At 39.0% G+C, this 51,209-nt stretch carries 47 protein-coding genes and 2 pseudogenes; 28 read left to right on the top strand and 21 right to left on the bottom strand.

What is annotated here, in order from left to right:
- From LW728_RS07035 to LW728_RS07025, 3 genes and pseudogenes are all read right to left on the bottom strand, one after another.
- The coding region (locus tag LW728_RS07035; RefSeq protein ID WP_287670567.1) for an IS4 family transposase at positions 1–988 on the bottom strand (988 nt) is incomplete at its 3' end.
- Positions 989–1,081: 93 nt separating this feature from the next.
- Positions 1,082–1,945: pseudogene (locus LW728_RS07030) on the bottom strand (tetratricopeptide repeat protein); the annotation flags it as partial.
- On the bottom strand, positions 1,938–3,455 hold the full coding sequence (locus tag LW728_RS07025; protein WP_287765952.1) for an ATP-binding protein: 1,518 nt from the start codon (positions 3,453–3,455) through the stop codon (positions 1,938–1,940). The pseudogene LW728_RS07030 and the gene LW728_RS07025, both read right to left, overlap by 8 nt.
- A 300-nt stretch (positions 3,456–3,755) precedes the next feature.
- Here LW728_RS07025 and LW728_RS07020 point away from each other — a divergent pair, with 300 nt between their 5' ends.
- From LW728_RS07020 to LW728_RS06955, 14 genes are all read left to right on the top strand, one after another.
- Positions 3,756–4,841 (top strand): hypothetical protein, encoded by a 1,086-nt coding sequence (locus LW728_RS07020; RefSeq protein WP_287765949.1) that lies wholly within the window; start codon positions 3,756–3,758, stop codon positions 4,839–4,841.
- 377 nt (positions 4,842–5,218) lie between these two features.
- The gene (locus tag LW728_RS07015) at positions 5,219–8,284 is read left to right on the top strand and encodes a double zinc ribbon domain-containing protein (RefSeq protein WP_287765946.1); all 3,066 of its coding nucleotides are present in this window, start codon (positions 5,219–5,221) and stop codon (positions 8,282–8,284) included.
- Positions 8,285–9,451 carry a TRAFAC clade GTPase domain-containing protein gene (locus LW728_RS07010; protein ID WP_008195823.1) on the top strand — a complete coding sequence of 389 codons (1,167 nt, stop codon included), beginning with the start codon at positions 8,285–8,287 and terminating at the stop codon, positions 9,449–9,451. It begins immediately after the preceding gene.
- A 4-nt stretch (positions 9,452–9,455) separates the two neighbouring features.
- Positions 9,456–12,008: a GAP1-N2 domain-containing protein gene (locus LW728_RS07005; RefSeq protein WP_287765943.1), complete on the top strand. Its 2,553-nt coding sequence runs from the start codon at positions 9,456–9,458 to the stop codon at positions 12,006–12,008.
- A 40-nt stretch (positions 12,009–12,048) separates the two neighbouring features.
- Complete coding sequence (locus tag LW728_RS07000; protein ID WP_287765941.1) at positions 12,049–14,925, top strand: IMS domain-containing protein; 2,877 nt, start codon at positions 12,049–12,051, stop codon at positions 14,923–14,925.
- A 39-nt stretch (positions 14,926–14,964) separates the two neighbouring features.
- Entirely contained in the window at positions 14,965–15,675 is a 711-nt protein-coding gene (gene grpE / locus LW728_RS06995) for a nucleotide exchange factor GrpE (RefSeq protein ID WP_287765938.1), read from the top strand.
- A gap of 41 nt (positions 15,676–15,716) precedes the next feature.
- The gene (locus LW728_RS06990) at positions 15,717–17,705 is read left to right on the top strand and encodes an Hsp70 family protein (RefSeq protein ID WP_287765935.1); all 1,989 of its coding nucleotides are present in this window, start codon (positions 15,717–15,719) and stop codon (positions 17,703–17,705) included.
- Positions 17,706–17,802: 97 nt separating this feature from the next.
- On the top strand, positions 17,803–19,971 hold the full coding sequence (locus LW728_RS06985; protein WP_287765932.1) for an Hsp70 family protein: 2,169 nt from the start codon (positions 17,803–17,805) through the stop codon (positions 19,969–19,971).
- 80 nt (positions 19,972–20,051) lie between these two features.
- Positions 20,052–20,321, top strand: a complete 270-nt coding sequence (locus LW728_RS06980; protein WP_287765930.1) for a hypothetical protein — start codon at positions 20,052–20,054, stop codon at positions 20,319–20,321.
- A 73-nt stretch (positions 20,322–20,394) separates the two neighbouring features.
- Positions 20,395–22,014: a type IV secretory system conjugative DNA transfer family protein gene (locus LW728_RS06975; protein WP_110543443.1), complete on the top strand. Its 1,620-nt coding sequence runs from the start codon at positions 20,395–20,397 to the stop codon at positions 22,012–22,014.
- Between the two features lie 44 nt (positions 22,015–22,058).
- Positions 22,059–22,538, top strand: coding sequence for a hypothetical protein (locus LW728_RS06970; protein WP_008195846.1), 480 nt, complete (start codon positions 22,059–22,061; stop codon positions 22,536–22,538).
- 24 nt (positions 22,539–22,562) lie between these two features.
- The gene (locus LW728_RS06965; protein ID WP_287765912.1) at positions 22,563–23,159 is read left to right on the top strand and encodes a hypothetical protein; all 597 of its coding nucleotides are present in this window, start codon (positions 22,563–22,565) and stop codon (positions 23,157–23,159) included.
- 74 nt (positions 23,160–23,233) lie between these two features.
- Positions 23,234–23,782 carry a Mov34/MPN/PAD-1 family protein gene (locus LW728_RS23370; RefSeq protein WP_002793844.1) on the top strand — a complete coding sequence of 183 codons (549 nt, stop codon included), beginning with the start codon at positions 23,234–23,236 and terminating at the stop codon, positions 23,780–23,782.
- Positions 23,783–23,820: 38 nt separating this feature from the next.
- The gene (locus LW728_RS06955) at positions 23,821–27,561 is read left to right on the top strand and encodes a WD40 repeat domain-containing protein (protein ID WP_287765909.1); all 3,741 of its coding nucleotides are present in this window, start codon (positions 23,821–23,823) and stop codon (positions 27,559–27,561) included.
- A gap of 148 nt (positions 27,562–27,709) precedes the next feature.
- On the opposite strand, the gene LW728_RS06950 is transcribed toward LW728_RS06955, so the two are convergent.
- Together LW728_RS06950 and LW728_RS06945 are read right to left on the bottom strand one after the other, a co-directional pair.
- Complete coding sequence (locus LW728_RS06950) at positions 27,710–30,103, bottom strand: DUF3769 domain-containing protein (RefSeq protein ID WP_287765907.1); 2,394 nt, start codon at positions 30,101–30,103, stop codon at positions 27,710–27,712.
- Between the two features lie 140 nt (positions 30,104–30,243).
- Positions 30,244–30,360 carry a photosystem II reaction center protein I gene (locus LW728_RS06945; RefSeq protein ID WP_002732356.1) on the bottom strand — a complete coding sequence of 39 codons (117 nt, stop codon included), beginning with the start codon at positions 30,358–30,360 and terminating at the stop codon, positions 30,244–30,246.
- 383 nt (positions 30,361–30,743) lie between these two features.
- On the opposite strand from LW728_RS06945, the gene rsmI reads away from it, so the two are divergent.
- Positions 30,744–31,583, top strand: coding sequence for a 16S rRNA (cytidine(1402)-2'-O)-methyltransferase (gene rsmI / locus LW728_RS06940; protein ID WP_287765904.1), 840 nt, complete (start codon positions 30,744–30,746; stop codon positions 31,581–31,583).
- A gap of 36 nt (positions 31,584–31,619) precedes the next feature.
- Here the strand turns inward: rsmI and LW728_RS06935 are convergent, their stop codons facing one another.
- Entirely contained in the window at positions 31,620–32,789 is a 1,170-nt protein-coding gene (locus LW728_RS06935; RefSeq protein ID WP_002803077.1) for an LptF/LptG family permease, read from the bottom strand.
- Between the two features lie 31 nt (positions 32,790–32,820).
- Positions 32,821–33,549, bottom strand: coding sequence for an LPS export ABC transporter ATP-binding protein (gene lptB, locus LW728_RS06930; protein ID WP_002782446.1), 729 nt, complete (start codon positions 33,547–33,549; stop codon positions 32,821–32,823).
- A gap of 35 nt (positions 33,550–33,584) precedes the next feature.
- Here lptB and LW728_RS06925 point away from each other — a divergent pair, with 35 nt between their 5' ends.
- Complete coding sequence (locus LW728_RS06925; protein ID WP_002803080.1) at positions 33,585–33,716, top strand: hypothetical protein; 132 nt, start codon at positions 33,585–33,587, stop codon at positions 33,714–33,716.
- 14 nt (positions 33,717–33,730) lie between these two features.
- On the opposite strand, the gene LW728_RS06920 is transcribed toward LW728_RS06925, so the two are convergent.
- From LW728_RS06920 to LW728_RS06910, 3 genes are read right to left on the bottom strand one after another with little or no spacing between them, the layout of a single operon-like run.
- Positions 33,731–34,231, bottom strand: coding sequence for an LptA/OstA family protein (locus LW728_RS06920; protein ID WP_002803086.1), 501 nt, complete (start codon positions 34,229–34,231; stop codon positions 33,731–33,733).
- Positions 34,232–34,278: 47 nt separating this feature from the next.
- Positions 34,279–34,704, bottom strand: coding sequence for a DUF309 domain-containing protein (locus LW728_RS06915; RefSeq protein ID WP_002803089.1), 426 nt, complete (start codon positions 34,702–34,704; stop codon positions 34,279–34,281).
- A gap of 9 nt (positions 34,705–34,713) precedes the next feature.
- Positions 34,714–35,073: a ferredoxin thioredoxin reductase catalytic beta subunit gene (locus LW728_RS06910; protein ID WP_002803092.1), complete on the bottom strand. Its 360-nt coding sequence runs from the start codon at positions 35,071–35,073 to the stop codon at positions 34,714–34,716.
- Positions 35,074–35,328: 255 nt separating this feature from the next.
- On the opposite strand from LW728_RS06910, the gene LW728_RS06905 reads away from it, so the two are divergent.
- Together LW728_RS06905 and LW728_RS06900 are read left to right on the top strand one after the other, a co-directional pair.
- Positions 35,329–35,628, top strand: coding sequence for a DUF1816 domain-containing protein (locus LW728_RS06905; RefSeq protein ID WP_287765901.1), 300 nt, complete (start codon positions 35,329–35,331; stop codon positions 35,626–35,628).
- Entirely contained in the window at positions 35,597–36,244 is a 648-nt protein-coding gene (locus LW728_RS06900; RefSeq protein WP_287765898.1) for a ComF family protein, read from the top strand. The genes LW728_RS06905 and LW728_RS06900 overlap by 32 nt, the downstream gene beginning before the upstream one ends.
- A 45-nt stretch (positions 36,245–36,289) precedes the next feature.
- On the opposite strand, the gene psbX is transcribed toward LW728_RS06900, so the two are convergent.
- Complete coding sequence (gene psbX / locus LW728_RS06895; RefSeq protein ID WP_002733679.1) at positions 36,290–36,409, bottom strand: photosystem II reaction center X protein; 120 nt, start codon at positions 36,407–36,409, stop codon at positions 36,290–36,292.
- A gap of 218 nt (positions 36,410–36,627) precedes the next feature.
- Between psbX and LW728_RS06890 the strand changes: the two genes are divergently transcribed.
- Entirely contained in the window at positions 36,628–36,927 is a 300-nt protein-coding gene (locus LW728_RS06890) for a hypothetical protein (protein ID WP_287765896.1), read from the top strand.
- 255 nt (positions 36,928–37,182) lie between these two features.
- Here the strand turns inward: LW728_RS06890 and LW728_RS06885 are convergent, their stop codons facing one another.
- Both LW728_RS06885 and LW728_RS06880 read right to left on the bottom strand, forming a co-directional pair.
- Positions 37,183–38,115, bottom strand: a complete 933-nt coding sequence (locus LW728_RS06885) for a DNA adenine methylase (protein ID WP_287765894.1) — start codon at positions 38,113–38,115, stop codon at positions 37,183–37,185.
- A 15-nt stretch (positions 38,116–38,130) separates the two neighbouring features.
- The gene (locus LW728_RS06880; RefSeq protein ID WP_287665842.1) at positions 38,131–38,316 is read right to left on the bottom strand and encodes a type II restriction endonuclease; all 186 of its coding nucleotides are present in this window, start codon (positions 38,314–38,316) and stop codon (positions 38,131–38,133) included.
- Positions 38,317–38,714: 398 nt separating this feature from the next.
- Here LW728_RS06880 and ftsH2 point away from each other — a divergent pair, with 398 nt between their 5' ends.
- Complete coding sequence (ftsH2, locus tag LW728_RS06875) at positions 38,715–40,631, top strand: ATP-dependent zinc metalloprotease FtsH2 (RefSeq protein ID WP_287765892.1); 1,917 nt, start codon at positions 38,715–38,717, stop codon at positions 40,629–40,631.
- 97 nt (positions 40,632–40,728) lie between these two features.
- On the opposite strand, the gene LW728_RS06870 is transcribed toward ftsH2, so the two are convergent.
- Positions 40,729–40,941 (bottom strand): neurohypophysial hormones like protein, encoded by a 213-nt coding sequence (locus tag LW728_RS06870; RefSeq protein ID WP_287665817.1) that lies wholly within the window; start codon positions 40,939–40,941, stop codon positions 40,729–40,731.
- Positions 40,942–40,978: 37 nt separating this feature from the next.
- The gene (gene holB, locus LW728_RS06865; protein WP_287765889.1) at positions 40,979–41,944 is read right to left on the bottom strand and encodes a DNA polymerase III subunit delta'; all 966 of its coding nucleotides are present in this window, start codon (positions 41,942–41,944) and stop codon (positions 40,979–40,981) included.
- 12 nt (positions 41,945–41,956) lie between these two features.
- Between holB and LW728_RS06860 the strand changes: the two genes are divergently transcribed.
- The gene (locus tag LW728_RS06860; protein ID WP_002734498.1) at positions 41,957–42,298 is read left to right on the top strand and encodes a hypothetical protein; all 342 of its coding nucleotides are present in this window, start codon (positions 41,957–41,959) and stop codon (positions 42,296–42,298) included.
- Positions 42,299–42,497: 199 nt separating this feature from the next.
- Here the strand turns inward: LW728_RS06860 and LW728_RS06855 are convergent, their stop codons facing one another.
- Positions 42,498–44,828, bottom strand: a complete 2,331-nt coding sequence (locus LW728_RS06855; RefSeq protein WP_287765886.1) for a heavy metal translocating P-type ATPase — start codon at positions 44,826–44,828, stop codon at positions 42,498–42,500.
- A 456-nt stretch (positions 44,829–45,284) separates the two neighbouring features.
- Here LW728_RS06855 and LW728_RS23140 point away from each other — a divergent pair, with 456 nt between their 5' ends.
- The 3 genes from LW728_RS23140 to LW728_RS06845 are packed head-to-tail and all read left to right on the top strand — an operon-like array spanning position 45,285 to position 47,102.
- Entirely contained in the window at positions 45,285–45,500 is a 216-nt protein-coding gene (locus tag LW728_RS23140; protein ID WP_193977879.1) for a KTSC domain-containing protein, read from the top strand.
- A gap of 22 nt (positions 45,501–45,522) precedes the next feature.
- Positions 45,523–46,308: an SMODS domain-containing nucleotidyltransferase gene (locus LW728_RS06850; protein ID WP_287765883.1), complete on the top strand. Its 786-nt coding sequence runs from the start codon at positions 45,523–45,525 to the stop codon at positions 46,306–46,308.
- Positions 46,305–47,102 carry a hypothetical protein gene (locus tag LW728_RS06845; RefSeq protein WP_193977875.1) on the top strand — a complete coding sequence of 266 codons (798 nt, stop codon included), beginning with the start codon at positions 46,305–46,307 and terminating at the stop codon, positions 47,100–47,102. Before LW728_RS06850 ends, LW728_RS06845 begins: the two co-directional genes overlap by 4 nt.
- A 326-nt stretch (positions 47,103–47,428) precedes the next feature.
- Here the strand turns inward: LW728_RS06845 and LW728_RS06840 are convergent, their stop codons facing one another.
- The 4 genes from LW728_RS06840 to LW728_RS06825 form a co-directional block, all read right to left on the bottom strand.
- Complete coding sequence (locus LW728_RS06840) at positions 47,429–47,650, bottom strand: type II toxin-antitoxin system HicA family toxin (RefSeq protein ID WP_008195914.1); 222 nt, start codon at positions 47,648–47,650, stop codon at positions 47,429–47,431.
- Entirely contained in the window at positions 47,647–47,871 is a 225-nt protein-coding gene (locus LW728_RS06835; protein WP_002779120.1) for a type II toxin-antitoxin system HicB family antitoxin, read from the bottom strand. Before LW728_RS06835 ends, LW728_RS06840 begins: the two co-directional genes overlap by 4 nt.
- 507 nt (positions 47,872–48,378) lie before the next feature.
- Positions 48,379–48,741, bottom strand: coding sequence for a DUF5615 family PIN-like protein (locus LW728_RS06830; protein ID WP_002803120.1), 363 nt, complete (start codon positions 48,739–48,741; stop codon positions 48,379–48,381).
- A gap of 2 nt (positions 48,742–48,743) precedes the next feature.
- The gene (locus tag LW728_RS06825) at positions 48,744–48,968 is read right to left on the bottom strand and encodes a DUF433 domain-containing protein (RefSeq protein WP_002753441.1); all 225 of its coding nucleotides are present in this window, start codon (positions 48,966–48,968) and stop codon (positions 48,744–48,746) included.
- 212 nt (positions 48,969–49,180) lie between these two features.
- Between LW728_RS06825 and LW728_RS06820 the strand changes: the two genes are divergently transcribed.
- The 4 genes and pseudogenes from LW728_RS06820 to LW728_RS06805 all read left to right on the top strand — a co-directional run.
- Positions 49,181–49,672 (top strand): type II toxin-antitoxin system VapC family toxin, encoded by a 492-nt coding sequence (locus LW728_RS06820; RefSeq protein ID WP_287765880.1) that lies wholly within the window; start codon positions 49,181–49,183, stop codon positions 49,670–49,672.
- Positions 49,659–49,868 carry a hypothetical protein gene (locus LW728_RS06815; RefSeq protein WP_002732654.1) on the top strand — a complete coding sequence of 70 codons (210 nt, stop codon included), beginning with the start codon at positions 49,659–49,661 and terminating at the stop codon, positions 49,866–49,868. The genes LW728_RS06820 and LW728_RS06815 overlap by 14 nt, the downstream gene beginning before the upstream one ends.
- A gap of 228 nt (positions 49,869–50,096) precedes the next feature.
- Positions 50,097–50,258: a hypothetical protein gene (locus tag LW728_RS06810; RefSeq protein WP_159036963.1), complete on the top strand. Its 162-nt coding sequence runs from the start codon at positions 50,097–50,099 to the stop codon at positions 50,256–50,258.
- A gap of 48 nt (positions 50,259–50,306) precedes the next feature.
- Positions 50,307–50,396, top strand: a pseudogene (locus tag LW728_RS06805) (transposase); the annotation flags it as partial.
- A 154-nt stretch (positions 50,397–50,550) separates the two neighbouring features.
- Here the strand turns inward: LW728_RS06805 and LW728_RS06800 are convergent.
- Positions 50,551–51,102: a PEP-CTERM sorting domain-containing protein gene (locus LW728_RS06800; RefSeq protein WP_287765877.1), complete on the bottom strand. Its 552-nt coding sequence runs from the start codon at positions 51,100–51,102 to the stop codon at positions 50,551–50,553.
- Between the last annotated feature and the right edge of the window lie 107 nt (positions 51,103–51,209).

Genomic DNA, 51,209 nt, shown 5'->3' with positions numbered 1-51,209 from the left:
AGTGTACATAGCTGATATGTTGACACATAAAACTCTGTAAATAGCGCAATTTATCTAATAAGCTTTTGCCAAATACTTCTTCAATATCTATTAGCTGCAAAATTAAATAAGCGATGATACAGCTATAAATTTGTATCCGAATTCCTCTCTCGTTTTTTGTGATTAAACGGTCAAGCTTTAGGTGCATTTTTAAGAACTTCCAAAGAAGTTCTATTTGCCATCTTTGTCGATACATTTCGGCAATTTCCTCATTACTTACCCCCCCTTCTCCTTCTAAGGGTAAGTCTGTCGCTATCCGAAATTCACTTTTACTTTCTAGATCACAAAACTCAACGATTCTTACCTCTACTTTTCTTTTTTCTGCTCCTAGCTTGCTCTGACCATTTTCCAGCATTTCTAGCTTCATATCATTTTTTACCCTTAAAACAAAGTGCTTGTCTTTTTTCTCTAATAATTTTCTGATTCTTTCATTAGAAGAAAAGCCTCTGTCCATTACCCCAACTCCATTTACAGGAATTTCTTCTATAGTTTTTTCCCCTTCTTTAGAGTCATGTCCTTGACCAAAATTGATCACAATTCCCCCCACTTCTGTGGTGATACTATTTATTCCACAAAATAATTTTACTTGATGCCATCCTTTTGTCCATAACAGTTTACTTGTCAGTGAGATTATTGTCGAGTCAATTGGAAATAAAGCTTGAGCTGCTTCTTTTCCTTTTTTGTTTACTAAACTTTTATTTAATTTATTGATGATTTTCTCAAATGGTTCTGTCTCTCGGATTTTACTCGCCTTAGAAAACGTTGACGTATTGACATTAATTCCTTGCATTTTCAGGCGTGCGCTTAAGTCTCTCATGCTGACGATACTTTTATCCAGCGCAAAACCTATCCAACAGGACACAAAAGTAAATGTACTTAATGCGGGATAGTCATTTTTGGGGAGTGGCTTGAGAAGCTCTTTCATTAGTTTTGGGAAAATTGTTAGCATGGCTTATTCACATTTATTGGTGTACATTTACTTTGTTTTCTTATCTATAATATCAAATTTTGTACCACTTTTTTCCACGTTCAACACTTCTGAATCGATAGCTGTATTCAAATCATTGATTCGCCGGTGTGCTTCTCCTAAATTTCGTAAAGCCGTTGCTTGATAAATAAGATTTTTAATTTTTTCTGCCCATTTTAAGTATTTTTCTAAACAAGGAATAGTCTGGTCAACTTTTCCCTGATAAACATAACAATTACCCAGATTTGAATGGGCAACATTAATAATCTCAAATTTTTCGTCACAATCGGGAATAATCTCGGCTAGATTTAAAACTTCATTCAGTCCTATTTCAGCGCTTAAATATTCCCCTTTTATTCCATCAATTGTGGCTATATTTCCTTTTCCTCTTGCTTTCCAAAGAGGATTATTTAATTGCTCGGCTAAGGATAAGAGTTTCTCCGCATAATTTTTTGCTTGGTCAAATTGTCCTAATTCTCGATACATATAACCGAGTTCACTTAAACAGATAAAATCGGTTTCATTGTCAAGATTTCCTAATAATTCTTTACACAGTTTTATGCCCTCTTCATACCGTCCCCAGATGCGTAATTGTTTGTGCAAAGGTAAAGAAGTTGGATCATGAATTTCTAAGGGTAAAGAAAATAAAGATTTAGCTTCTTTATACCAACCTAATCGACATAGACAGAGAAATGCTTCCACATAACGACTTGCCCGTTCTTGAATAGAGAGCTGCTGTCCCATTTTATCCTTAATATGGCGTTCATAACCAATTAAATGCCAGATGAATGCGCCAAAATGTGCTTTTTCAAAATGACTCCCTATCGCCCCTAAAATTTCCCCTTTTTGTTTAACTTGAGCGAGTTCTCCAAAAACAGTAAAATCGATACTTGTGAGACGTTCTTTGACTCTTAATTGAGGAGATTGAAAATCATTCATGATTTGGGTTTCCTTCTTTTCTTTGGGTAGATACTAGATGCTTGAAAGCAACATTGCGAATTAAGCTGTGCTGTTTGATATGTGGTTCATATCCCGGTTGTTTTTGAGTTTCTACTAAATAACGGTTAAACAAGGTAAAAAGAGCTAAGTCTAAATCTTGTTCCTCGTATTCTGAAAATAATTGAAGATTTTGAAACCACGCATTTTTAAATTCAAAAGATGAATAAGTAGAACCATAGATAAGCAAGAAATAAGCAGTTGTAAAAGTTTTTTCAAGTCGCTCTATTGTTCTTTCGATTTCCTCCTCTAACAGTTGTTTTCGTAATTGTTTGGTCATTAAGTTGACTTTGTAATAATCATCAGGATTGGCTTTTTGAGCTTCATCAATCATTTCTCTTAATCGTCGAAATCGGGATTTATTCTCGTCATAATAAGTGCTGATATCTCCATTCAGTCTATCAATAATATCACCAGAAATTAAGCGGATAGCGAGAGGATGTCCTTCATAAAGTTTTCCGATCTCTTTAAGGTAAGCAAGGTTACGTCCATGAAGAATTAATTCGACTTCTGCTTGTTGAAATAAACGTTCAAATAACTGTAAACTTTCCTGCTCTTCTAATCCCATTAATGGCTGAATATGCCAATATTGATCTTGACTAAAAGTTTCAAAATCTTCAGGCTTATCCTGCGAAGTTATCACAATTCGAGTCTGACAATTTTCGGCTTCTAATATCTTTTGAAAAAAGACTCGCCAGAGGGGGTCTTTAAAGCGATTACTGCCATCTTGTTTTTCTCCTTGTAAAAGATTTTCCATTGAATCAAACCAAATTAATCGACGATTATTGCTCAGATGATTAACCAGTTGAGTTAATAATTGTTCTGGGTTTTTTGCTTGTTTTGCCGTAACAGGCTCATCGCCACGATTGAGTAAATCAATAGCTGTGCTGATAAAGTTTTGTGCTTCTGATTGCGACTGTTGATCCTCCCGTTGATTAAACCCATCAAAATCAATAGGCAGTTCAGGAGGAAACCCTTCTTGACACAAAGCTAAGGCCAATTTGTAGGCGAGGGCAGTTTTCCCAATACCTGTTATTCCCGTAATTACGACAATGCGACAATCGCCTCTTAGTTTTTCCAGTAAATCACTTTGAAGAGACTCTCGCCCCACCCAGATAGGCTCGATATCTTGAGTCAGTTTTTGCAAAAGATTATCTAGATCTGCGACTTTTGAAGGGTCGATGTTCAAAGCTCGACAAAAGGCAAAAAAACCTTCCGATTGAATGTTTTTACCCCTCAAAAAATGATCTAAAGTCTCCGGTGAGCAGTTGTCGGCGTAATAAGAGTAATAAGTGTGGGCTGGGTCATTTGAAATTTCCTCCCAATTCCCATCGGGTTTGGCAAATTGACTAGCCTCGGTGCATAAGTATTTTCTAGTCCAGCCTTCTTTTTGTTTTTGCGCCCATCGGGTTTTGACTTGCTCAAGTCCCGCTACGGAGAGTTTTAACTTCATTGCTCTCTATTCAATCTACATAAGTTTATTTCTCTATTGTTGATCAATTATCCCCAGAAATTCTCATTTTTTGAAAAAATTTTCTCTAATCTGACTAAGCACATATCAGCTATTTGCTCAATTATAGGTATAGGAAGCCATTGAAGCTTTCTAATTCTTTCTAATTCCAGCTTCTTTTGCTTTTTGCGCCCAAAAATCATCGTTTTGCTTGCTTCTCCGTAGAAATCTAAGGATTTCTATCGCTTTACTCCCAATGAAGAGAGCCTCATTGCTCGTTGTCCTCTTCCTAAGGGTAGCAAAATGGCTATTTCTCAAATAATCAACCAAACCAATGGTAAACAGTTTATCTCATTATCATCTACATCGGTGCGGCTACTGTCATCGGATGGAGTTGATGTCAATCACTTATTTAGCGGTCAAATACGAGAGCGTCACTATGAGCAACTTTCTTGTTGGCTTAATTTAAAACCAAACGAGGAAAAGGATTCAACGGCACAAACATTTGCAACGCTAAAGACCACAAATTACACCCAAAAAGATCCCCTATTCACTTTAAGGACTGTCCGAAGAATGTTACAGGATAACGGTCTTCTCTTTGTCTATGATATATCCCAAACCCCTCATATTGAGCAATATGTGAAGATTCTGTTTTCTTGTGCTGGATTTATTGTGTTAAATAACATTGGCAACTGCTGGATTCTTAGCAAAAGAGCCTTACTTTCTTTTGATGTGCCAAAGGTCAAAGGTTATCTGGTCAAGGAAGCGGAAACACCGGCAGAAATTGAATCCTATTTCTTATTTCTCAAGAATCGCTATCCTGAGTCACAAAATTATCGCAAAGAAATCGACGATTTATTTACTCACCAATCGGTTATTTTTCTAGCCTATCCTGAACAGAATCCCTCTCAGGTAATCGGTGTTGCACGTTATACCTATTCTCTGCCTGAATATGGCTACTATTTGCCTTGTCAACTGGCAACATTTTGTGAAGGAAAACACACAGGAAAGCATTTGATGTTACCCAAAAATGTAACAAGCATCGGAGAAAGTCTCTCTCTATATGATGAAAAGGGAACTGGCAAAATAGGAACAAGTTATCTTGTTTATCAGCAATTGATTCGAGCTATCTTGACTTACAAACATGATATTGCTCACACTGAAATTTCCTACACGACTTATCCGAAAGGGGACGAAACAATTGAAGCACTGTATAAAGAACGTTTTGGATTTAAGCACACTCTACACGATAATGAAAAAGTTTGCTTAAAATATGGAACATTTGCCGGTCAATGGTATCTCATTGAACTGGAGCAGTGGATGATTAAGCATCAGTACCACAACGCTGACCAGATTTTTCATAAACAAAAGGAAGCGTTTGCAGTGTGAAGTCTAGCTGAATAGGTTTCCGATAAATACTAGATTTTGGGAACTTAAGGTAAATTATCCTGAAAATTGGCTATATCCTTAAGTGTCCCGAAGTCGAACTAGAGTCTTAGCGACGCAATGCCTTATCCCACAAAGACTTACAGCTTTTCAAAAAAAATTTGCATCGGGGAAAGTCCCCAATTTATGATAGGGACAATTCAGAAACTTAACATCTTATAGTGCTTTTCATGCCACTGAGGTATCGACAAGTTTTGCCAACAAAGGGTTTAAGCTCCTTAGCCATACCTTATTCTGATGAAAACTGCTATATCTAGTCCAATCTTTTATGAAGTGGACTTCCATGATCAGCTAGAAACCTAACCCCATCATAAATTTTCATGTCTGAAGTATCACGTCCGAACTTTTACGAATTATTAGAGATAGATCCAAGTCAGCCTTGGTCAGATGGAGAATTTAGCAAAATTCTTAAAATTAAACAAGGAGAATGGACTAAAAAAACAAAACATCCTAAATATAAAGTTGAATATACTGGCTATCTGCAAATGGTTAAGTTGATTGAGCAGATAATGAAGGATTCTGAAAGTCGTGAACAAGAAAGAAAGCAAGCTCTTGAAAGTCAGTCAAAACAAGCTCAAATCTTCAAGCAACAGTTTGAGGGAGATTTAAAGGGTATAGTCGCTAAAGGCTATATTTTAGAATCTGAGGTAAAAAATTTGATTACTAAGTTTTCCAGCGTGTTCTCAGAATCAGAGATTCGCCGTCAAATCAGTAATTTAGGGATTGAAATTAAGACTAAAGAAGAAGCAAATAACTCCGAAAATATTAAGATCAATGACACAGATAAAACAAAAATTGGTCAAATTGAAAATAATTTAAAAAGTTTAAATCAACAAGATTTGTACAATTTTCTAGGACTCCCCAAAACCACTAGAACTGATGAATTGTGTGCAGCAGCAAGCAACCGATATGAAGAAATCAAGAAAACAGGTCAATCAACAGCTGAAGCAAGTGCTATTATGGAACTTGCCGGACACGCTAAAACCTTTTTTAAGGATGATGAAAAAAGAAAAATTTATGACTTTTCTCTAAGTTTACAAGTTTTTCAATCTTTAGAAGAGGCAATTGATAACATTACGCTTCATGAAAAAATCATTTATGGAAAACAGTTTACTTATTTACTAGAATTAGCCTTTTCTAGAGGGATAGATGTTGAAAAAGCAAAAAAGCATATCATAACCTATGGACGAAATAAAAAAATTGCCGTAGAAATGGCAGGAGTTGAAGCGGTCAAACAGAAAATCGCTTGTCCTCAATGCCAAACCATTAATGAGCGGGATCAAGATTTTTGCTCAAATTGTGGAAGTTCTTTAAAAATAAAATGCCCTAGTTGTGGACTCATTTCTAGTATTGAAGATCGGGCTTGTTCTAAGTGTTCTTTTCCCATTGGGAATGAGTCAATCGTGCGTCGTTATTTAGTGGAGAGTCAAAAGTTAATTCATCAAAAATTTTATGAAGACGCAGTTAACCATCTTAATTTAACCCAACAAGCATGGTCAAGTCCATTGATCTCTCAGACTCTTAACGATGATTTAAGTAAACAAATTAGCCAATTAAAAAGTGAAGCAGAACAGAAAAAACAGAACCTAATTAATTGTCAACAACAACTCAATCATGCTATTAACGAACGTCTTTATTACGAAGCACGTCGTATTTTACAACAGCTAAAGCTTGAATTTGCTTCTCTTGATTTAAACAGAGAAGAAAGTAAAATTGAAGCAGAAATTCACAAAGCTGAATCAGAATTAGAAAAAGTGCGTCAACTGGAAACTCAAGGGGAAGATCCAATTGACCTCTATCAAAAGGTTCTTTCGATTTGTAAAGATTGTCAAGCCGCCAAAGACGCATTAGCCAAAACCCCACCGCTTCCTGCTAGTCAACTTTCTGCAAACAAGAGCCATAAAATCATCAATTTATCTTGGCAAGCAAGCCCTTCTAAGAAAGTTGGTTATACCATTATTAGAAAATATCACTCCCAACCTATTTCTAGTAAAGATGGAGAACAATTAGATACTATTTTTAGTACAAGTTATGATGACAACACGGTAGAAAGTGGTAAACCAGTTTATTATGCTATCTATACTAATAGAGAAGGGGTTCTTGCTGTTAATTCTGCCCAATTAGAGCAACCAATACTGTTAACCAGTGAAGTTTCTAATCTGGTTGCTCAAGCAATGGATACGCAAGTTAATTTAACTTGGACACATCCTCAAAATGTTACTGAAATTCAGATTTATCGATCTACTAAACCGTTCAATACTTCTAATCAGGGTGAACGAGTTGAAGTTATCAATATCAGCAACGTTATTGATAAAAATTTAGAAAATGGTAAGAAGTATTATTACCTAATTTATAGTTTATTTAAAAATTATGATGGAAGTCTTATTAAAAGCCAAGGAATTACTATTGATGTTATTCCCGAAAAACCCCCTTCTCCCCTAGAAGATTTAACCATTGAGGTGATTAAAACTGACCCTTATTACCAACTGAAACTATCTTGGCAATTACCCACAAAAGGAGAAGGAGCAGTCTTACAAAGCGATTCTTTTCCCGATTTCGGGAAAACACATTTATTACCTCAAGGCTCTTTATCAGAATATGGCAAAGTCTTACAGGAAACAAATACATCTGTAACTATAACAATTGAAAAGAAAGGAATTTTTTACTTTACCCCAATTCTTTTATTTCAAAAAAATGCTTATCTTGGCAAAACCAGAGAGTATGTCAATGTTGATGATGTTAGCAATTTGAAATGTCAAAAACAGACAAATGAAATTCAAGTTCGTTGGAATTGGCCAGAAAATTGTCAAGAAATTATTCTTTCTCATGGCGAGCGCCAATTTCCTTCAAGTCATAAAGACTCAAATGCAACCCACATTAAAGTTACAAAAAATCAATACAATCTAAAAGGTTATTATCCCCTAACCAGTATTACTAATAGAGATTATTTTATCGTGGTTTATGCTGTCTTTAATAAAGCAGGACAAACCTTGATTGCTTCAGGCTTAAATGAATCAGCACGGGTGCGAATTAGCCTATCAACTTTAATGAAGATTAATTACGAAATCTCTAGGGAAAAAAAGGGATTTGGGTTATTTAAAGGAAAACTTTTGCTGATCATTAATATCAATGGCAAAGGGCAAATGCCAGACTTAGTTTTAGTTTATAAACAAGGAGGGAAGCCAATTAAAAAAACAGATGGAGAAACAGCTTTAACCATTTCATCAACAATACTTCAGGAGGACAAAACAACTTTTACTTATGAACTAAAAGAACAAAATCGTTGTTACGGATCTTTATTTTTAGCCAACGATAGCCTTTATGAATCCAAAGGCGGTTATGTTCGTGTTAACAAACCAGAAATTGATAAATTGGAGATGTTTTAAATGTCTAAAATTCTTTGTCCTTTTTGCTTTGAAAAAACAGAAGTCTCTCAACTTGAATATCGATGTAGTTATACTCGTTGCTCAGGAAAACGTGAAGATGTCATTTTAGCCCAAGCTCAAGGGCTTCTTAGCCCTACTATAGAAGGTTTAGTCTTTACACCCACAAAAAAAGGATTAGGTCGTTTGTTCGGAAAATCAAATCAGTTAGAAAAATGTCCTAATTGTAACAAAGAAACTTCTATAAAAGTATGTCCAAAATGTCACTATAACTTAAAGTATCTGTCAGGAGAAATAGAGGAAAAAATGATTGCTATTATGGGAGGACGAAGTAGTAGCAAAAGCACCTATATTTCAGTTTTAGTTAATCGTTTACAAAATGAAATTGGCAAAAATTTTAAGGCAGGAGTAATGTTCACTGATGACAAAAGTCGCACAATTTATGAAGAAATTTTCCGTAAACCAATTTTTGTTAGGGAAGAAATTTTACAAGCGACTGTCAGTAGCACTGTTGACTCCCGTGCGAAAACACCAATGATTCTTCGTGTAACTTTTGACAATAACGGTCAACGTAAAGCTGTTAATCTTGTTTTATTTGATACAGCAGGTGAAGATATGGAAGATATAGATATTATGTCTTCTGAGGCACGTTATCTTTGTGAAGCGGATGGGATTATATTCATCTTAGATCCTCTGCAAATTGAAACAGTAAGACAGTTAGTAAAAGAGGATTTACCTGATAGATTAGAAAGCGCAGACCCCAATCGAATTGTTGAACGTCTTTATGAATTACATGAACAAAAATTGAAAATTAAAGCTGGTAAAAAAATTGAGAAACCGATTGCCTTTACCCTATCTAAAAGTGATGCTTTATTTCCCTTTATTGAAGCGGATTCAGTTTTACATCATTCAGGAGAACATTTTGGTTATTTAAACTTACCTGATGTGGAATCAGTCCATACAGAAATTTGCACTTATCTTGAAGAATGGATGGGTTCTGCATTTGATAACAAAGTTAAAACCTATTTTAATTGTTATCGTTATTTTGCCATGTCTCCTTTAGGGAAAAATCCTATCAATGGAAAGATTGAAGGGTTGTCTCCTTTAAGAATTGAAGATCCCCTTTTATGGCTTTTTTCTCAATTTCAATTTATACAAGGACGGAAGTAAAACAATGGTTATCCAACAACAATACTATACATCTTGTCGAACAGAAACTAGGACTGGCTATCAAATTAAGGCTGAATCTCCTAATTTTGAGAGTGAAAAACGTCAAATTTTAAACCGATTGATTGGATACTCTATCCCATCAGGTGTTGATGTCAAAGCAATCAATACTCATCCCATTGCTTTACGTTATTTTGTTAATGAAGAAGATGCTTTTTTAGTTTGTAGTCAATCTAGCGGACAAGATGAATTTGGCAGAGATGGAAATTTCTTTGCTCATAGTTTGGTGGGTACAGTTACAGAAATCTCTACTATTCCTAGCATTTTTTCGTGGAAAAGTCCCTTCTGGGTTAAACAAGATAAATCCTCACAAACTGCTTTACCAACTTTAAATGAATTTAACCACGAAATCACGTTTAATTTTGATTCAGTTTGGACATTTTTAAAAGATAAAAAACGACAAGAATGGTTTTATAAGTTGATTTGTGCCGTGATTGACTATGAACAATCAAAACGAAAAATTATTATTATTGATGATAATGAAGCGATTACTTATTGGATTGCTAGTCTCAGCACTATTTTACATCCTCGTTATGTCAACTATCTAACTTTTGCCACCTACCACCATGATCCTTATACGGCTCCTTTTATGATTACAGGAACGACCGAAAATTCTAACTTTCGTTGTAGCAATGATGAATATTACTCTTACTTTATTCTTAATGTTCCCCAACAAAAAGTTAGTGATGTTCCCGAATCGGATTTGGCGATTTATCTATTAGAAAACTTAGATGAGCAAAAGTATGAGAGTCAGATTTTAGAGTTTTACGAATGGTTAGATCGCTATAGTTCTGATTCTAAATACTTGAGTAAACATTTAGATTATTATATCAATTTTCAAAGAGCCATTAAGGGAGAGATAGACGCTTTGCCTTTTGCTAAAGTGATTGAATCTGCACAAGTTATCATCCAAGAGCAAAGTCAAAAAAACTCACATAGTCAATATGTACAACAGGATTTAGAAGATTTATCTTGGGCATCTTATTTATTAGGAAAGGCACTCATTAATCAAGAACAGAGTGATTTGCTTACCTCTTATATTAATGCTTTAAAAATGCTCAAAAAGATAGATAGTTATTTTCTTAATCAAGCTGATAAAGCTATCTTTATTTTTGTTTCATTAGTTCTTAACAAACAAGAACAAAAATCTATGACTTTATGGACTGCTCTAGAGTCTCTTTATTCACCTGCATTACTTAAAGAACATCTTAATTCTTTAGATTTTATTCAACAATTTACTCAGCAATTAAGAAGTAATGACTCGGAACAATTATTGATTTTCTGGAAACAGATTGGCAAAGAATTAACCTTGTCTTCTAGTAATCAGCAGAATTTGAGTATCATCTTAGCAAAAACATTCTCAGCCATTCCAGAGCAAGAGCTATCAAAAAGATTAAGAATTCCTGTGAGTGCATCAACTTGGATTAAAGTTTTTCTAGAAAATGCTAAACTCTCGAAAGACTTTATTCTTGATAACGCTTTACTCTACAAACAAAAATATCCTAATTCTCCCGTCTTTGAATGGATTTACTATGCGCTTCTTCAACCATTTTCTTTTGACCAAAGACCTAAGTATTTTTGGACTTACTGGCAAAAATCTTCTTCGCTCATTCCAGACTTACATAACTATGAATTACAAAGAGATATTTTACAATCTCATTCCACCTCACAAGCCATTGATGTTATTTATTTATGGTTAGATTATCTGGCTCAAAAATCCCATAAATCAATAGTAAAAGAAGCTCTAGAATTTATCTGGACACAACCACAGTTTGAGCGACAAGAATTAGCTGAAACTTTATTGCAAAAAGATAAGTCTGAAAGTATTTTTGAAATTGATATTTATAATCAGTTAATTCAAGATTTACTTTCCACTCTTCAACTTAACACCCCCACAGAATCACTTGCTAATATTTACACCAGAGTTTTAGCAAATCCTAACTTATCCATTTCTCAAGAACAAACACTTATTTTACAGGGGTCATTAGATATGTACCATAATCGTATTTCCGAAATGAACATTGAAGCTTCAAACCAACGTTATCAAACTTTACCACCAGAAAAATATGAGGAAGAAGTTGAAAAACTATTAGAAAAATTCTTTGCTCAAAAAACCCCTGAAAAACTGACAGAAGAACACTTTAAAGTCGTTCAAATTGCTTATGTTATTCGACATCGTGATTTATTTTGGGATATATACTGGTCGAATTTTTGCCACTGCTTAGTGGAAGAACAAAGAGTTAATGACATAGTTTTGATTATGGATTTATGGTTTAACGTTTCTTCCCATTTAGCAGAAAAACTCGGTTATTTTGTGCCAGAATTTTTTATTAACTTACCCAATGCCCTTGAAGAAGTATTTAAAAATAAAGGCTTTGGGAAGGTCAAAAAAGAGTTTGAAAGCAAAATTAAAAGAAAAAGTTGGTATCCTATTATCCAACCTATTTTTGAGAATACACGCTCCAATATTATGGGAAAAATTTCTAATTTCTTTAGTTGATTAACTTACCGATCATTTTGTTTATTAAGGAGGAAAATATATGCAAGTTTTGCTTTATTTAATAGGTACTGGTTTTGTTTTATGGCTTCTATATCTTTTTATTATTCATATAGTTATACCAACTCTAACCATAATCTCATGGTTAACTATAATTGTCATCATATTATGTGCAACAGTTACATCTATTGCTGGTATTGGTGTTGGTATTAAGAACTTTATTCAGGTTTTTTACGAAGGGCTTCAAGTAACTAAAACTAAGTCTTATCTGGATAAAGAAAAATCAATTAAATTCTTTAAAGCACAAAAAGCCAAATTAATGTATATCTATGGTGCAGCTTGGTATGTCATGCGATTTGTTAGTATGAATGTATGGCAAAGTACAAAAGACGATGCAGGAAAATGGCTAGAAATTGCGAAAAATAGATTTTCTAATGGACATTTTTCATGGTCTGGTAATATTTGGCAAAAAGTTTGGGCAATAATGGGATTTTACGGACCAGCACTCGGTTTAATGATTGGATGGTTTTTTCATTTTGTAGCAGCTTCTGTCATTGTTGCCCTATTTTTAGGAATACAATTTATTTTCTGTGTCATCGGCACAATGATTACGAGCTTTTTAATGTTGTTTTTGACCGTAGGAAACTACCTATATAGTAGCTTTTATAAAACTTACTACAGATGTCCAGAATGCCATGAACCGATGAAAATTCCCACCTACATTTGTCCAGATTGTTCAACAGAACATACTCGACTTTGGCCGAGTGTTTATGGGGTTTTTAATCATACTTGTAAAGGAGATTTACCTAATACTAATAATTCTAGAGTTTGTAGCAAATCTTTACCAACTCTTACCTATCTTGGACGAGATAAGTTATTGACAAAAGTTTGTCCTAATCCAGAATGTAAACACCCCTTAGATGGGATTGGGGGAATCAACGCTCATATTCCAGTTGTCGGACTTCCTAACTCTGGTAAAAGCCATTATATGTTTATGGCAATCAAACAATTTACAGAAGAATATTCTCCTGCTCATAGTTTAGATGTCAGCATACCTAATTCTTTACACGCTCGAAAGTATGAAGACAATATTAATTCCCTAAAAAATGGTCAACGTTTACTCAAAACTTCTGCGGCGGGTGATAGTGCCAAAGGGTTAAATTTAGAAGTCAAAAAGACTAATCAAGCTGTCCCTAATCTTTTGTATTTCTACGATTTAGCAGGAGAATATATAGATACTGATGAACAAGCAGAGTTACAAAAATACTTCAAGTATGTAGATGGAGCTTTTTTTGTCATTGATCCTTTTTCGATTAAGCAAGTTAGACAAAGATACCAAGACGCACTTTCAAACAATGCTGATATTCAGGATTTACCCAACCAAGACTTAGATGCCGCTTATGAAAGAATGTTATTTTTATTTGAAAAGAATAAAAAGAAAAGAAAAGGAAAAAAATTTACTCAACCTGTTGCCATTATTGTTACTAAAGTGGATTGTGCCGACCTTGAACAACAAATTGGAGTTTATAAAGCTCGTGAATATATGGCGAGCCATTCTGACATAACAAATGAGCAGGATGCGATGAATATTTTAATCAAAAATTTCCTAGAAGATAATGGAGCAGGGAATCTTGTTCGTAATATAGAATTGAATTTTTCTAACGTTCGATTTTTCTCTTGTTCAAATATTGGTTTTAGAGATCAGACAATTGGCAGTAGTAATTCTTCCAATTCTTTTGATGGTGTCCGAGTTTTAGAACCAATGGTATGGCTTATGGAACAAACCAATACTTTACCCCATAAAGCCTCATTTATTTGGCAGTTTTTGCGTTCAACAACGTGGATTAATTATGGTTTACCTGTGTTTATCGCAACCATTATGGCTGGTGTGCTGTTCGGTGGTTATTCCATTATTCGTTGGACTGTTAAAACGCTTCAACCCTCTAATTCTTCTCAATCTTCAGAAATTAAAAAAAGTAATCCTCAATCTCAAATAAGTGACAAAACTTTAACTGAAGAAAAACTAAAAAACATGACTTATACCTTGTATAACACAGCCTACCCATTAACTGACGGTAAATTTTTTCAACAATCACCAAATAGTGCTACGGGTCAATCAGTTGAAATCGAGCAAATATACTTCGGAGATATTAATAATGATAGCTCAGAAGATGGGGTGGTGATCTTAGCAGAAAATGGTGGTGGGAGTGGAATATTTAAGTCATTTCTTGTCATCCTTAATCAAAATAACATCCCTACACAAACATCTAATTTTTACTTAGGAGATCGGACAATAATTGAAAATGTAGAAATAAAAAATAATCAGATTAAACTGACACTTATTACTAATGGGCCTGGCGATGCAGCTTGTTGTCCCAGTCTAAAAGTCACTAAAACTTTCAAATTGCAAGGAAATGAATTATCAGAAGTTGTTCCTACCTCATATTCACCTAATAATTCCCCTGTGGCTCTTGTTTCTGACCAAAACATTGCAGAACAAATATTTACTGATTCTTCTTCAACAGCAACCCTTTCACAACAAGATGCTGTCAATCTTATTAACAAATGGTTACAAGCGAAAAGAACAATGTTTGCTCCCCCTTATGACCGTCAAATTGCTCAGAAAATTACAACGGGTGAACAGTATCAAAAAACAGCTGGTTATAACGGTTCTATCGACTATTTACAGAAGAAAAATAGTCAATATAAATACGGACAGCAAACAATTGATAACGTTGAAAAATTCGTTATCAATGGTAATCAAGCTAGTATTCAAGTTAGTGTAACTGAGCAACAAACTCTCTATATCAATGATAGAGTTGACCCTCAAAATAGCAAAACAGGAAAAATAACTGTTCTTTATAACTTGAAATTAGTTGATGGGAGTTGGAAAATTGAAAGCTCTCAAGTTATCCGCTAGTTAAAATTTACTAAAACTTACCAAGGAGGTAATTCTCAAATGACTAATTCACAACAAATCACAGATGACAAAAACCCAATGCTAGAGCAAAATTCTGCCTCTGATATTTTTAATTTAGAAGAGGATAAATTACCTCATCCTGAATTAGAAAAATCTCCCCTCAATCCAGAAAAACTTAAATCTATGCCCCATAATGTGCCTAATATTGAGCAGAATATTCAAGAAGAAACCCCTAATAACTTCAACTTAATTCAGCCAATAATTGATAACATTCATCAAGCTATTGCTCAATTACAAAAAGATTTTGAAGTCAAAGTTAAATACGATGAGAGCAAAGAACGTACCATTAATGCCCTTCATAAAGAGTTGCAAGATTATCGAGAAGATATAGTATTTAAAATTTTACGACCCTTAATTATGGACATTACTAGCATTTACGATCATCTCCAATTACTGACTAAGAAATATGGTAATTTATCTGAATCTAATTCTGCCAATTCCATAGCATCCGAGTTAAAAAGCTTCACTGAAGAAATTGAAGAAATAGTTAGCCGTTACGGGTTTAAATTCTATCAAAATGACAGTGAAACTTATGACCGTAGTAAACAAAAAGCGCAAAAAATTATTAATACTGATGACTCTACTCTCGATAAACAAATTGTAGAGCATCTGCGGATGGGGTTACAGTATCAAGAGCGAATTGTTCGTCCAGAAACCGTTAGTGTCTATCGTTATGTATCCAATCAATAAAAACCAAAAAATTTTTTCTTACCTCATTCACTTATTTTCTTATGATTGATTCCTCCCGTCCGAATTTCTTCTTACTTCTGGAAATTGACCCGAATCAACCTTGGTCTGAATCAGTATTTCAAGAAATTTTTACTCTGAAACAAACTGAGTGGACTAAAAAAAGCAAACATCCTAAATATCGGATGGAATATAACACCTACTTACAAATGCTTCCTGAAATTAAGGAAGTAATGGAAAATCCAAATTCAAGGCAAATTGAAGCTGATTATTTTCAGCAAAATTTTCAACTCAATAACCCTCAAGTTGAAGCAGAGCCTGATGCTAATCAACTGAATCAAAATAAACCCGTTCAAAAAAACGTCAAGGAGACCAAGAAAATGTCTAAAATTACCCCTATTTTTGGTATTGACTTAGGAACCACCTATTCCTGTATCGCTTATGTTGATGAGTATGGTCGTCCTAATGTAGTTGCTAATATGGAAGGAGACCGAACCACTCCCTCAGTCGTGCAATTTAATGGTGAGGAAAGAATTGTTGGTAAGGAAGCGAAAAATAGCAGTATGCTTGAGCCAGATAATACTGTAGATATGGTTAAACGCTTCATGGGTAAAGAGGGGTTTTCTTTTGAACACGAAGGAGAATCTTATCGCCCCGAAGAAATTTCTTCTTATATTCTCCGTAAATTAGTAAAAGATGCTGAACAACAAACCAGTTATCAAATCAAAGATGTGGTGATTACTTGCCCTGCTTATTTTGGTATTCGTGAACGAGAGGCGACTCAATTGGCAGGGGAAACAGCTGGTTTAAATGTGCGTAGTATTATTAATGAACCTACAGCAGCAGCTATCTGTTATGGAGTCAATGAAGAAGCAGACCAGACGGTTTTAGTTTATGACTTAGGAGGGGGAACTTTTGACATTACTGTAATCAAGATTGAGGGTGGTAATATAACTGTTGTTTGTACCGAAGGAGATCATGATTTAGGTGGAAAAAATTGGGATGAAACCATTGTGACTTATTTGGCTCAACAATGGCAAGAAGAAACAGGATCTAGTGAGGATCCTTTAGAGTCCTCTGAAACTTTACAAGAATTATATGTTCGGGCTGAAGACGCAAAAAAAACCCTAACACAAAAAGGGGAAACTTCTATTCCTGTTATGCACAATATGCAACGAAAAAAAATTGAACTGACTCGTGAAACTTTTGATGAATTAACGAACAGTTTATTAGAAAGAACGATTGAGTTGACTAAAATCGCTATTGCTGAAGCGAAAAAGCGAGGAGTTGAAGACTTTGACCAAATCTTAATGGTAGGAGGTTCTACTAAGATGCCTCAAGTTGCTCGTCGTATTCAAGAAGAATTTGGCAAAGAACCTAAGTTTTGTGAACCCGATGAATCCGTTGCTAAAGGTGCCGCTATCTATGGTCATAAATTAATGCTGGATCAAGAAATTCTTATCACCATATCTAAGGACCTTGGGCTCAAACCAGAAGACGTTAAACTTGAAGATGTACCAGAAAAAACTAAGCAGAAAGCTGAACAAGAAGTTGCCGAAAATAATGGTTTAACATTAGGTGAAGTTCAAAAAGCAACCGAAACCAAAATTATTAATGTGACAAGTTGTAGTTTTGGCATTAAAGCACGTGTAAAAAATGAAGAAAAATTGGTTAATTTGATTAAGAAAAATGATCCTGTTCCAGCAGATGTTACTCAACGTTTTGGTACAGGATCAGCGAATCAAACAAGTGTTGAACTGTTAATTGCACAAAATTCTTCAACTGATCAATATTATGAATTACACCTGAGTACAGAAATTGGGCAAGCAGAAATAAGCCTTCCTAGTGGTTTACCTCAAGGTACTCCTATTGATGTCACTTTTAAATTAAATGAACAAGGAATGCTTGAGATGTATGCTAAAGAACTATCAACAGGTCGAGATGCTACTGTCACTATTAAAACAGAAGGGGGTGTAACCCAAGAAGAAAAAGAAGCAATGAAAGCCCGCAACTCTAGTTTGGTCTATAGCTAATTTTTTCCCCCTTTGCCTTCTGAATGGAGAATAATTTATTTTCCATTCTCCTCACTTTTTATAAAGTATTCACCCTGACAACTAAAATAATAAAATCATGAACAATTTTGTTGGTATTGACCTCGGAACTACCTTTTCAGTTGTCGCTTATATTAAAGATGGCAAACCGGAAGTCATTCCTAATAACCAAGGAAAAAGAATTACTCCCTCCGTTATTGATTTAGGTAGTAATCCGCCCCTTGTTGGCGATGATGCCAAAGAAAAACAAGCATTAGGAGATGAACAAGTTTATGCCTTTTTTAAGCGAGATATGGGCAATCCCCACGCCCTTTATTTAGAGAATAATCAAGAATATACCCCCATTGATCTATCTTCAATGGTTCTCTCCTATCTTAAACACTGTGCCGAAGATTTTTTAGGTCAATCTGTCACCGATGCTGTGATTACTGTTCCTGCTTATTTTAATAATATGCAGCGTGAAGCTACCATTGAAGCAGGGAAAAAAGCTGGCTTTAATATTCTTAGAATTATTAATGAACCTACCGCTGCTGCGATCGCTTATGGAGTTCGCCCTAATCAAAATAATTCAAAAATTTTGGTTTATGACCTTGGAGGTGGAACATTTGACGTTTCTCTAGTAGAAGTTACAGGAGATGAACTTCGAGTCATTGCTACAGACGGAGATCATATTTTAGGCGGAAAAGATTGGGATGATCGCATTTTACAATTTCTCGCTACCCAATTTGAAGAAGATTTTGGCGTGGAATTAATGGGAGAAGACTTTAATGAATTAATGATTTTAGCAGAAAAAACTAAAATTAGCTTGTCAACAAAACAAGCGGTTAAAGTATCGGTTAAAGGCGGAGGACATCAAGCTAGTTATGAAATTACCCGTCAACAATTTGAGCAATTAACAAAAGACTTAATCGAAAGAACACAAATGTTAGTAAATATTGTCCTTGATGAAGCTAATTTAACATGGAAAGATATTGAGGGAGCAGTCTTAGTGGGGGGTTCTACGAGAATGCCAATGGTGCGTGAATATGTAGAAGAAATGTCAGGTAAACCACCTCTAAGTGGAGTGAATCCCGATGAAGCCGTCGCATTAGGGGCAGCGATTCAAGCCGCAATAGATATAGAAGCAAAACAACAAAAAAATTCTCAATTATTTTTGTCAGGAAAAACTCAATCTACTGAAACTTTACTCTTAGGAGGAGTGAAAAAATCGAGTGATGTTATTAGTCATAGTTTAGGAATGATTGCTGTTAGTGAAAATGGAGATAAATATATTAATAGTATTATTATTTCCAAAAATCAACCGATTCCCTCCCAACAAACCCGTCCCTATCAATTTCGAGTCAAAAAAGGAGAAGAAAATAAACTAGAAGTCTTTATGACACAAGGGGAAACCTTAGATCCTATGAGTTGTGTTTATCTTGGAAATTACGTCTTTACTGACATTCCGATGGTCAAGTCGCGATTAGCAATTATTGACATCACTTATTCCTATAATTTGAGTGGTGTTGTTGAAGTTTCTGCGGTTGAAAGGAGTACCCAAAAACCCTTGACTTTAACCATTGAACCAGTCCCCTTAGATGTTCCAGATGATCGATTTACTAAATCTCCTCAAGAAACAGTTGTGCGAGAACATTTGAATATTTACATGGCGTTTGACCTTTCTGGTAGTATGAATGGTAGGCCTCTAAATGAAGCAATTGAAGCGGCAAAAAGTTTTGTTACTCAATGTGATTTAACTACAACATCTATTGGAATTATTGAATTTTCTGATAAAACTTTAACAACTGTTAATAGTTCTCAAAATATCAGAAAAATTAATCATGGTATTCAAAATTTATCCATAGGACGCACAGGTTATGGCAATTCTGCTCATCCTTTTGATGAAATATGTCGGATTTTACGAAAGGCTAAAGATTTAAAATATGGTATTATTTTGACCGACGGAGTTTGGGCAAATCAGCAACAAGCTATTAAAGCAGCTAAACTTTGTCATAAAATGGAGATAGAAATTATTGCCATTGGATTTGGTGGTGCTGATCAAGAATTTTTAAGACAAATTTCTTCACGAGATGATCTAAGTTTCTTTACGGATTTAAACCAATTGACTGAAACCTTTAGTACTATTGCTCAAGAATTAACAGAAAGTGGTGGACAAATTCGTTTAGAAACAACAACCAAACCGCAAGAAACCGAGCCGATCAATCCTGAACCAAATCAAAAATCAAATAATTGGCTGAAATTCTGGTAAATAAAATTAAATATTGTCAGCGATTTTAGCGAATTTTAGTAGATTCAAACCTTATTGTCAATTCAATTAAAGAGGAAACTATGGTTTTCAAACGAGATGCAGACTATTATGAAAAACAAGCTCAAAAATATGAAAAGCAAGCTAATGAATCCTTCAAAAAAGCTGAAGCTTATGATAAGAAAGCTCAACAACATGGTCAAATGACATCAGAATCCGTTAAATATACTTCTAAGTATCGAAAAGCCATGGAGGAAGGAACTGATAAAGAAAATAAAGCTAATCAAGCAAGAAGAAAAGCTGAAGAAATTCGTGGAAAAGAAAATGAGCGTTCTTCTGGACGTGGTAAATAATCTAATCGGGAGTTTTATTACTTATACGATCATTATTTTCTTGGTAAACCTTTGAATTTTCTTAACCACCATCATGAGCCTTATTAGTTTATTTCTTAATCTCACTGTTCAACTAATCACAATTACTCTAAAAATTACTTTCCAAATTTTAGCAGCAATTATTCAGTTACCTTTTATGTTATTTAATGGATTATTCTCAGGATCTTCAGGATTTTCTGCTCCCAATTTACAAGGTTTCAAAAAAAGAGGTAAATCATTAGGATTTGGAGCGCAACCCGAAGATCAAGGCAATGCTCACTGGGCAACAGATAGGGAAATTAAAGATGCTCATTTATATAGTTCAGTGGGATTAATTTTGGGTAAATCTTTATCCAATAATCAAGAATTTATTCGCTGGAATCCTGAAGGACATTTAATTACAATTGCTGGAACTGGTTCGGGTAAAGGGATCAGTACCGTTGTGCCGAATCTTCTTACCTATCCTGGGCCGATTGTGGTTACAGATCCCAAAGGAGAAAACTATGAAATTACTGCCAGAGCGCGAAAAGATATAGGACATAAAGTTTATTGTCTTGACCCTTTTAATGTATGTCCTAATGCCTCTAAAGCCCAATTTAACCCCTTAGATTTAATCGATCCCTCTAACCCTAATTTTGCCGATGAAGCCAAAATCTTAGCTGATTTATTAGTTTTACGCACAGGAGAAGAAAAAGACCCTCACTGGGATGACAAAGCCAGAGCTATTTTATCTGGAATTATTATGTTTGTTGCTTTCTTTTCTCCTAAAGGAAAACGTAATCTAGGAGAAGTCAGAAATATTGTTATGGCTTCTTCAGATAAGTGGGAAACGATTATAGAAACAATGGAATCAGCCACCGAAGCAGATGGATTAATTGCACGAACAGCAGTGATGATCGAAAGAATGGCGGATGAAGAACGCATGAGTGTTTTCTCTGCTATGGAAAAACATACTGAGTTTCTTGATTCTCGTCCTGTTGTCACTTCCTTAGCCAAAAGCAGTTTTAATATTTGGGATTTAAAAAATGGAAAAATTTCAATTTACTTTGTTTTACCTGCGGCTGAAATAGCCATGTATTCACGTTTATTAAGGGTTTGGATTGGCTCTTGTATTAGAGCAATGGTTAAAAAGCCCGGTAAACCCACTTATCCCACCTTATTTATGCTTGATGAAGCCGCCAATTTAGGTAAAATGGACTTAATTTCTCAAGGGGTTACTTACCTTAGAGGTTATGGCGTTACCTTATGGATTATTCTGCAAAACTTATCTCAACTTGAAGAACTTTATAACAAAGGTTGGGAAACTTTTCTGGGCAATACAGTTATTCAGCAATATTTTGGCATACAAGATATTAAAACCTCAGAATATGTCTCTAAAAAAGCTGGAAAAACCACGATTAGAGTATTAAGTACCAATGAAGGAAGAAACACAGGTGCTTCTAATAATCCTATTGGTTTTTCTATATCTAATTCCAGAGGGCGTTCTTCAGCATTAACTGTTTCTGAAACCCCACGTCCTTTAATTATGCCCGATGAAGTTACTCGTTTAAGTCCCGATGAAGCGATTATCTTTATGCGTGGAAAGCCCCCAATTCCTGTTCAGAAAGTTCCTTATTTTCTAGATCCCTTTTTTGCTGGAATGTATGACGATAATCCTTATCATCAATCTATGTAAGTTTTTTTTCCATTAACACAACCCAAAACCATTAGGAGAATATTATGTTTAACTCAAAAGGCTTTTTAAATAACCAATCGTCCCACAATCACAACTTATTTCCTGTTAATGTTTTTATTTCAAAAAATCTATCTGATAATGAAATTATTGATGCTTGTATTCAGCTATTCTCTCTATCTAAAAAAGATATTTGTGTTACCCAAGATATAACAATAGAGATGCCAGACTATATACAACTTCTTTGCGAAAAAGAATCAATACAAGGAGATTTTAAAATTTTACTCTCACTTTATCCTCAAAATGATTTAATCGAACAATCTATCGGAAAAATTGGGGATGAAATAGCAATCGCTAAAAAGTTTGCTGATTATTTTCATTGTCAATGTATGGTAGCTGATAACTCTCCTTTTGAAGACTATGAAGAAGACCTATATTTCTTGGTTAAAGATACTTCAAATAACGTTCAAAAAATTTATATTAATTTAGACCAAATCGATGACAATATCTATACTATTCAAAATTAATATAATACTAATTGGAGGATAACTATGAGTTCTGAAAAAGACAAAGAATTTTTAGTAGGACGCGGCGGAAAAGCCAAGTTAAGTAATTTAAAAGATGAACCTAAATCAAAACATTATGACACCGCGTCTTATCGGGATCTAAAAAATGCAGGCGAAACGAATACTGTTGGCAATAAAGAGATGATTAAGGACGACATTAGAAGAATTAAAAATGGGGAAGCAACAAGAAGCACAACCAAAGTTAAAGGACAGGAAACAAGCCGATTTACTTTAGATAATGGTCGCACTTATCGAGCAGGAGCAAAAGATACAAATGGAGAGGTAACACTGTTTCCAGAAAAAGGACCCAGACTAACTCAACTGAATAAAAAAGAATCTCGTGCGCTTGGAGTCCTTAATGATCATGGAATTGAGGGAAATAAAGCAAAAGATACCATGAGAAATCTAAAGGTTAGTCATGAGGAGTCTAATAAAGCGATAAAAGTATGGCAAAAGGCTAAAGGGAAAAATGTAAGTTCTCAAGAGATAGATACTTGGAAACGTCAATATGCAAGCGAATATAAGAAGAAAAATTCACCAACTTTGACCCAGAGTAAAAGTCTTTCTCAAAGAAAAAGATGATAGTTTTATCAGGAATTTAAAGTTATTTTATTTAAGAGCCAAACTATTCTTATCTTCAAATCAAAATTATGAAAATGTTAAACTACTTAAAACTCCAAACTATTTTTTCAGAGAGAGCCTTTTTAGCAATTGTAGCCGAAACCTATGAAAGCTCTAAAACAGAAACAGGTGGAATTTTCTTGGGAATAAAAACAGTTAATATATGGTATATTCTCGAAACATTAGATCCAGGCATACATCCTATTTTTCAACCAGGTTATTTTGAATATGATACTGAGTATATTAATCATTTATCTAAGAAAATAGGAAGATATTATCAGGAACCTATAGAACTTCTTGGACTTTGGCATAGACATCCTAGTAGTTTTGATTGTTTTTCACAAACTGATGATATAACAAATAAAAAATATGCTTCTCAAAATTCTGATGGAGCTATTTCTGCCCTAGTTAATCTTGACCCTGATTTCCGATTAACGATGTACCATGTTTTAATTGAACCCGATTCTTTATCACGCCCTCAATATACTAAAATTCCTATAGAAGTAGGCGACCACCTCATCCCAGAAAAATTTTTAACCCTCAAATCCTTCCCAGATTCCTTAGAAAATATTAATCAACATTGAAAATATAGCTATAATGAGAAAAATTATCTTCATAGATTATGCCAAGACTAAATACAAGTGATACAGTTAAAGAACAACTTTCTCTTTTGTTAAGAAGATTATTAACGTATGTAAACGGTGAATTAGTAGATCAAGCTTATTGGTCAGATAAAATAATCTATAACTGGTTGAAATATGATAAACCTCACCCAAAACTAATTGTCAAAACAGAATTAAAGGTTTTGGTAGATTTTTGCAACGCTGGTACTAAAAAAACATCAGTTATTTCCCTCACTACAATTCAGATGAGAAATGTTCTTGATGTTTTAAAAGATTGGGGAATCCTTACAGATCATCGCACGAATCCTCAAGGATCACGACAAAGGCACTTCACCCTCAACCTTTGGAGTTCATTTACAGAAGAAAATTTGTGGAAATTTGAGGAAGAATGGGATAAGCGTAAATTTCCCAATCTTGAAAACTCATCAGTTAAAACAGAAATAAATTATGATAATTTCGGATTAATTCCTGATATTTCTCAGATTTATGGTAGAGAAAAAGAACTAGAATTATTAAAACAAAAGTTTTTTCAAAATAGTCCCCCGTGTAAAATTATCGGAATTTTCGGAATAGCAGGAATCGGAAAAACATCTCTTGTCTGTAAACTGATTGAGCAAATTCAAGAGGAATTTCCCCGTGTTATCTATTGGTCTTTTTTGAATCCCCCTTTACCTCTAGAATTTCTGGAAAATACAAGTAATATTATTTCACAGAATATTAGTTTTAAGGCAGAAGATAAATTTAAAATAAAACTGATAAAATTTATTAAGATACTAGCTAAATCTCGTTGTTTATTATTTTTAGATAATATTGATGCGATTATTGAGCATGAAAACTATCGAGAATATAGCGAAATTTTACAAGCAATTGGTCAGTCAAAGCACAATAGCTGTTTAATTATAACCAGTCGAAAAATTCCTCAAGAACTTGAATCGTTAGTGGGAAATAAAACTTCAACTTATTTCCGAGAGTTACAAGGACTTGACTATCAAACTGGACGGCAAATTTTGAGAGATATTGACACCTTTCATGGTTCAGAGGATGAATGGCAATTTTTAATTCAACAAGTCTGTCACGGCAATCCTTTATTCATCAAATCTATCGCTCATCATATTCAACGAGTTCATCATAATAATCTCTCGGATTTTCTGTTAAAAGGGAATCTTCTGATAAAAAAAATTGAGTCTATTTTAAATTCTTACTTTCAGCAACTATCTAATTTAGAAAAAGCGATTATTTTTGAGTTAGCGATTAATCGAAATCCAGTTTCTTTGTCGGAACTAGAACATAATATTATCATTGAACCTGATGGTAAAAGTATCCAAGAAGGGATCAGATCATTATCTAGCAAAATTCTGTTAGATAAAAAAGATGACTACTTTACCATACATCCTCTACTGATTGAATATTTCACTCAAAAAATTATTACCATAGCAACCGAAGAAATCAAAACTCAAAAATTCCAATTATTAAAAAGTAATTCCTTGACTAAAACCACTGTTCCTGATTATCTAAGAAAGATTCAAGTTAATGTTATTTTACACCCAATAATTAAGAACTTAATTCATAATTTTCAAGAAAATAATCTAGAAAGCAAACTAATTGATTGTTTAAAGACATTAAAAAATGAACCTTCTGGACAAATTGGCGGCATTGCTGGCAATATTATTAACTTACTTAATATACTGAAAAATGGTCATTTAATCGGCTACGATTTTTCCCATATCCCTATTCGACAAGTCGATTTTTCAAACATTAGACTCAACCAAGTAGATTTTTCCTATTCACAGTTTTTTGACTGTATTTTTCCTCAAACTTGTGGCAGTATTTTATCAATTTCTTGCAGTCAGTTTAATCGCTCTTTTCCAAGAGAAGAGCTTTTAGCAACTGGTGACAGTCATGGGATGATTTACCTCTGGAAAGTCAAACAAGACGGAAAATTAGAATTAAGCAAAAGTTTTCCTGCTCACGGAAGCTGGGTGTGGTCAGTAGCCTTAAATTCCGAGGGACAGTTACTAGCAAGTGGGGGACAAGACGGAATTGTTAAAATTTGGTCTATTACAACAGATATATCTATAAATTGTCATTCTTTGCCCCACCCTTCTCAAAAACATTATGCTCCTATTAGAGCCGTTACTTTTAGTGCTGATAGTAAGTTTTTAGCCACAGGAAGTGAGGACAAAACCATTAAAATATGGTCAGTTGAAACAGGAGAATGTCTCCACACCCTTGAAGGACATCAAGAACGAGTAGGTGGTGTTGCTTTTAATCCAAATGGTCAACTTTTAGCCAGTGGGAGCGCTGATAAAACCATCAAAATATGGTCAGTTGACACGGGAGAATGTCTCCATACTCTTACAGGACACCAAGATTGGGTTTGGCAAGTTGCCTTTAGTTCCGATGGTCAACTTCTAGCCAGTGGAAGTGGGGATAAAACCATTAAAATATGGTCTATTATAGAAGGAGAATATCAAAATATTGATACTTTAACAGGACACGAAAGCTGGATTTGGTCAATTGCTTTTAGTCCGGACGGTCAATATATAGCCAGTGGGAGTGAAGATTTTACACTGCGGTTATGGTCAGTAAAAACCAGAGAATGTCTTCAATGTTTTAGGGGATATGGCAATCGATTATCATCGATTACTTTCAGCACCGATAGTCAATATATTTTGAGTGGTTCTATAGATCGATCGATCCGATTATGGTCTATCAAAAACCATAAATGTCTTCAACAGATTAATGGTCATACTGACTGGATCTGTTCAGTAGCTTTTAGTCCCGATGGAAAAACATTGATAAGTGGAAGTGGAGATCAAACGATTAGATTATGGTCAGGGGAAAGTGGCAAAGTAATTAAAATTTTACAAGAAAAAGATTATTGGGTTTTATTGCATCAAGTCGCAGTTAGTGCGAATGGTCAACTGATTGCTAGTACCAGTCACGATAACACCATCAAACTTTGGGATATTAGGACAGATGAAAAGTACACTTTTTCCCCAGAACATCAAAAGCGCGTATGGTCGATCGCTTTTAGTCCTAATAGTCAAATGCTGGTAAGTGGTAGTGGAGATAATTCTGTTAAGCTTTGGTCAGTTCCGAGAGGATTTTGTCTTAAAACTTTTGAGGAACATCAGGCCTGGGTATTATCAGTAAATTTTAGTCTTGATGGAAAATTAATAGCAACTGGTAGTGAAGATCGAACTATTAAACTCTGGTCTATTGAAGATGATATGACTCAATCTTTGCGGACTTTTAAAGGTCATCAAGGAAGAATTTGGTCTGTTGTCTTTAGTCCTGACGGTCAGCGATTAGCCAGTTCAAGTGATGATCAAACGGTCAAAGTTTGGCAAGTCAAAGATGGTAGATTAATTAATAGTTTTGAAGGTCATAAGTCTTGGGTATGGTCAGTAGCTTTTAGTCCCGATGGGAAGTTACTAGCAAGTGGGGGGGATGACGCAACAATCCGAATTTGGGATGTTGAAACAGGTCAACTTCATCAACTCCTGTGTGAACATACTAAAAGTGTCAGGTCAGTGTGTTTTAGTCCCAACGGTAACACATTGGCCAGCGCAGGTGAAGACGAGATGATTAAACTTTGGAACCTAAAAACAGGAGAATGTCAGAACACTTTACGCTCTCCTAGACTTTATGAACAAACAAATATTAAGGGAGTAGAAGGGTTGAATTATGAAACGAGCAACACCATGAAAATTTTAGGAGCTTTTCTGTCACGTTGAAGAGAGGATAGAAGTTAGTCAAGGGAGTCTCAATGAGAGGTAATCCCGATCTGAAAATCCCTAAAACCCCACACCCCACTTCATAATTCATAATTCATAATTCATCATTCATAATTCATAATTCATAATTCATAATTCCCATGTAGTCTTAACGGGTTACTCCATCCACCACTGGACGGACATCGCTGCCCTCAAAATAGCCGGGGTTGCCTGTCCAGTTGAAATCCGACACGCGGATGTTGAGTATTCCCAACTGCAACACCGGGTTATAGCGCAAAATTAAACTATAGGTGCGACGACTCCATTCGAGAAAATATTCTGTACTGATTTCCTTCGCTTGATCGATACTATAAACACTCTGAAAACCCACACGAATCGGACCATATACCTGTTGATTTATACCGTAGGACATTGTTTGTTGATCAACAAAGCGATCGAAGAAAAAGGGTGATTGTCCGTTAACCAAACCCTGACTAAAACTGATATTAAACCCGGTATAGTCGAGAAAATTGCGGGAAAAACGCCCAAACTGCCCTAATAATCCCACGGTTCCCGTGACGGAATTTTGCGTCTCTCCATTAGTGTAATAACTGGTGACACCAGTGACACCAGTGACAATAGCAATATAGGGTTGAACGGGAAGAGGAGAAAATCTTAAACCTTGGTCGGGAGTCGGTGGTAAAGTAAGGGCAGACCAGAGTAAAAAACTGCGATTGAGGGAGACAGCACCCTGAAAACGGCTTAAATTAGTAACATTATCCGTTGCATTGGCCGCTAAGAGATTACTGCGATCGGTGGGTGCGTTAATATTCTGAACAGAAGCTTGATAACTGAGTCTAATATCCGTATTCGGGATGACAATCACAGGTGAGGTCAAAATTGCCCCAAAACTGCTATTAACCGTCTGAAAACCCAAAGAACCGTTAAAGAGACGCTCGCGATAATTGTACTCCACATTGAGCAGATAGGGATCCTGCAACTGTCCGATCGTCTGTTGAAAGCGAATCTTAGAACGAACACTATTTTCGATCTGTTCCAAATCTAAATTAGAAAAAGAGGCTGTTGCTTGCAAAAACGAGCGCTCACCGAAATTAGTGGCAAAATTGCCCAATAAACCAAAAGCTTTCGGACTAAGGGGCGAAACTTCGCCACCTCCGGGGTTAGCTGAGGGAAAAGCATCGGGATTAAGGACTTTTTGAATTAAATATTGCGGTGTCAACTCAAAAATAGTCTTCGGTGTCTCCACTAAAGTTAGGGGACTTTCTACGAAAAATCCGCCCCGATCCTCCCCATCATAGCCCGGGGCAATTAAAAAAGGACGACGACGACGGCGATCGAAAGTAAGACTATTAATAAAAGTGGGGGCCACTACCCGTTGATCGAAAACCAACTGGGAATTACTCATCCGCAACTCATCGGTAAAAGGGCCGGTACTGCGAAAAGTGGCGGAATTGGCCCGAACTTCCAATTCAGGGGGGGAAAAAGGGTCATTTGTCAGACGCACATTAGTGGCATTCCACACCTTACCATCAAAATTCAAGCGCTCGGCCTGAAAACGGACACGATTAATCGTTCCCCCCGATGGACTACTAATATTCTGTCGATCACGCCGACTGGGATCCTGTCCCCCGACGACAAATTGAAAACCCTCTCCCGTAGTGATTCTCTGCAAGGGTTGATTTAATGCCAAACGATCGGTTAGGGTTCCAAAAGAACTGCTGGCCCCCGCACCCACATCCGTGGGCAGCGTTTGTCCTAAATCCCTAGCGGTGCTGGGTTGAAAAATCTCCCCATTGGCATTAAATACCACACCGCTATCCTGGACGAAATAATATTCAAAGCGATCGCCGCGCAGGATTTGATCTCCCCGGGTTAGGATCACTTGGCCCTCCGCTACCGCTAACTTTTCGGGAAGATTAATCTGTAAGCGATCGGCCGTTAGTACACTTTGGGCAAAACGCAGGGTGACATTACCTCTAGCGGTGATAATCTGCCGATTTTGGTCAAATTCCTGCTCATCGGCCACTAATTCTAGGGGTCTTTCCCCTTCTGGATTCGCGGCCTGATCTAGGCTGTTATTGAGGGAAATCAAGTATTCTTGGCTGGTTTTTTCGCCTTTTTTCCGCACTAATATCCGAGTTAAGCCATTTTTCTGGTTAAGAGCTTTTTGATTTAATCCTGAAACTATCTCGGTTTCGGGATGAATAGTGACACCAACGGCTGCGGGGGGTGGAGAATTCCGAACAGAAAGGGGTTTTCCTAAAGCTGCCGCATCCCCCGCACTACTAGGTAAAGGTTTTAGGGGAATACCCTGATCGGGAACCAAGGGTTTTACCTCGACGGTTTCCGGGGGTGGAGTGACGGTGAGGGGAATAGAAACGCTCTCTTCTGAAGGCTTTTTTGCCTCTAGAGGTGCTGGGGTGACAGGGAGGGGAACTACAGACGTGGGAATATTTTCAGCAACTTGGCGCTCCTCCGTTTCCGGTTCGGCTACAGTATTAATCAGGGCAGGTGGTTCAACAGCTAAGATAAAAAAAGACATGACTGCACGAGTCGGCGATCAAAATAGAGGACGAGCGAACCTCATTGATACTACCATGATCATTATTTCTAGGGAGACAGGGAAAGTTTAATAACTTGTTCCCTGTGCCTTTACCCTAGAACCGGTTTGTTAATTGTCTTCTACTCAAAGTCTTTGCGTCCGGGGTTACGGGTAGGATCGCCAGAAAGGAAGCCAAAGATAAAAAGTAAGACAAAGAAGGAAACAACGATATAAACGGCGATTTTTAGGGTTAACATTACTAAGACGTTCTCCTTAGACTAGATTAATTCAATAACAGGGGTGAGCATACCTTGACCTACTTTACCCCATTTGGGCGATCCCTGAACAGAGAAAAGCGATCGGTCTTCAGTTATCAGTTATCAGTGAGCAGTTATCAGTGAGCGGTGAGCAGATGTGAGTTTTGGCTCTTCTAGGTTCTGTGTGATAAGTTTAACTTACAGAGGATTGATCGATCTTTGTGTCCTTTGTGTCTGGAGTGGTTCGTTCCACTCACTGCCCCAAGACTGTATCTTAGAATACATTTTACCCACCAAACCTGGGAGAGCCGAGTTTTTAGTTTACTGATTACTGGGTACTGATCACTTAAAATACGACTAAATAGCCTATTTTTAGCCAATTTATGAATAATATCGGTAAATTGTATGTGGTGGGAACGCCGATCGGCAATTTAGACGATCTGACTTTGCGGGCCCTGGCAACTCTCAAAAAAGTCTCTCTAATTGCTGCCGAAGATACCAGACACACGGGCAAATTATTACAGCATTTTGATATTCCAACCCCTCAAATTAGTTACCACGAACATAATCGCCTTTCCCGTCTCGATCAGTTATTAAATATTCTCAGCCAAGGTCAGGATATCGCTTTGGTTACTGATGCGGGAATGCCGGGGATTTCTGACCCGGGTTATGAGTTAATTAAAGCTTGTATAGAAGCTAATATCGAAGTGGTTCCCATCCCCGGAGTAACGGCGGTAATTACTGCTTTAGCGGTGTCGGGATTACCCACGGAAAGATTCTGTTTTGAAGGATTTCTTCCGGGTAAGGAAAAGCTGAAACAAGAGCGCTTAGAGGGTTTAAAAACTGAAACAAGAACGATGGTTTTTTATGAAGCACCTCACAAACTTATTAAGACTTTGGAGGATTTACGCGAAACTTTCGGCCCAACGAGAAAGATAGTTTTAGGTCGGGAATTAACCAAGCTTTACGAAGAAATTTGGCGAGGAACTATCGCCGAGGCGATTAATTTATATCAGGAGAATAAAACTCCTAAAGGGGAATTTACAATCGTAGTTATGGGCAAAGATAAAACCGATAATATCCAATTATCCGAGGAGGAATTAAAACGGGAATTAAAACAAATTATAGAACGGGGAGTTAGTCGATCGCAAGCCAGCAGACAATTAGCACAGGTTACTAATTTATCCCGCAGTCGTTTATACAAATTAGCCCTAGAAATTTGATGATTATTAACTTTTATTCCCACCGCTAATCCTCGATTACTTAGCCGATTGAAGTAACAAAATTCCCCCGGCAGTTAATCCTAAAATGTTGGGCAACCAAGCGGCCATCAAGGGGGTTAAAACTCCGCCAATGCCTAAGGAACTGGTGACAAAAGATAGGAGATAATAGGAGAAAATTAGGACAATACAAATACCGAAACTGGTGGCTTTATTAGAATTTTGGGGACGCAATCCCAAGGCTGCCCCAATCATCCCAAAAACTAAACAAACAAAGGGTAAAGATATTTTCTGCTCGATTTGAACCTGCAATTTTCTAATTTTGGTGGGATTGCCGCTTAATTGCAGTATTTCTAGGTATTCCCGCGCTTGTCTAAGGGTCATTTCTGAACCATCTCGCGCCCGAAAAGCTAAATCTAAAGGGGTACGCGGTAGGGCTAATTGTTGATGTTGAAAGCGGACAATATTACGATAGGAACCCTTAGGATCAATTAGATAAATTGTACCGTTATAAAAATCCCAGATATTTTTTTCAATATTCCAAGAAGCTGATTCTGAGGTAATAATTTGATTAACTTCCGGTTGGGTGCGATCGAGAATGGTTAAACCTAACATTTCTTGACCGTTAAATCTTTCGGCATAAAATAACCTTCTTAATACCGTTTGCGCTTCCCCTCCATTCGCTGGCCGCACTTTGCCGTATTCAGGATAAATAATATTATCTTCAATAAAAGATTTGCGATTTGGTCGTAGGGCTTTGGTCATGGTAGCATTAGCTTCATAACTGGCAGCTGGAGCCACATAATCGTTAAAAACGTAGGTTAATCCCGTCACTATTAAACTTAGCACAATGGCGGGAATTATTAGGCGATAAACACTAATTCCAATACTTTTAAAAGCAATTAATTCGCTATCACTGGCTAAACGACTGTAGGCCATTAAAGCCGCTAAAAGTATCGACATGGGAAAGGCTAAAACGATAAACTCTGGCATTTTTAATAAGAGAATTTTTAAGGCCAAAGTAAAAGGTAAACCCGATTCAGTAATCCGTCGCACTAAATCAAATAAAGTACCGATCGCCACTCCCAAAGAAGTGAATAAACCCATACCAAATAAAAAGGGCAATAATAACTCGACAAAAATATAGCGGTCTAAGATGCTAAATCCGGGTATTCTACTTAAATTTCCTTGCCAATTGCCAACTTTCATGATATAATGCAGCGATTTTTATTAATAACAATTATCTGAAAAAATTATCACCCAAATAATACTGACGCACCAGAGGATTATTATAAAGTTCTTCGCCACTTCCCGCCGCTAAAATCTGCCCTTCGCGCATAATATAAGCCCGATTAGTGATAGCCAAAGTTTCTCGCACATTGTGATCAGTAATTAAAATTCCCATCTGACGATCCCTTAAACCAGCAATCATCGCTTGAATCTCGGACACGGCGATCGGATCCACCCCCGCGAAAGGTTCATCTAATAATAAAAATCTCGGTCCGTTGACTCCCACCGCTAAAGCGCGAGCTAATTCCGTCCTCCTTCTTTCTCCTCCGGAAACGTAGGCTCCTTTAGTGCGAACAATCTTATCGAGGCGAAATTCTTTTAATAAATCATAGAGACGATTTGCCCGTTGGGAAAAGGGAACTCCCGACTGTTCTAGGGCTAACTGAATATTTTCTGATACAGTTAAATAACGAAAAATACTGGCCTGCTGCGTCAGATAGCCAATACCCAGACGCGCCCTTTGATTAAGGGGTAATTTGGTAATTTCTTTTTGATCGAGCCAAACGCGCCCCAGATTCGGTTTAATTAATCCCGTGGCGATATAAAAAGTTGTGGTTTTTCCCGCACCATTTGGTCCTAATAACCCGACAATTTCCCCCGGGGCAACAGTAATACTCACCCGGTTAACCACGAGCCTTTTACCGTAGGATTTATGGATATTTTCTAATACTAAAGTCATCTTTATCCGGTGTTGGGAATTATGAATTATGAATTATGAATTATGAATTAGGAAGTGGGGGAATTATGAATTATGAAGTGGGAAATGGGGAAGTGGGGACGTGGGGAAGCTGTCTCATCACCCTATCACCCCAAAACCCTATCACCCTATCTCCTCCTGAATTCTGATTCCTGACTCCTAATCACTGCGGGTTAATAATTGGAGCAGCGGGGAGGGAAGGGGAAGGTATGGGTGCGGGTGTCGGAGAAGCAGCCGGTTGGGGGGAAGTTTCGTTATCTTTGACTAAATAAATTGACTCCACCTGCTGACTGGTTTGGGGAGTAGCGATAAATCTGCCCTCATCGACAAGATAAGTCATCGTTTCGGCGCGGATACTGTTGCCTTCCTGCAAAACGTAAACGTTACCCGTCATCACTAAACGACGTTCGCGGCTAAAATACTGAGCTTGAGCGGAAGTGGCCTGCATTTTGCGAGCAGGATAGAACACTTGTACGTTACCACGAGCAGTAATTACCCCGGTTTTTGAGTTCGCCTCCTGAATATCCGATCGCACTGTCATGGCATTACCCGGTACAATATTCTGCTGTGCTTTGACTAGGGGAGAAGTACCTAATCCCATGATTAAGCTAGTAGAAACGAGGGAAACTAGCCATCCTCTGATTTTTGCGTATCTTGCTCTCATAGAAATGTCACCTATAGACGTTTGTACTTACTAACTAATCTAGCTTTTTAGAGAACGGGATGACTTTTGAGGATTTTCGGCAGAGAACAGATAGATCGATCGAGGTGGGCATGAGGATGTTCCTGATTGCTTTTCATCGCTTCTAGCACTGCCGGTAAAGCTTGGGGATCGAGATTCTGTAAAAAGTTTAATAGATCCAAACTCTCCCCCACCAAGTGCGTCACGTTGATCCCCTCGTAATCGGGTTGATAGTGTTGCAAACGTCTAACCCCTTCTCCCAAAAGGATTACCGCTCCGCGCCAGTTATTATTTTCTAGATGGTAACAAGCGACAGCAATCTGCAAAATGCCTTGATAAAAGGTTTTTTCAGGCTCTGCGGACTCCATCCACAAAGCCTCTAGGGTATCATGACAAGCATAGAATTGCTGGCGATTAAATTCGTCGATTCCTTGCCCAAAAGCGCTGGCTGTCATTACCCTATACTAATGCCCCTTCATCGATTCGCGGACTTCTTGGATATAGTCGAGGGAAATTACCTGTTCTTCCCCAGCAAACTCGTTATCGGGGGTAATAAACAGCATACAGTGACATTCTTTCCGTTCCCGCATCGGCACACAGGGACAATTCCAGAAAGTATTTTTTACCTCCGCTTCTTTGTCTTCGTAGTGACGACAGGGACATAAAGGAGCGCCTAATTCGTCCTTATGACGCGCTAATCCCTCAATTACTACCGCTGTCACCGAGAGATCGCTACAGAAATAAGTATTTGTACCTTTAGCGTACTGTTCGGCAAACTTCTTCATCGCCTCAAGACTCTTATCCGTGTCCGTGATCTGGCTCATAGTTATCTGATCCCCTTAGCTTTCTACAAAAAAACTCTTTACTATCCTATCTCGATCCGCTTCCCCTTGGCTGAGGGGAATTTTTAGAATCTCTTTTGATTTTGCGACCGATCCCCTTGTTAATCTAATACGATAAAAAGACTCTCTTTGGCCAAAAGCTCGACTTTTTGGCCAGCAGATCGGAATTATAGGGGCAAAGTTCCTCAAAACCTGTCCTTGATTCCTGCAATCCCTGTCCCCTATCACTACCAGAACATGATTTTATCTTTCTTGGAGACAAATAAAATTTCTGACGATAACACACCTTGGTGGCTGAAAATTACCTCCCTTTATCCCCACTGTATCTACTATTTTGGTCCCTTTGCTTCTTTTGAGGAAGCACAACAGCATCAGGGGGGTTATCTACAGGATATAGAGTCCGAAGGAGCGCAAGGGATTAGTCTTTCGATCGAGCGGAGTAATCCCCATTATTTGACCGTTTTTGACGATGAAAATCAGCATCTAGCTAAAACTTTTGCTTCCCATGCTCGAACCTTTTCTCGCTTTATTTCTTAAGTCTCCCTGTCCTCTTTGTCAACGGCAGAGCGATCGAGAGCTTTGCCGTGATTGTGAGGGACAATTACAGGCCTATCGTCAGAATAACCCGCTTTTTCTCTGGCGTGGTTCTATTCCCCTGTTTATCTGGGGACGCTATGAAGGTAAATTAAAACAGGCGATCGCTAAAATGAAATATGATCGCCATCCCGCTCTCGGCTCTTTGCTAGGCAGTTGCATGGGGGAAACTTGGCTGCTTCGTCCTCCCCTCACCGATAAACGTTTGACGGTGATTCCTATCCCTCTCCACCCAGAAAGATTAAAGGAAAGGGGTTTTAATCAAGCAGAAGTCATTGGCGAAGGTTTTTGTCGTTTAACCGGTTATCCTCTGGCTAGTCGCGGATTAATTCGGATTAAGAACACGGCAGCTTTATTTAGTCTGGCAGCCGAGGCGAGAAAAAAGACGATGCAAGCGGCTTTTCAACTGGGGAAAAATTTACCCAAATCAGTGCCGATTCTCTTAATTGACGATATTTATACCACAGGAACCACGATCGAGGAAGCTGTGCAGGTTTTACGCACAGAGGGATATCGGGTAGTCGGTGCGATCGCTGTTGCCAGTTCCAAAATTAGCTAAAATGCCCAGACGGAATCGGTCTAGGCATTTTAGGGTTAAATTAAATTAAGTGCGTTTGATCTTGTCGTATTGACTGATGAAAATCAAACCGATAGTGGCGGGGATCAGGACGATAACCGCACCTAAAACAAGGCTCCAGAGAAAGTTAGCTAAAGAGGGTGTCATGATAGATAAATCCTTTGTCATATTTTCAAAGACTTAGTTTTTTATCTTATCACCTTGGGCGAGAACGCCCCCAGTTCCACGACCAGATAAATGCGATCGCAGGTTTTATATGTCTTCAATCGCTGAAAATAAAATCTCCCTTGACTTCTCAAGGAGATAGGGATGTTTGACAATGGGTGATAGTTACAAAAGTTCACACTAGACTGGCAAAGATTTTTATGGCTACTGACGATCGCAAACGGCGCATTCTCGATCATCTCTCCAGAAGTACCACTGGTGCTGACTATATTCCCCAAAAACCGCTGCCAATTGTGGAAACTCCCCCGGTGGCAGCGGAACCCGTGGCAGCGCCGCCTCCAGTAACTCCTTCACCGGAATTAACTGCTAAAGAGCGCAAAAGAAAGATAATGTCCCATCTTTCCATGAGTAGTCAAGATTTTGGCGAAATTACTAGCACTACCCCCCAAGAAAAGCGTAAACGCCAAATTAACGACCATCTGCGCCAAAGCCAAGGATAAATAGGGTTTGCGGCAAAAAGTCTTTCGTGGAGGCAGGGTGTGGGGTGTGGGGTGTGGGGTGTAGGGTTTTACCGATTTTGAGGGAGTCAATTACCTAATTTTTAGGGAAAAAGTCCCTGAATTTTCCCCCCAATCACTCCAATGGTCGGCACTTTTTGAGGGAAAAAAAGTCTAAAAACTTTGTTGGATAAGGTTTTTAGATTTATTCAGCAAACCCTAAATAGTAAGGAGTGAGAATTAGCAACTAGGCATCTTCTAGACTGTTCTCACTCCCTCATTTTCTGCTGTCGATGGCAATAATGACAGTTGTTGCAAATCAGTTCCTCGCTCTGGCAACAAGGGAATGTTAAAGTTAGTAATGAGCGCTTCGGTGATCGGATGACGTAATTTTTCTGTGGAACCCACATGATAAAAATGCTGTTTAGTATAGATATAAAACTTATCAGCACTCCAATTTTTTTTAATTAAAGGATTGCTTCTAAACTGATTACTGTGCCAAGTGGACAAAATAAACCGACAAGAAATATCCTTTAAAATAGTCACCAAACAATCTTCATCCTCTTGAGACCAAGAGTTAAAATAATCGGTGTGTCTCCCTAAATAAGGAGGATCGAGATAGATCAAGTCTGTTTTTTGCCAATTAGATAAAGTCTCTCGAAAGTCAGCAACTTGAAAATTATAATCAGTTTTAATAAGAATATTTTCTAGGGCAATAACTTGATTGACTATTTTGGTAATATATGCTTGAGAAAATCGTTCTGATTTATGACAGTAAGGTACGTTAAACTGCCCCTTACGATTGAATCTCATCACGCCATTAAAACAGGAGCGATTGAGAAATAAAAAATCTAGAGAATTAGGAGATTGATTAAATCTTTCTCGTACTTGATAATAATAACTTTCTCCCTGCTCCTTAAGAACTTGACCATTTTCTTGCAAAAAAAGCTTCACAGTTTTACTGGTAATAAATTGATTTTTTAGATTATTATAAAACTGGATAATATGAGTATTTGTGTCCGCAAGTAAAGCCTTTTTGGGATTAATATTAAAAGCCACCACCCCCGATCCAGAAAAGGGTTCTATCCAACGCCCAAAGCTCAGATCAGACACAATATTTTTAACATCTTTTACCAATTTAGTTTTAATTCCTTGACACTTAATCGGTGGCACAAGTGGCGTTAACTTCACTAAACACTCTCCTCATCAATAGTAATTTCTATCCACAGCAAACTTAGCTCCTGTTGGCTCGTGAATAAAGGTCAAATCAGGGTAAAAATTTTGTTGAGATACTAACTCTATCTTTAATTGGTTACATCTAGCAAAATTATCAAATATGGGAAAAAGAAGCAATTCTAATATCTTAGAGATGATTTTCGTATCAATAGATATAGTATATACCTTGAGGCAGTTTAAATTCAGTACAGCTGATCCCAGAAACCATGAGACTCTTGCTAGAACAAATGAACCAAAAAAATCTGGCTCTTCTCGGTTCTGTGTGATAAGTTTAACTTACATAGAAGCGATCAATCTTTGTGTCCTTTGTGTCTTTGTGGTTCGTTCCACCCCCCCGCTAGGAGGAATGTATCTTAGAATACATTTTACCCACCAAACCCAAGAGAGCCAAAATCTCTCGTCACCATTCTTGTCAGAATTATGAGAATTACGTTACATTTAGTTAAGATTTAATTGGCTGCGGGGATTAATCTCGAAAAAATAACCTAAAATCCTTGACAAAAACAGCTAAATGAGTTAAGCAAAAATCTTTATCCTAGAACCACTAAACAAACATGAAACTATCCTGGAAAACGATTTTACTGTGGACATTGCCCGCCCTTGTGGTCGGTTTTTTCCTCTGGCAAGGCACTTTTGCCACCGCCACCAGTAATATCGGCAATAACACCGCCACTACCCGCATGACCTACGGACGCTTTCTAGAATACCTAGACAGTGGTAGGGTTGTTAGCGTCGATCTCTACGAAGGGGGCAGAACCGCGATCGTACAGGCCCTAGATCCAGAACTAGAAAACCGAGTACAACGCCTACGGGTCGATTTACCGGCCAATTCCCCGGATTTGATCGCCCGTTTACGCGATTCTAAAATTAGTTTCGATGCTCACCCGATGCGGAATGAAAGCGCTTGGTGGGGATTCCTCGGTAATCTACTTTTCCCCTTTTTGCTGATTGCCGCTCTCTTTTTCCTGTTCCGCCGTTCTAATAATATCCCAGGCGGCCCCGGTCAAGCGATGAGTTTTGGTAAATCAAAAGCTCGCTTCCAGATGGAAGCAAAAACCGGCATCACCTTTGATGATGTGGCGGGAATTGACGAAGCGAAGGAAGAATTACAGGAAGTCGTCACTTTCCTCAAACAACCGGAGAAATTTACCGCCGTCGGTGCCAAAATCCCCAAAGGAGTCCTGTTAGTTGGCCCTCCTGGTACGGGTAAAACCCTGTTGGCTAAAGCGATCGCCGGTGAAGCGGGTGTACCTTTCTTCAGCATTTCCGGTTCGGAATTTGTGGAAATGTTCGTCGGTGTCGGTGCTTCTCGCGTGCGCGATTTGTTCAAAAAAGCCAAGGAAAATGCTCCCTGTTTAATCTTTATCGATGAAATTGACGCGGTAGGTCGTCAACGGGGTGCCGGTATCGGTGGTGGTAACGATGAACGGGAACAAACCCTAAACCAATTATTGACAGAAATGGACGGTTTCGAGGGGAATACGGGAATTATCATCATTGCCGCCACTAACCGCCCCGATGTTCTCGATTCCGCTCTCATGCGTCCAGGCCGTTTTGATCGGCAAATAACCGTGGATGCGCCCGATTTTAAAGGTCGTTTAGAGATTTTAGACGTTCACGCCCGCAATAAAAAGCTGGCCAACGACGTTTCCATCGAAGCGATCGCCCGTCGCACTCCGGGGTTCAGTGGAGCAGATTTAGCCAATTTACTGAACGAAGCGGCAATTTTAACCGCCCGTCGTCGTAAAGATGCCATTACCCTCCTGGAGATAGATGACGCGGTAGATCGCGTTATCGCCGGTATGGAAGGCACTCCTTTAGTCGATAGCAAGAGCAAGCGCTTAATCGCTTACCATGAAGTGGGCCATGCGATCGTGGGTACGCTCTTAAAAGATCACGATCCCGTCCAGAAAGTGACTCTGATTCCCCGGGGACAGGCCCAGGGTTTAACTTGGTTCACTCCCAACGAAGAACAGGGTTTAACCACGAAAGCGCAGTTAATGGCCCGGATTTCCGGTGCTTTAGGTGGTCGGGCGGCTGAGGAAGAAATCTTCGGCTATGATGAGGTGACTACCGGTGCCGGTGGCGATTTACAGCAAGTCTCTGATATGGCGCGTCAGATGGTGACTCGTTTCGGGATGAGCGATTTGGGTCCTTTGTCCCTAGAAAGTCAAGGGGGTGAGGTGTTCCTCGGTGGCGGTTTGATGACTCGTTCCGAGTATTCTGAGAAGGTCGCTACTCGCATCGATGATCAGGTGCGATCGATCGTGGAACACTGTCATGAAATTTCTCGGCAAATTGTCCGGGATCATCGCGAAGTGATCGATCGAGTGGTGGACCTGCTGATCGAAAAAGAAACGATCGATGGGGGAGAATTCCGGCAGATTGTGGCTGAATACGCCTATTTTGTAAATCAAAAAGTACCAGATATGGGAGTGATCGGGGGGAAAATTCAGGGACTTTTTCCCTGAAAATTAGGTAATTGACCCCTTCAAAATCGGTAAAACCCTACACCCCACACCCCACACCCCACACCCTGCCCCCAAGAAAAACTTTTTGCCGCAAACCCTAGTCATCATCATCGTCATCGCCTTTATTCTGGTCATTATCACCGTCTTTTTGCTGCTTTTCCCCGTCTTCATCGCTATCTTCGTTTTTTTGGGGGGATTCCACCGCAGGAGAGCCATTTTTCGGTTCTTCGGCTTCTTTTCCTCCCTGACAAGCGCCTAAAACCGTAGTCAAGGTTAACAGAATCAGCAAAACTAAGGATTTGATTTTCATGGTCTTTCTCCCCACTCGATCGATAAATATAACAATTTTAAGGCTTTTGGGCGGTGGATAGCTTGGCTAATGCCAAGAAAGTGCATTCCCAGACTAAACGGGGTTGAACGTAGGCTAACAGCTGCCGGCGGGTTTTTTCCAAGATTTCTAAAATCGATCGCTCTCGTCGTCGTTGCCAATCCTCATACTGAAGATAACTCACATACCATAATTGGGTTTCCGTGTCAAGATTTTGAGCGATAATTTTGGCTAATTCCAGTGCTTGGGAGAGTTTTAGGGGAAATTTGCCGGAAGATCGCGGTAAATCTTGGGGGAGACTGTCGAGAAATTCTAAAGCAGCGATCGCTTCTCCGGGGCTACCTTGGGCTAAACCGAGAATTGCCGGATAATTGAGAACGCGAGCGTGTCCGTTAGAGCGGAGGACTTGAGCGAGATTTTCTTCCGAAAGACGCTGAAAAGGGATATGTTGACAGCGAGAAACGAGAGTCGGTAGTAAAGAGGAGGGACTGGGAGCAATCAGGATTAAAGTGGCTTTCCCCGGTTCCTCAAGCGTTTTTAAGAGCGCATTTGCCGCCGATTCCGTCATGGTGTCTGCTTCCTCGATCACCACCACAGAGCGGGCCGATTCCAGGGGAGGACGACTTAAAAAGTTAGTAATCTCGCGAATTTGTTCGATGCGGATTTGCGGGGGGGCTTTACGCTTGAGATTGCTTTCCTGTGCTTCTTTTGCGGTGAGCAGTTTGCCTTGGTGTTGATAAGTGGGTTCAATCCAGAGTAAATCGGGATGATTGCCCCCGAGAAAGCGTTTCAGGATTAATTCTCTTGCTTCCGGCGATCGATCTCTAGTTAACAAGTCTTGACAGAAACATTTTGCGGCCAGATTGCGTCCGATCCCCCTAGCGCCGGCGAATAAGTAAGCGGGAGCGATCGAATTGACTTCAAGCGCTCTTTGTAGTAGTTCAATGGCCTGATTTTGACCGATTAACCTTGACCAATTTATCATCTTTTCCCTGCCATGGCTCGCTATTGCTGTTCCTATTTTGTCGGGATTTCTCCTCATCAGACCGGGTTTTTATACGATGATATATTAAGTTTGGGTGAATTTGAAATCATCAAGCGCCGGACCGATGTCTTGCTTTTATCGGAAGTTCCTAACGATGCTTTCTTTCCCCAGTTAGTGAAAGTGGAATTGTTTATTCATCCTCCCACTAGCTCGGAACTTCAGATCGATTTATTGGTAAAAAATCATGAATTGCCCCTGAGAACTAATAATCGTTGTCGGCGATTTTTTGAATCTATTCACCAGATTATTACCAACAATTATCAAGGCCAATCCCTGACCAGAATTACCGCTTAACCCGATTTGTTCCTGTCTCCGTCAACTGACAAAGACAGGGACAAAATACCATCTTGGCTCTCTTGGGTAACGAACCACAAAGACACAGAATACACAGAGATTGATCGCTCCTGTATCAGTGAAACTTATCACACAAAGAATAAGAGAGTCGCTCTTTTTGGTGCTTGATGGATTTATCGAGAAAAAATCGGTAATTGCTTTAATTTTCGCTTTCCTTCGTCGATGAGAGCGGAGGAAATTGACGACGTAAAAGCAAGGAATTACTCACTACCATAACCGAACTAAAAGCCATTAAAGCTGCTGCTAGGGCCGGACTGAAAGCTAGACCCCAACGGGGTAGTAATAAACCACCAGCAATGGGAATAGCAAAGGTATTATAACCCAAAGCCCAAAAAAGATTTTGTCGGATTTTTTGCCATGTGGCCAGACTTAAATGCAGAGATTGCACCACATCCTCCAGGCGATCGCTAATTAAAACGATCCCGGCTGTTTCCATGGCCACCTCCGTGCCACCGGCCAGAGCAATACCGATGTTAGCCTGTCCTAGTGCAGGAGCATCATTGATACCATCCCCGACCATAGCCACGATTTTGCCCTCTTTTGTCTGTAGGTCGGCAATTAAGGCCGATTTTTCGGTGGGGGCAACTTCGGCATAAAATTGGCTAATACCCAAACTATTAGCGATCGCTGTCACCGCTTCTTGGCGATCTCCACTGAGTAAAATCACCTCTAAACCGAGTTTTTGTAACTGATTCACGGTTGTTTGAGCATCGGGACGCAATCGATCCTGAAAAGCGATCGCGCCGAGTAATTGTTCTTCCATCCCCAGATAAATCACCGTTTTACCCGCTTGTAAAAGCTCTTGAATCCCCCTGATAGTTTCATCGATTTTAATGCCGTTCTGCGCCAACCATTGCCGATTTCCTAGAACAATTTTCGACCCCTGCACCCTTGCCGAAACTCCCAATCCGGCCACAGTTTGAAAATCTTCCCCCGTCAGATTAGTAGGGGGAGTAACCGCGTCTAAAATCGCCTGAGCGAGAGGATGATTAGTACCACTCTCCACTACTGCCGCTAATTGTTGAATTTCCAGGGAATTAAGGATAGAAAAACTCAAACAATCGGTAATTTCCGGATGACCTTGGCTAAGGGTTCCCGTTTTGTCAAAAACCACCGTTTGCAGTCGCGAGACGGTTTCCAAAACATCGCCCCCTTTAATCAAAATACCCCTTTCGGCTGCTAAACTGGTTCCCACCAGTAGGGCCGTCGGTGTGGCTAAACCGAGAGCGCAGGGACAAGCGACCACAAGCACAGAAATCGCTAATTTTAGGGACAAAAGTAGGGGAGAAGTGGGTTGAATCATCTCGTGGTGTCCTGTGGTTGACCCTAACACCTCTGGAAAGAGCCTAGTTCCCCAAAAATACCAAAAGAGCAGCACAATTAGGGCAATTATCATCACTCCGTAGGCAAAATAACCCGCTACCCGGTCCGCTATCTTCTGCACCGGGGCCTTGCGAGTTTGGGCTGATTCCACGGCTGCGATAATCTTAGCTAGGGTGGTATCGGTCCCCACCTGACGAGTTTGCACCGCAATCGCACCAGAGAGATTGAAACTGCCAGCAATGACTAGCTCTCCCATTTCCTTAACCACCGGCAGCGATTCCCCCGTTAACAAAGCTTCATCTACCGTGGTTCTTCCCTGAATAATCTCCCCATCCACGGGAATTTTTTCCCCGGGTAAGACGCGCACCCATTCCCCGACGCGCAGCTGTTCCACTGGAATCGCCACGCCCACACGGTCATCTGTACTACCAATCAGGTGAGCCACTGCCGGTTGTAGGGAGGTAAGCGCTTCTAAGTCTGCGGCTGCGCGATGACGGGAATGCGCTTCTAGAGTCCGTCCGAGGAGAATAAAACCTAACAGCATGACTGGTTCATCGAAAAAGCACTCTAAACCGAGATTAGGGAAGATAAGAGCCAAACAACTGGCTATATAGGCGCTACCTGTGCCTAAACTAACGAGAGTGTTCATATTTGGCATCCCGTGCCGTAATCCGCGCCAACCATCGATGAAAATATCGCGGCCGGGGAATAAAATGGCTAGGGTGGCTAAAGTCCAGTGAAAAGCAATACTTTGAAAGATGGGGATTTCTGGTCCCCCGATGTGGTGTAAGTGACCAATCAGGGAAAAAACCAGTAAACAACAAGCGATCGCTAATCGGTATAATTGTTGTTGCCGTTCTTTTTGTTGGTTTTGCAGCCGTTGATTTTGTTGAGAAAGGGGAGTCGATGAGCTGCGCGGTTGGGTGGGGAATCCAATCGCGGTTAATTTTGCGGCTAACTGCTCTGGTGCGATCGCATCTGGTTGGTATTCAATCACGGCAATTTCCGTGATTAGGTTAACTTGGGCCGATTTTACCCCTTGATTTTGGCTGAGTTGTCTTTCTACGGCACTCACACAGCCGGCGCATTTCATGCCTTTTACGTCTAGAGTAGCGGTTTTTAGTCCAGTTTCGGCGGCTAGGATCATAGAAAAAGTAGGCAAGGATGGTCTTTACTTCTATCCTAGAAATTATCGACGGATTTTTAAACTATTTTGGCCTGTAGGGTTACAGATAGATGAAATTTCATTACAGATAGCTGAAATTTTAGGTAGCCGATCTGGTAGTGGACTGACACAGCTAAAATAGGGCAATAGATAGGCTCAACTGAGGACATCAATCATGGGAAGATGTAGGCGAGATAAAGTTCATCTGACAGTCGCACAACGAGAAAACTTTGAACAAATCAGTGGGGGAGGGTTCATCACAGAGTACGCTAATCGGCATAACACGCTTATCGTAATATTGTACGGAAAACTTCTCGCGATCGCTCCATTTGAGCGTAATATACAGAAAGATTCTTTAAAAAATGTGTATTTGGCGTGATATACGGAAAATTTCCGCATAATATATAGTTAGACAGACAAATAAACAAAGGGATATAAATGAATAGGGTGCCAGTATCTTCATCAAATCTTGCATCGGTCGGATACGACCCAAATACTCAAACACTAGAAGTTGAATTTCTTCATGGTGGCATTTACCAATATTCAGGTGTTCCGTCATCGGTTCATTCAGGCTTGATGACAGCTAGCTCACACGGATCGTATTTTGATCAGCACATTAAGAAAGCTGGTTATGCTTACCGAAAGGTCGGCTAAGTAATCTCAAGACTAAAGAATCATGTCTGTAAACTCTCACCTAACAGATTTAGCAAGCACTCTAGTTCTATCTGAATTGGAAAAGTCGAGTATTTCTACCTCTATCAACACACTTTCATCTAGGCTGACTTCATACTTTGGCAGTACGGTGACAGGTCACTTTCAATTCGGTTCAAGTACTCGTGGTACTATTCTTCCACGTAAAGCAGACAAATATTCTGACATAGATTACATGGTTGTGTTTAGTACATCTGACGGCCAGAAAAAGCCACAAACTTATCTTGACCGTCTTAGGCGTTTTGTAGAGCTAAAGTACTCTAAATCAGAAATTTACCAATCACATCCAACAATTGTCTTATCTTTGAATCACATCAATTTTGAGCTTGTTCCAGCAATTTACAACTATAGTTATCAGATTCCCTCACCAGCATCATCTTGGCTTGAATGGACGAGTACAGATCCCTCCGGAACTAATCAATTACTTCAAGATAAGAATAAGAGCAATAACTATCAAATCAAGCCATTGGTTAGATTGATAAAATATTGGAATACACAAAAGGGGTACCCCTTCACCTCATTTTCAATAGAACAATATATTGTTAATCGATCATTTTGGGGATGCTCGGCTCTTAAAGACTACTTTTACGAGTTCTGGTCAGGATTTGATTGCTCATATGATACTGCTCAATCCATCAAAGATAAAGTTAATAGTGCCAAGCAACATGCAAGAAAAGCTAAAGAGTATGAGAACAATAATATGCCTGCTAGTGCGGAGTCAGAAATCAAAAAAATCGTACCATCTCTATGAATAATAAAGGCTTAGAAAGAGTTGATGAGGTCTCCCAATATTATGCTCCAATCGAGAAACTTGGGATGATTAGCGCATTGCTTTTCTGGGGCATTGCAGCCTTGTCGTTCGCTATGCCATACTCAGCTTCAATTCTCGGAAAGGCAACAGCAGATATTATCCAAGCATTTTTCCTTGTTTTGGTCTTGGCATACTTTAGTATTTCTCAAGTATCGAGCTTATACCTAGTACCGCGAGCAGAATTAATGAGAAGAAAGCAACTGCTTTCCAACTCATTTGGAATACCTCTCTCCCACGATCATACATCTCTCTACTACAACAATTCTTTTTCTCCGTCAGTGCAACGCCTTGGGGCAAATACTATGGAAAATGCCCTCTTTAGCAAGGAAATTGCGTCAAGAATGCTGGGGCGGAAGCGAATCATTATTTTTGGATATCTTCTAGCTTGGCTTATTGCTTTTTCTCTCCGCCATGACAATCTTGAACTGCTTACATGGATTACACAGTTAGTTTTCTCTGGTGAAATTCTTTCTGAATGGCTAAAACTTGAAATTCTTCGATTTCGTCATGAGCGGACGTATGACGAACTTTATTCCCATTTTCTGCATAAATTAGGACAGGATTCTCCTTGTGCCACCGCAAATGTGCTTAATGCTTTCGCGACCTATGAAGCAGCAAAATCTACCGCAGGGATACTGCTCTCAACAAATGACTTTCAGAAGTTAAATCCATCTCTAAGTAAGCGATGGAACCAAATTTGTGAAGAACTAGACATGCAGAACGAAATTGATTAGTGCTAAATTTATACCATTGCCATGTCTAACAAGCCCGTTGCACACCGACCGTATCGATACTCTCTGTTAAGTCCGAAAGTGCGATCGCCGATCTTGTAGGGTGCGTTAATGAAATGTAACGCACCTTATCTAATGTTCAAAATTCGTGCGTTACGCTAACGCTAACACACCCTACTGGACTGTTTCAGTGCGATCTTGTGGGGTGCGTTAACGAAGTGTAACGTACCGATGATATTTTGCAGGTTTATGCCGACAATTTTATGGGTTGCTCTAGAACCGGAAAATTCTGAATTATCTGTGGGAGTGTAATCCCATAGTAAAGTGCTTTATAAAAGCTCAACAAATTCGTCAACGCTCAAGCCGACTTGCCGAATAATTGCGCGTAAAGTACCTCGATCTAGTTCTTTATGATCTGGTACCGAGACTGTTGTTTTGGGAGCTTCACGTACTAAAATCATGTGACTTCCACGCTGACGCTCTACGGCAAAGCCTATTTGCTCAAGTGCTTTTACACATTCTGCGCCTGAGATAACACGTAATTTACTCATACCAGAATGACCTCAACCGTATCATTGGGAACAGGTTCACCCCGATCCTGTAAAACTTCGATATACAGAGCGATTGCCTCTTCAATATTGGCTAGAGCCTCCTCACGAGTTTTTCCCTGGCTAATACATCCTGGCAAACTAGGAACTTCGACAACAAAGTAACTATCCTCACCAGGATAGAGAAGTACTTTACGGCTGGATTCAGCTTGTGGTTTAACCATAATCATTGCTCGATAACTATTTGGTTGTTTCATTCAAATATTAACATTTTATGTTCTAGAACCAGTGTGATGCCGAAGGCACTGCGTAGCAGCACGCCGCTCTTGTAGGGTGCGTTAACGAAGTGTAACGGTGCGATTCGTTTCTAGGGGAATAAATAGCCTAGAGTGCTGATAAAACAGCATAACTGACAAAAAGGATGTAGGTGAAAGACCTACCCTGTAAGGGACACAGTGACTCCCGACCTGCCCCCAGTGACTGGACTCGGAAATCTAGAGGCTGAAGCGGGGAACAAGGACGCAATCAGAGCCAAAACAGATAGGCGCAAGGAGCGTTAACGGGGAGTATGATCGCCGCTCTTGTAGGGTGTGTTAATGAAATGTAACGCACCTTATCTAATGTTCAAAATTCCTGCGTTAGGCTGACGCTAAAACCCCCTACATCATATCGATCGTCAAGATTAAGTGATTGCCAAAGCGATCGGGGCATAACACAACGTTGCACCTGACTTAATAAAGCAACGGCTTTCTAAACCTATGACCATCCGGTTCTACGACTATAAATGCTCCTGCTAGTTCCACTTCGGAGTAATTTTTGATGATTCGCGCTAATTCCCCATGAACTGCATTAACTGTCGTGGGTAATACCCGAAGGTAAATAACTCCAGTTCCAACTGCTCTGACAAAAACAAGATTCCCGTAATCCCTATCTCGTGTGACGAGGATACGATTTTCTTGCTGAGATGTCCTAAGTATTTCTTCATCACTAGCTTGTGATAGACCAAGCTGAGCAACAAGAACCACATCATGTCCGGCATCAATCAGAAATCTCGCAGTGATTGCGTAAACGTCTTGATCGAGAAGAAATTTCATTATTAAGCCGACACGAGTTTAATGTCTTCAGCCGCTACTAAAGCGATAGCATATTGCAGACAAGCACGAATGTCTTCAATTTGTAAATCAGGGTAATAATCCTGAATAATTATACTGAAAGAGAGTCCCTCATTTAGCAACTCAAGAACACTCTGCACAGTGATGCGCGTCCCTTCTATGCAGGGCTTCCCAAAATGAATTTGAGGGTTAACAGAAATTTTATACATTGTTGTCACCTAGTCGTAAGATGCCTTTATTTTAGATCACATTGCACAAAAAAAGCCGTATAACTTGGCCGTTATGCCGACCAGCGAGTCAAGTGCGATCGCCGATCTTGTAGGGTGCGTTAATGAAATGTAACGCACTAATTCCCTCGCAAACCCTCAAAATAAAGCTCAAATGCGATAGAGTGAGGGACAAATAAAATTCAGAAAGTGCCGTGAGTGAAAGCGTCTATATTGAAACCAGCGTTATTGGCTATCTGACAGCCAGATCGACCCGAAATTTGGTTGTTGCTGGTAATATTGAAACGACAAGGGACTGGTGGCAAAATCGCCGTAATGATTTTGTTCTCTATATTTCACAGGTTGTTTTAGATGAAGTCGCTAAGGGAGATACAGAGATTGCTTTGAAAAGGTTAGAAATTGTCAATGAAATGCCTTTGGTTGAACTCAATCAAGCTGTACGCAACTTGGCAGCCCAGTTTCTTATACGAAGCAACCTTCCTGCCAAAGCTTCTGATGATGCGGTTCACATTGCTGCGGCGACTGTCCACGGGCTAGATTACTTGTTAACATGGAACTGTAAACATATTGCCAACGCTCAAATTCAGAGGAAGTTGGCAGAGCTCAGTCTTGATTTGGGATACGAGTTACCCATAATTTGTACTCCTTACGAACTTTTAGGAGATTATAACGATGTGGCAAGATGACATTTTAGATGAAATTCATAAATTTCGAGAAGAACACGCTAAATCCTTTAACTACGATTTGGATGCAATGTTTGTAGATTGGCAAAAAAGACAAGCAGAAAGTGGCAGGCAGGTAGTCAGCTTACCACCAAAGCAAGGTCTAACAAGTCGTTGGAGCCGACCAAAACAGGATGAACCACAAGAATCTCAAATCTAATCGTGGCGGCTCAACTTAGCCGTTAGGCCTAACCGATACGCTCATTAAAGTTGTCTATTATCAGTGCGATGCCGAAGGCACTGCATAGCAGATCGCCGATCTTGTAGGGTGCGTTAATGAGATGTAACGCACCTTATCTAATGTTCAAAATTCCTGCGTTAGGCTGACGCTAACACACCCTACTGGGCTAGAGTAGCGGTTTTTAGTCCAGTTTCGGCGGCTAGGATCATGGAAAAAGTAGGCAAGGATGGTCTTTACTTAAAATGTCGGCTTGAAGGAACCCTCGGTTTTACCGATGAGATGAAAGGTTCCGCCAGTTATAGCAACAGTGAATCACCACTAAGAACAGTTGTCAACCTAATTTTAGTATGTTATAATAATTGGCGGTAGTTCGGTCGATACGCAAAGCTTGGAGGAAAACCATCTCAATATCAAGCCATTGATGAGGCTATTCGGACAGTTCAGTTTGTTCGCAATAAATGCCTTAGATATTGGCAAGAAAATCAGAGTGTAGGACAAAAAGATCTTTAAAATAATGGCAGAGATGATTAATTGCCCTCAACCCCCCTGCCACTCCCAGATCGCTGGTGTGGGACACCCGCGACTAATCAAAGAAAATGGTATCAGTTATTTAAAAAAAACCGACCAAAATGTATTCGAGGTGTCCTCATGCTTTATTGATCTATTGCTGCTTGTTGTGTAACGATCTTGAAACAGATCTGCCCACGACACCCGCCAAACCAAGGGCGGCCAAACCTAGAACCGCAGAGGGTTCAGGAACCGCAATCGGAGTCGGATCAGGAGGATTTTGGACGTACTGGTCAGAGAAACCGTTGATAAAGGAGTTTGGGTTATCCAGAGTCCAGGCGGAGGTTACGTCAATGGCTTTTGTGCCAGCACTGAACGTGCCAACAACGGTGCCACCAGTTGAAACAAAGTTCAGAGTACTGGGAGTTAAATTTGTCGCAGTAAGTGATTTACTGAAGGTTGCTACCATAGTACTACCCTGTGCATTTGTACCAGCCGCAGCAAATTCGTTGGTGAAAGTGGCTGGAATGGTTACCTTATATTTAAGGGTGCCTGGTGTCTTCAAAGCCATATTGGTACCAAGACTAGCAGAGTAGTTTAACTGGAAGACACCACTAACGAAGCCAATGGTTATTTCGTCTTGTAGATCAACTGTACTACCAGTGATAGAGAAGTTGGAAAAAACTTTGTCCCCTACAGTAGACATCTCCAAAAATTTGTAAGTCAGTCACAGCAAGGAAGACAGGCAGATTAGACCAAGAGTCAAAATTAGCTCTAAAAACCGATTAATCAGGGTTTTAAGAGACAAAATCG

Origin of the sequence: Microcystis sp. 49638_E5 (assembly GCF_021300285.1) — a bacterium.
Taxonomy (GTDB): domain Bacteria; phylum Cyanobacteriota; class Cyanobacteriia; order Cyanobacteriales; family Microcystaceae; genus Microcystis; species Microcystis aeruginosa_C.
Note: the sequence above shows the minus strand (reverse complement) of the source record. Positions and strands in the feature narration are given on the sequence as shown.

Coding starts and splice junctions, on each gene's coding strand:
- psbX (WP_002733679.1), bottom strand. CDS start 36,409: ATGACACCCTCTTTAGCTAACTTTCTCTGGAGCCTTGTTTTAGGTGCG.
- LW728_RS06985 (WP_287765932.1), top strand. CDS start 17,803: ATGAACAATTTTGTTGGTATTGACCTCGGAACTACCTTTTCAGTTGTC.
- LW728_RS07020 (WP_287765949.1), top strand. CDS start 3,756: ATGGCTATTTCTCAAATAATCAACCAAACCAATGGTAAACAGTTTATC.
- LW728_RS07015 (WP_287765946.1), top strand. CDS start 5,219: ATGTCTGAAGTATCACGTCCGAACTTTTACGAATTATTAGAGATAGAT.
- LW728_RS06830 (WP_002803120.1), bottom strand. CDS start 48,741: ATGAAATTTCTTCTCGATCAAGACGTTTACGCAATCACTGCGAGATTT.
- holB (WP_287765889.1), bottom strand. CDS start 41,944: ATGATAAATTGGTCAAGGTTAATCGGTCAAAATCAGGCCATTGAACTA.
- LW728_RS06975 (WP_110543443.1), top strand. CDS start 20,395: ATGAGCCTTATTAGTTTATTTCTTAATCTCACTGTTCAACTAATCACA.
- LW728_RS06905 (WP_287765901.1), top strand. CDS start 35,329: ATGATTTTATCTTTCTTGGAGACAAATAAAATTTCTGACGATAACACA.
- LW728_RS06825 (WP_002753441.1), bottom strand. CDS start 48,968: ATGTATAAAATTTCTGTTAACCCTCAAATTCATTTTGGGAAGCCCTGC.
- ftsH2 (WP_287765892.1), top strand. CDS start 38,715: ATGAAACTATCCTGGAAAACGATTTTACTGTGGACATTGCCCGCCCTT.
- LW728_RS23140 (WP_193977879.1), top strand. CDS start 45,285: ATGAATAGGGTGCCAGTATCTTCATCAAATCTTGCATCGGTCGGATAC.
- LW728_RS06935 (WP_002803077.1), bottom strand. CDS start 32,789: ATGAAAGTTGGCAATTGGCAAGGAAATTTAAGTAGAATACCCGGATTT.
- LW728_RS06915 (WP_002803089.1), bottom strand. CDS start 34,704: ATGACAGCCAGCGCTTTTGGGCAAGGAATCGACGAATTTAATCGCCAG.
- LW728_RS06970 (WP_008195846.1), top strand. CDS start 22,059: ATGTTTAACTCAAAAGGCTTTTTAAATAACCAATCGTCCCACAATCAC.
- LW728_RS06945 (WP_002732356.1), bottom strand. CDS start 30,360: ATGTTAACCCTAAAAATCGCCGTTTATATCGTTGTTTCCTTCTTTGTC.
- LW728_RS06850 (WP_287765883.1), top strand. CDS start 45,523: ATGTCTGTAAACTCTCACCTAACAGATTTAGCAAGCACTCTAGTTCTA.
- LW728_RS23370 (WP_002793844.1), top strand. CDS start 23,234: ATGTTAAACTACTTAAAACTCCAAACTATTTTTTCAGAGAGAGCCTTT.
- LW728_RS06835 (WP_002779120.1), bottom strand. CDS start 47,871: ATGGTTAAACCACAAGCTGAATCCAGCCGTAAAGTACTTCTCTATCCT.
- LW728_RS07000 (WP_287765941.1), top strand. CDS start 12,049: ATGCAAGTTTTGCTTTATTTAATAGGTACTGGTTTTGTTTTATGGCTT.
- LW728_RS06855 (WP_287765886.1), bottom strand. CDS start 44,828: ATGATCCTAGCCGCCGAAACTGGACTAAAAACCGCTACTCTAGACGTA.
- LW728_RS06955 (WP_287765909.1), top strand. CDS start 23,821: ATGCCAAGACTAAATACAAGTGATACAGTTAAAGAACAACTTTCTCTT.
- LW728_RS07005 (WP_287765943.1), top strand. CDS start 9,456: ATGGTTATCCAACAACAATACTATACATCTTGTCGAACAGAAACTAGG.
- LW728_RS07025 (WP_287765952.1), bottom strand. CDS start 3,455: ATGAAGTTAAAACTCTCCGTAGCGGGACTTGAGCAAGTCAAAACCCGA.
- LW728_RS07010 (WP_008195823.1), top strand. CDS start 8,285: ATGTCTAAAATTCTTTGTCCTTTTTGCTTTGAAAAAACAGAAGTCTCT.
- rsmI (WP_287765904.1), top strand. CDS start 30,744: ATGAATAATATCGGTAAATTGTATGTGGTGGGAACGCCGATCGGCAAT.
- LW728_RS06890 (WP_287765896.1), top strand. CDS start 36,628: ATGGCTACTGACGATCGCAAACGGCGCATTCTCGATCATCTCTCCAGA.
- LW728_RS06800 (WP_287765877.1), bottom strand. CDS start 51,102: ATGTCTACTGTAGGGGACAAAGTTTTTTCCAACTTCTCTATCACTGGT.
- lptB (WP_002782446.1), bottom strand. CDS start 33,549: ATGACTTTAGTATTAGAAAATATCCATAAATCCTACGGTAAAAGGCTC.
- LW728_RS06840 (WP_008195914.1), bottom strand. CDS start 47,650: ATGAGTAAATTACGTGTTATCTCAGGCGCAGAATGTGTAAAAGCACTT.
- LW728_RS06925 (WP_002803080.1), top strand. CDS start 33,585: ATGAATTATGAATTAGGAAGTGGGGGAATTATGAATTATGAAGTGGGA.
- grpE (WP_287765938.1), top strand. CDS start 14,965: ATGACTAATTCACAACAAATCACAGATGACAAAAACCCAATGCTAGAG.
- LW728_RS06950 (WP_287765907.1), bottom strand. CDS start 30,103: ATGTCTTTTTTTATCTTAGCTGTTGAACCACCTGCCCTGATTAATACT.
- LW728_RS06845 (WP_193977875.1), top strand. CDS start 46,305: ATGAATAATAAAGGCTTAGAAAGAGTTGATGAGGTCTCCCAATATTAT.
- LW728_RS06990 (WP_287765935.1), top strand. CDS start 15,717: ATGATTGATTCCTCCCGTCCGAATTTCTTCTTACTTCTGGAAATTGAC.
- LW728_RS06980 (WP_287765930.1), top strand. CDS start 20,052: ATGGTTTTCAAACGAGATGCAGACTATTATGAAAAACAAGCTCAAAAA.
- LW728_RS06860 (WP_002734498.1), top strand. CDS start 41,957: ATGGCTCGCTATTGCTGTTCCTATTTTGTCGGGATTTCTCCTCATCAG.
- LW728_RS06965 (WP_287765912.1), top strand. CDS start 22,563: ATGAGTTCTGAAAAAGACAAAGAATTTTTAGTAGGACGCGGCGGAAAA.
- LW728_RS06815 (WP_002732654.1), top strand. CDS start 49,659: ATGTGGCAAGATGACATTTTAGATGAAATTCATAAATTTCGAGAAGAA.
- LW728_RS06870 (WP_287665817.1), bottom strand. CDS start 40,941: ATGAAAATCAAATCCTTAGTTTTGCTGATTCTGTTAACCTTGACTACG.
- LW728_RS06900 (WP_287765898.1), top strand. CDS start 35,597: ATGCTCGAACCTTTTCTCGCTTTATTTCTTAAGTCTCCCTGTCCTCTT.
- LW728_RS06910 (WP_002803092.1), bottom strand. CDS start 35,073: ATGAGCCAGATCACGGACACGGATAAGAGTCTTGAGGCGATGAAGAAG.
- LW728_RS06810 (WP_159036963.1), top strand. CDS start 50,097: ATGGAAAAAGTAGGCAAGGATGGTCTTTACTTAAAATGTCGGCTTGAA.
- LW728_RS06920 (WP_002803086.1), bottom strand. CDS start 34,231: ATGAGAGCAAGATACGCAAAAATCAGAGGATGGCTAGTTTCCCTCGTT.